The organism is Paenibacillus chondroitinus NBRC 15376 (assembly GCF_004000765.1).
Taxonomy (GTDB): Bacteria; Bacillota; Bacilli; order Paenibacillales; family NBRC-103111; genus Paenibacillus_E; species Paenibacillus_E chondroitinus.
Map to the genome: position 1 here is coordinate 1 of NZ_BILW01000041.1, position 57,671 is coordinate 57,671.

Consider the following 57,671-nt stretch of genomic DNA (forward strand, 5'->3'; position numbering starts at 1 on the left):
CCAGCCGGTAGCGGCGGGCTAGCGTGAGATGCGGCCGGTAGGCGCGAGCCTCGGCCGGAAAGCCTTGGCGGGCGCAGGCGCCCGCGACCTCGCGCTGCAGCGCAGCCAGCGCGTCCAGGTCGCCGGCGACGCCCGCCCACAGCACCGACGGCGCTGCCGGAGGTCCGAACACGCCGAGCCCGTCGGCGTGCAGGGTCAGCGGCAGCGCAGCTGCTGCAAGCTGGCGCAGGTCGTGCGCCAGCGCCTGAGCTTTCTCGGCGGATGCGTCGCCGAGAAAGCTTAACGTGACGTGGACGTCCTGCGGATGCGTCCACTTCTGGAAAGGCAGCCGCTCCTTGAGGGCGGCGGCCACGAGAGCCAGCTCCCGCTGTGTTTCTTGCGGGAGCCGGATGCCGACAAAAAGCCGGTACGTGTCGGACGGTGTTGAAAGCGCTTTTGTCGAATGAGCGGAGGGATGCATGTGAGTGTGGACTCCTTTTTGGATTTTTATGTCGTGTCTCCTGGTTCCGGTTTCCTGCTTCAACTAGCATTGCCAACTAAGGTTTTACTTGATGCATGAGGAGAATATTGCTATCATAGCCATAATACAAAAGCAAAGGTGTGGTCATTCATGGGAAATCGGGCCTATAACTTTAACGCAGGGCCTGCGGCATTACCGCTCGAAGTTTTGCAGAAAGCGCAAGAGGAACTTGTCGAATTTAAGGGTATCGGCATGTCGATCATGGAAATTTCGCATCGCAGCGCGGAGTATGAGCAAGTACATACGGAAACGCAGCAATTATTGAAGCAAATTTTTGCTATTCCTGACGGTTATCAAGTACAGTTCTTACAAGGCGGAGCAAGTACGCAGTTCGCTATGATTCCTATGAATTTCTTGAAGCCGGGCAAAGTGGGCAGCTATGTGCTGACCGGCGCCTGGGCTGAGAAAGCGGTGCAAGAAGCAAACCTTTTCGGAGAAGTAGCGATTGCTGCCAGCTCCAAAGAGAACAAATTCATGAAAATTCCGGATCTCAGTGAAATCAACATTCATCCGGATTCCGCTTACCTCCACTTGACTTCCAATGAAACGATCGAAGGCGCTCAGTTCCAAAGTTACCCGGACACAGGCAATGTGCCGCTTATCGGGGATATGTCCAGCGATATCTTGAGCCGTCCGGTTGATGTCTCGAAATTCGGCATGATTTATGCCGGCGCCCAAAAAAATCTAGGTCCATCCGGCGTGACGGTTGTCATCGTCAAAGAAGATCTTCTGCAGGACCTGCCGAAAACAATCCCGACCATGCTTCGTTATGACATTCACGGCAAAAACAATTCCCTATACAATACGCCTCCGGTGTATTCCATCTACATGGTGAACCTTGTGTTGAAATGGATTCAGGAACAAGGCGGATTAGCTGTTATCGAGAAAAACAATCTGGAGAAATCAGGTTTGATCTACAGCGCAATTGATCAAAGCGGCGGTTTCTACCGTGGTCCTGTCGATAAAGGCAGCCGTTCGGCAATGAACATCACGTTCCGCTTGCAGGATGAAGAGCTGGAGAAGAAATTCATCAAGGAAACCGAGCAGAACGGATTTGTCGGGTTGAAAGGCCATCGCAGTGTAGGCGGCTTGAGAGCATCTACTTACAATGCGGTTCCTTACGCTTCCTGCAAAGCGCTCGCAGATTTCATGATTGATTTCCAAAAACGCAACGGCTAGTAACGGACGAAATTATTATCTAAATCAATAAGCTAAATCAAGGAGCTATTCATGGCACCCTCATGTGCGCGTGGATAGCTTTTTTATGTTCTCAGGATAGAAGGGTCGGATTGTCGTTTACAATGTCTTAAGATGGCCTCTGAGACGGTTTGAGAGGCTTTTTTTGAGTGGGGTACGGAACTAGATCTAGTAGGGGAAAAGAAGAGATTCCAAGCGAAGTTCCTTTCGACAAATGTGAAAATTTCAAGTCTAAAATGAAAATATTTTTTCAAATCCTCTCGAGCCACGCCCCGTCTGGGTTTGCCTATTTTGGGCTCGGAAATGTGTCATAATACACGTTGACAAACACAATATATTGATATAAATTTGAATCTATCAACTAGATGTCGTGGGAAAAAGCGAATTCGGCAACTCCTGAATTCGCAGCGGAAATATCGCGTAATACCGGGAAAACACCCGATTTACCGCTATTTTCAGCCGTTTTCCTGCTTGCAGAAATGCGCTTATTTTGTCGAGGAGACAGAGGACAATACTAGATATGGATGGACGGTAAGATTTATATTACTAACTACATATAGGTTATCTACATAAGACAGACACAAGAACGAGAATGCTTGAACCAATGATAGAGATGTTAGGAGACGGAGCCCATGCTGATTGCTTACGATTCGAAAACGGGGAATGTTCGCCGATTTATTAACAAACTTCAAATGCCGGCGATCCAAATCGAGGAAGCGTTGAAAGTGGACGAGCCTTTCGTGCTCGTTACCTACACAACCGGATTTGGCCAAGTTCCTGAGAAGGTAAGTTCCTTCCTGGAAACGAACGCCTCCAATTTGATCGGAGTGGCAGCAAGCGGCAACCGCAACTGGGGAGACGGGTTTGCCAAAAGCGCAGACACCATTTCACAGCTGTATGATGTGCCTGTGTTAACGAAGTTTGAGTTATCCGGCACCAAAAATGATGTAGAACGATTTGTTCAGGGGGTACATGCAATTGCGGCACATTGAGCTGAATAATTTATTAATGCAACGCGGAGCGGATGGTTTTTTTCAACTAGAGAAGGATAAAGAAGCTGTTGAAGTTTTTATGCAGGATGTTCACAGTAAAAGCCTCACTTTCCCCGATACCTCTTCAAAAGTTCGTTATATGATTGATAACAACTATTATGAGAATGTCTATGAGTACTACACTTCAGAAGAAGTAAATCAAGTTTATCAAGTGGCCCACGATCATCAGTTCGAGTTCGCCTCCTACATGGCAGCTTCGAAATTCTATACAGATTACGCTTTGCGCAGTGACGATAAATCCTTATACCTGGAGCATTTCCCGGATCGCGTTGCGATTGTTGCGCTTTACTTGGGACGCGGTAACGTTGAGACGGCGAGTACGCTTGCCGTGTCGATGATGGAGCAGCGTTTGCAGCCGGCGACGCCGACATTCCTGAACGCAGGGAAAAGCCGCCGTGGCGAGATGGTTTCCTGCTTCCTTCTGGAGATGGATGACTCGCTCAACTCGATTAACTACGTACTGGCGACATGCATGCAGCTGTCCAAAATTGGCGGCGGCGTAGCCGTTAACTTGTCCAAACTTCGCGGGCGCGGCGAGTCCATCAAAGGCGTAGAACGCGCAGCCAAAGGGATTATGCCTGTTCTTAAGCTGATGGAGGATGCGTTCTCCTATGCGGATCAAATGGGACAGCGCAAAGGCTCCGGAGCGGCTTATTATAACATTTTCGGCTGGGATCTTATGGAGTTCCTGGACAGTAAGAAAATTAATGCAGATGAGAAATCGCGTCTGAAAACACTTTCCATCGGTCTTATCGTACCGAATAAGTTCTACAAGCTGGCGGAAGAGAACAAACCTCTTCATGTTTTTGCTCCTTATACGGTGTGGCAAGCTTACGGCAAGCATCTGGATGATCTGGATATTGATGAAATGTACGATGAGCTGCTAGCGAACCCGAAAGTGAAGAAAAAAGTCGTGATGAGCGCGCGTGACATGCTGGTCAAAATTGCGACAACGCAACTGGAATCCGGTTATCCTTATATGATGAATCGTACGAATGCGAACAGGGATCATGCCCTGAAAGGGATCGGAACGATCAAAATGTCCAATCTCTGCACAGAGATTTTCCAACTGCAAGAAACATCGGAAATCAATGATTACGGTCAAGATGATGTGATTCTGCGTGATATCAGCTGTAACTTGGCTTCCATGAACATTGCGAATGTGATGGGGCACAAGAAATTGCGTGAAACCGTTCATGAGGGCATGACGGCTCTGACAGCAGTCAGTGACATGACGACGATCAGCAATGCGCCAGGCGTGGCTAAAGCGAATCGTGAGCTGCACTCGGTTGGTCTGGGAGTCATGAATCTGCACGGCTATCTATCCAAAAACAAAATCAGCTATGAGAGCGAAGAAGCGAAGGATTTCGTCCGCACGTTCTTCATGGCGATGAACTACTATTCGATTGAAAAAAGTATGGAAATTGCCAAAGCGAAAGGGCAGGTCTTCGAGGGCTTTGAGCTGTCTGAATATGCGAACGGCGCTTATTTTAACCGTTACACAGAGACAGATTACCGTCCGGTTACCGATAAAGTGAAGGAACTGTTTGCTGGTATGGAGATACCATCACGGGACGATTGGAGCAAGCTGAAAGAAGAAGTCCGGAAGCACGGATTGTATCATGCTTATCGTTTGGCTGTTGCGCCAACACAAAGTATTTCGTATATCCAAAACTCCACTTCGAGCGTTATGCCGATTGTTGAACCGATCGAGACTCGTACATATGCGAACTCAACGACATACTACCCGATGCCATTCATGGCTCGTGACAATTATTTTTACTATAAATCCGCGTATCAAATGGATCAATTCAAAATTCTCGATCTGATTGCGGAAATTCAAACGCATGTGGATCAGGGCATTTCAACTATTTTGCACGTAAATAGTGATGTATCTACGAGACAACTTGCTAGATTGTATCTGTATGCGGCACACAAAGGACTTAAATCGCTCTACTACACGCGAACGAATCAGCTATCCGTTGAGGAATGTGTCAGCTGTTCGGTGTAATTGGGAAGGGGACCAAACATAGATGAGCACGGCAACTACCATTAATCAGCCAATCGTCAAAAAAGCGGTGAACTGGAACCGGCCGGATGATGATTTCACAATAACATTCTGGAATCAGAACATTATGCAGTTCTGGACGGACGAAGAAATTCCATTGTCTGACGATAAAATGTCCTGGATCACGCTGAGCGGTGCTGAGCGTGAGCTATACATGAAGGTGCTCGGCGGCCTCACGCTGCTTGATACGATGCAAGGCGGCGTTGGCATGCCGAAGATTCTTGAGCATGTCGACGGGCTGCAGCGCAAAGCGGTGCTCAGCTTCATGGGCATGATGGAGCAAATTCATGCGAAGTCGTACAGCTCTATTTTCACGACACTGTCGACGACAGAAGAGATCAATGAATTATTTGCATGGGTAGAGCAGAATCCTTATCTGCAGTTCAAAGCGAATAAAATTTCCCATTATTACGAGAATATTACGACGACCAAAGAGCTGTACTTAGCAATGGCATCGTCGGTTTTGCTGGAGAGCTACTTGTTCTACAGCGGCTTCTATTACCCGCTTTATTTGGCCGGACAGGGTAAAATGACAAGCAGCGGGGAAATCATTGATTTGATTTTACGCGACGAGAGTATTCACGGTCTGTACATTGGTGTATTGGCTCAGGAAGTTTACGCAGAGCTTAGCCCTGCTGAGCAAGATGAGGCGTATGAGACGTTGTCTGCGCTGCTGAAAGAGCTTCATGCGAATGAGGAAGGCTATACGGAAAGCCTGTATGGTCCTCTGGGGCTGGCGGATGATGTGAAAGCATTCCTGCGCTACAACGCGAACAAAGCGTTCATGAACTTAGGGGTAGAGCCGTTGTTCCCGGAAGAGGATATTAACCCGATTGTTCTGAATGGACTCAGCACGAAGACGAAGCAGCATGACTTTTTCTCGAAAAAAGGGAACGGGTATGTGCGTACGATTCACGTTGAAGCTTTGACGGATGATGATTTTGTTTTTTAAGGTTTGATAAAAGGTGCCTTTGGGTACCTTTTTTGCATATAAAAAGCGCTTGAGCGGTTCCTCTATGGTAGGAGAACTACAGGGCGTTATTTCGTCGAAATAAGCTCTTTTTCACGCGGAGGGGAACTGTGGGGCGCTATTTATCCGTTTTCTTAAAGAAAACGGGATGAGGCGGACATATAAGACCCTGTAGTTCCGCTTGAACGCTGAAACGGGCTGATTTACCAGAATAGCGGTCTATAGTTCCTCAAAGTTGTAGTGTTGACGAACATATCTCTAGTATAAGGTTATTCCCTCCGCCAAGCTGTATCTCAGTCAAGAATTGTAAGCGCAAACATGTATGAAGTTGTCCTTGCCAGCGTACATATGGGAAGAGATACTACCTGTGTTCATAGCTGGATTTGCTAGCGGTCCGTAAAACAATGCTAGTCGTCTATAAGGGGGAAAGATTTCCGTGTCCAAAATAAAATTAGGCATTGTAGGTCTTGGCGAGGTCGCCCAAATTATCCATTTCCCCGTATTGGAATCCTTGTCTGAGAGGTATGAAATCGCTGCTATCTGCGACATTTCACCTAAGCTATTAGAGGTGATCGGGGATAGGTATCACGTGCCGAACCGCTATGTGGATGCTGCCGAAATGGCGAGCCTTCCAGAGCTGGATGCCGTTCTCATCTGCAATAGTGATGAATATCATGCGGATTGTGTGATTGCCGCTCTCCAGAACAAAAAGCATGTGTTAATCGAAAAACCGATGTGCTTAACCTTGCAAGAAGCCGATGATATCATTCGTGTCCGGGATGAAATGGGCGTGAAAGTCATGGTCGGTTATATGAGAAGGTATGCCCCGGCATTCGTGCAAATGGTTGAAGAAGTGAAGAAGCTGGATACGATCAACTATGTGAGGGTCCGTGATATTATTGGTGGAAATCATTTGTTTATCGACCAATCGAGTAAAGTCCATCGTTTTGATGATATCAGTGAGCATGCTAAGTCAGACCGCGCAGATCGGGCGGCCAAATTGGTGAAGGACGCCATTGGCGAAGCCCCCGTGGATTTGCGTTCAGCCTATCGTTTGCTTTGCGGGCTAGGCAGCCATGATCTATCCGCGATGCGGGAAGTGATCGGATTCCCCAAGAGGGTGGTTTCCGCTCGGCAATGGAATAACGGCCGATTTATGAGCGCGATATTGGAATATGATGGTTTTCATGTTACCTATGAAACGGGGATTGACAATATAAGAAGGTTTGATGCGCACATTGAAGTTTACGGCGACAACAAATCGCTGAAAGTCCAGTACAATACGCCGTACATGCGCCATCTTCCTACAACGCTGCAGGTGAACGAAACCAACGGGGAAGCGTATAGCGAAACGGTTGTTCGTCCTACTTTTAAGGATGCATACACTTGTCAATTTGAGTATTTTTACGATGTAGTCGTGAATGGTTTAACGCCGAAAACAACGCCGGAGGATGCCAAAGAGGACTTGCAGTTATTCCGAATGCTGATTGAAGCTATGCAGATAGCTGACAATTGATAAATGGTAAATCGCCGCCCCTGCAACGTTGAGTGGGCGGCGATTTTGTCATTCTTTAAGCCAGTGATTCTTTCACGACAGGCTCCGTCAGTTTGTAACCAACATTGCGAATTGTCATGATATATTCCGGATTGCGGGCATTTTGTTCGATTTTATCACGCAAATGGGAAATGTGCACATCGACGATTCGGGTATCGCCCAGGAAGTGATAATCCCAGACGCCATGAAGCAGCTGTTGTCTGCTTAGCACTTTACCGCGGTGTTTGCATAGGAATAGCAGCAGTTCAAATTCTTTGGGTGTGAGTTCGATCGGTGCACCGTTCATCGTAACTTCGCGTTGGTCAGCTTTGATTGAAATCTGGCCAATTGTAATCGGCGTGTTTTCGGAAGCAGACGGCAACGTCTGAATCCGACGATGAATCGCATGAATACGGGAAATAAGTTCTTGCGGCGAAAACGGCTTCGTCATGTAATCGTCGGCCCCGTTATCGAGCCCCGCAATTTTATCCGTAAGGTCCTGCATGGCTGTGAGCATAATAATCGGAACGAGGTTATTCTGGTTTCTCAGTTTGCGGCATACTTGAAAGCCGTCCATTTTCGGCAGCATAAGGTCTAGAACAATGAGGTCAGGTCGAAAAGTTTGAATCGCATCAAATACAGCTTCACCATCGAATACGCAATATACTTCGAAGCCCACGAGCTTCAGGTTGAACTCTATAAGCATGGAGATTGAAGGTTCGTCATCGACAACGAGGATCTTTTTTTTCAGCATTTAGGTTGACTCCTTTTATCGAGAAGGATAACTCTATTATGAAGGGGCTCTATCATCGACATATTAAGATAAAGTTAACCCTGTGTAAAATTGCAATCCTTGGGCGCATATAATAGGATAGAGGATGAGGTGAATTTGACAGAGATGGCTTTTCATATTGTACTAGTAGAACCCGAAATTCCTGCAAATACAGGAAACATATCAAGGACATGCGCGGCAACAGGCACGCATCTCCATTTGGTCAGGCCGCTTGGCTTCCAGACAGATGACAAAACGCTGAAGCGCGCTGGCTTGGATTATTGGCACTCCGTAAAACTCGAGTATCACGATTCATTTGACGAAGTGCTGGAGATGTATAAAGGGCATCGCTTCTTTTTTGCAACGACGAAGGCCAAAAAGCGTTACACAGAATTTACATTTCAGGATGGCGACTTTTTGGTTTTTGGCAAAGAGACGAAAGGTCTCCCGGAGGATCTTCTGCGTCAGCATCCGGAAACACTGCTTCGACTTCCGATGTCGGATAACGTCCGGTCGCTCAATTTATCCAATTCGGTTGCCATTATGCTCTATGAGGCATTGCGGCAGACCGGTTTCGAGGGGCTTGACTAGATTGGCCGGTTAGTAGGAGGACAAAGTTATTTAGGTCTGTGTCGACAAAATTGACAATAAAAGAAATTTCGGCTTTTAATTAGAAGGAGTTTCTTGACCAACGGCGAATAGTATTCCCTATCAGTCCGTATAGATATGCTAAGCCCACACGCGAGCATAGAAAATGATAGCGGAAGAGAGGTGAAGTCCTATGATGAAACCAGCCGGAGTCGTTCGTAAAGTCGATCAATTGGGACGTATTGTTCTGCCTAAATCGTTACGTAAACGATATCAGATGAATGAAGGGGATCCTGTCGAGATTTTGGTACAGGGTGATCATATCATTTTGGAAAGATACCGCCCGAAATGCGTATTTTGCGGCAGTATGGAGAGCGTGAGTGAATTCAAAGAACGTTACATATGCAGCACTTGTGTAACAGAAATGAATGTACTTAAAGTGAGAGCGTAATAGTGAAAAAAGCATCGTCTTTCCTACATGGAAAGCGGTGCTTTTTTTCGTTTAGCCGAACGTAAAAAGACCACCGGAATGAGACATTCCGATGGTCTTTGGTCAACTTACAGGCCCTTAGTTTTGTCCTCGTTATAGGAAGCCGTCATCATTGCGACGAGAAATAGCACAAAAACGGAATTAACGAGCCAAAATGTTGCTGATAAGCCAAACATTGCTGCACCCCCTATAGGTTAAAGAACGTAGAAGCATATAGTTAACCTTTATTATACCCCAAACATTCTAAAAAAAATATTGAATAAAATGTGAATAAATGCGGTTATTTGAAAAATAAAAAGTTCGTAGCCAGCGGTCTCAGCTTTCCATCGGACGGGCGATTAATGACGCTTCCACCCATAACTAGCGTAGTAGAACCGCCTCCGTCAAGATTATAAGCGTCGACAATGCCTAACTGCTGCATCTTGTCCTGCAGCTCAGCCAGCGTTGCTCCTGAGTTGCCGCTTTCATCATAGCCGTCAGTTACGATAAACAGCAGCTGGTCGTTCTTGTAATTGGCCATCACGGTTCGGGCTGCACGCGCAGGCGAGCTTTGCCACTGATACGGGATGGTCGCTTTGGCTCCGTTCTTAAGGAGCGTAGGAACGAAGGTCGAACCCATCAGCGGATTCAGCTTGTCCAGGTCAGCTTGGGAGCTGAACTTGCCGCCAATGAGCTGGCGGTCTTTATTCAAGCCGATGAAAATCGTATCGTTTTTCGTCGGGAAAAAGCCGTTTAAGTACTTGCCGTTCATCACCGTCGTGTCGAGCGGGTAGCGCTTGCCTTTGCTGTCATCGGCAAAACCTCCTGCATTTACCCCGGCAATAGCGCCGTAGCGAGACACAGCTTCCAAAGTGGTCTCGCTGGAGCCCATTTTATCTTTGCCGAGAACAAGCTTAATGGCTTTATCGCTTTTGAGGTTTACTTTAAGGGCATAACCTTTGTAGTTATTTTCACTCAAAGCAAACAGTTTCAAATCAATATTCCCAGATGAGGCTTGCCGAATGGGGCTGCCAAGCTTCGCGGTAATCCGCGCATCATAGATAATGCCGGGCTTGGCGACTTGGGCTGTGGCACTTTGAAGGGCAGCCGTGACTTCGGCTGTGCTTTTCTCATACAGTTCAAAATATTTCTGAATAATCGTCTTGGTTTGCGCTGCATCCATCGTTGCTTTGGTCAGCAAGCTGTCAAGAGCAGAAGATTCTTGCTGAAAGGAAACTGGAACTGCAGGAGCAGTTGACCATGGATGAATAGGGATACTCGCGGTAACGAAAAGCAGCCAAATCAACATGCCCACGAACGGGGCGCAAGCCAGTAGAAAGACGCGATTGATACCTTGAATGGTCGTCATTATTTCAACACATCCAAGTTCTTTTGCAGCTCATCAAGCTTCTTCTTCACATCAGCCAACTGGGTGTAGAGCTGGTTACTGTTATCGGTCTTGCTGTTGGCGCTGTCCTTCGTGAAGGAAAGCAGTTCATTCAAAGAGTCTACTTTGGTCTGTAAAGCTTTCATCTCTGTTGAAACGTTGTCTTTCAAGTCAGTCACTTGCTTCTGATAATCTTCCTGCACGACTTGTAATTGCTGCTGGGTTTGCTGTGCGATATCGGTTGCGATTTGTTGTCTTAAATGCTCTGTATACAGCATGGCTGCTGCCACTCCGATTGCGATCAGCATGACCCAACCAAGAAACAAGTAAACGTACGTTTTTCTTCCAGCTTTTGTGGCTTTGGCCGCGCGAGGGAAGGAATTCGCCGTTGTTGTTTCGATTTGCATACTCATGATAATCACCTCTGTCTCCTAGTATAGCATATTCCCTATTTTATACAGAAATTTAGATGGAATTCGATGTTTTTCGATATTCATTCGGGGTAATGCCCTCTAATTTCTTGAAAACTTTGCTGAAATATTTCTCATCCTGATAACCGACCATTTCGGCCACTTGGGAAATCCGAAGATGCGGATTGCGCAGCAGAACCTTCGCTTTGCTCATGCGGATCTGACCTAAATAATCCGAGAGGTTCACCTCGAATTCCTGCTTGAATTTGCGGGAGATATATTCGCGGCTCAGGAAAAAACGGCTCGCAATTTCCTGCAAAGTCACATCTTCGTGATAATGATTTTGAAGGTATTCGGCAATTTCGAAAATCACATTTTTGTCCTTGTGCTGATTCTCAAGCAGCATCTTGGATATGTGCACGATACTTCGTGTAAGCTCCTGCTGCCACTGGGAAAGAGACAAAATCCCCTGCTCGTCAAGCGGCACAATGAAGCTGGTTGGCTCATCCGAGAGCATTTCCTTGACTTTGTCCTCGCTAATGCCGGAGAAGAACTGCTGCACCCAGCGACGTTTCATGACGGTGTACTCCCGCCACCACAGATCGAGCTGTTCCAACGTAATGACCTCGCTTAGCTTGACGGTGTCCATCCATAGCTGGATGGCTTCCTCAATCTGCTCTATGCTGCCGCTGCGGATAGCCAGATTGATTTTCTCCTCATATTGGGTAAAGGTTAGCGCAGCTTGAGGGGCTTTGGCAGGGTTCAACATACTGTGAATCCAGGTATCCCTAGCTTTAAGGTTGCGTTTGCGAAGCGCATCGCGCGCTTCTTGATAGGATAAGGTCACATCAGCAGGGAAAATATGCAAGCGGCCGATTCCAAAATCAACGCGGGTGTGCAGGGTAGTGCGCATGCCTTCATTAATTTTTTCCAAAAAAGCTTCAGCCCCGAGGAGATCCTTCCATAATAGAAGAACAATTTCCGTTTCGCTGTGCCAATGGCGGAAAGCGAAGCCGCGGCCATCCGTCGTGAGAAATTCATTACAAATATTGATGAGCGAGAAAAATAAGAGGTCCATGTTCTGGCTGAACTTATTTTTCACACTGCGCTCCATGGTATCGAGCGATAAAATGGCAACCCGGCATTCGTTAATGTTCCGGGTCAACTGAAGTTCTTTGTCGAGCTGCTCAGCGGCGCTCTCATACGTGGAAGGCTCTGCGATGATTCCGGAAAGAAGCTTGTCCCAATACATCGGCTTAATCGTATTCATTTCAATATTCAGCTCGCGATTGGTTTGACGAAGCTCTTCATCCTTGGACCAAGCCTGGATCGCTTTATCCAGCGCTTCATTCAGCTGATCCGGATCAATGGGTTTCAGGATGTAGTCGGTTCCTCCATATTTCAAGGTATGGCGCAATAAGGAGAAATCGTCATGACCGCTGATGACAATCGTTTTGGAGTTTGGAGCATTCGCTTGCAGCCACTCCAGCAGCTTCACGCCGTTCATGATGGGCATCATCATGTCTGTCATAATGATTTCAGGTTGGTGTTGGGCAATAAGCGCGGTGGCGGATTCGCCGTCCGGCGCTTCCAATATGGTATCAATACCGTGCTGCTCCCAGTTCACAAGCAGTCGGATGGCATCACGCACATGTTTCTCATCATCGACAAGTAAAACTTTCATGAAGTAACTCCCTTATTCATCGGGATATGGATGACGATTCTTAACCCCCGGGGCTGCGCATGTTCAATGTCAAGAGTAGCATCGTCAGTGAAATACAATTTTACTCTAGTCAGTACATTGCTAAGCCCAATGCAGGCCTCATCGCCTGTGGAGAGAGCATTCAGCCTGTTTCTAATTTCGCGTAAACGCTCCTCCGTAACGCCAATTCCATTATCCTCAACCATTATTTCTAAAAATTCATATTCTTCCTTTATGCGTTTGGATGCTTGAATACGCAAGAGCCCATCTTCAGCTGCGCTTGGATTAAAACCATGTTTGAAATAATTTTCGACAAGCGGCTGAATCATCATCTTGGGCACTGAGATAGCCTTGGTGCCTTCCTCGATGTCGTAGACGATCTGGAATTGATGTTCAAAGCGCTGCTTTTGCAGCTCCAGATAAGCTTTAATATGTTCAAGTTCTTTGCCCAAAGGGACGACGGATTCATTCGTATTCATGCTGTAATGCATCATTTTGGCCAGCGAAGCGATTAAAGCATACACTTTGGGCGCATTGTGCTGCAAAGCTAGCGTACCTATAGATTGCAGCGCATTGTTCAGAAAATGCGGATTGATCTGAGCTTGCAGCGCCATAAGCTGATTGGACTTGTTCGCAAGCTCCAGACGGTATTCGCGCATGACCATTTGATTCAAATCCTGCATGAGGCCGTGAAAACGATTGGCTAGAATGCCCATTTCATCGGTGCGCGTCAATTCGATATCTTTATGCATCTGGCCCAGTTGAACCTGACCCGCCTGAATGCGCGTGATATAACGGATCAATTGCTTGATCGGTTCTGTAAAACGAATGGAAATATAAATCGTTCCACCGATGACGATCAGCATGAAAAAAGTCAGGACCAACGAGTTGATGAGTGTTAATTGTTTGGCATTTTTGGTTAATTGATCGTAGGGAAGACGTTTGACAATCGTCCAGTCGACATAGTCCGTTTTCATTTTTTCAAAAACATTGATGCCGGCATAAGGCCCTTTGCTCCATTCATACGAGCCCTTGTCCAAAGAGCTGTGAATAGCTTCGTTTCCCCAGCTGCCTTCAAGCCGCTGTCCCCATTTGGATGGATCCGGACCAAATACAATATTGCCCTCATTATCCAGAATGTACAGTTCTTCTGTGTCATGTGTGTACAAGCTCTGGGAAATTTCCGATATCAGATCCAAATGAAGATCAATGATCAGCTCTCCAATTGATGTGTTATTCGGTGAGTACATCAGCTTGCGATGCATAGACAGGACTGGTGTTGGAGCAGAATACACGTTAATTGCAATATTGTAACTGTGATTCATATGAGTGGTTTCAAAATAAACGGTTTTGTCTTCCGGAAAAGGCCGCAAAAACTCATATTTACCGGTTGTACTTCCTGTGAAGTCGTTGCTCGACAAAAAGGAGCGGTCGCTCACAGAAGCGTACAAGTAAACTTGTTTAAACTCTTTAACGGCATGCGACATGACCTGCAGCCCGCTTTTGATCACTTTATCACTCATATAATCGATATCCCGCTCACGTTCCAGAATATCGTATAATTGTCCGAGCTCTGACAAATGCTGACCTGTATAGATTGTTGTAGATGCTTGGACAACCCCATTTAAATAGTTTAATATATTCAATTTCGCTTGGGAGATGAGGGCCGAATTGTTGGTGATGGTATCTTCGGTGACTTTTTCCTTGGTGAATATATAGGAGACTACGATGGAGGTAATGAATGGAACGAGTGTGGCGATCAGCAGAAAAAGGATCAGTTTGTTGCGTATGCTGTGACGAAACATGTCGAATCAACTCGGTTTCTTCGTGGACTTTTCACCCTATATTGTAGCAGTAGAGGTCAACAAATTCCACCTAATGCATCACGATTATCTGTGTTTCAGGAGGATAAAGGTATTTATACTATAGGTTATAGTTACCTAATCGTAAGGGGGAAATTCCCATGAAACAGAGCAAGGGGTTATCAGGACTATTACAGCAATGGGTGTTCATCGGACCTGCGTTCCTATTTTTCGCGCTCATTGTAGTAGTTCCTTTTCTCATGAGCATTTATTATTCATTTACAGAGTGGAATGGTGTCACGACAAACGTGAAATTCAACGGTTTGGACAATTTCAAGCACCTTCTATTTGATGACAAGGATTACCGCAACGCTTTCTGGTTCACAACGCGGATTACCGTAACGGATGTTATTCTAACGAATGTCGTCGGATTCCTGTTGGCGCTGCTGCTCACACAAGCGTTGAAAACAAGAAATTTGCTGCGTACCATTTTCTTCATGCCGAACGTCATCGGCGGACTTCTGCTTGGGTTCATCTGGCAGTTTATCTTCGTCAAAGGTTTCGGAACACTGGGCGAATTGACGAACTGGAGCTTTTTCCAACTGCCTTGGCTGGGCGACGCGCCTACGGCTTTCTGGGCGATTGCGATCGTTAGTATTTGGCAGGGTGCGGGCTACTTAATGATCATCTATATTGCGGCGCTGTCCAATGTGCCCAAAGATATGATCGAAGCGGCCTATATTGATGGAGCGACCCGTTTCCAAGTACTTAGAAGTATTATTGTTCCGCTCATTATGCCGGCGGTTACGGTATGTCTGTTCCTGACCATTTCGTGGAACTTCAAAATGTTCGACTTGAACTTCTCCTTGACCAAAGGCGGACCGTTCAACTCCACAGAATCCGTATCGATTAATATTTATCAAGAAGCGTTCCGCAACAATAACTATGGCTTAGGAACAGCGAAAGCATTAGTGTTCTTCATCGTAGTTGCCATTATTTCGACCATCCAAGTGATGTATACGAAACGCAAGGAGGTTGAAGTGTAATGGAAACAGTCAAAAAATATTCCGGACGGTTATTCACGCTTGAAGTGCTGGGGATCCTGATCGCTCTGCTCTTCCTGGTTCCGTTTTACTTTGTTATTGTCAACTCGCTCAAAACGTTCCCAGAGCTCGCTGCAAGTACAGCAAAGCTTCCGCAAACGTTGTATTTCGATAATTACAAAAAAGTATGGACGATCATGAAGTTCCCTAGCGCGTTCATGAACTCGTTGATCATTACGGTTTTCAGTAATATCGGGCTAGTCGTTATTAGCTCTATGGCTGCTTATCGCATGGTACGGAAGCCAAGTAAATTCAACAATCTTGTCTTCTTGGCCTTCGTTGCGGCGATGGTCATTCCGTTTCAGTCCATTATGATCCCGTTGGTTCGTGTAGCGAGCAGTGTCGGACTGATGGACAGTAAGATAGGCTTGATTATTTGTTACTTTGGTTTCGGTGTATCCCTAAACGTTTTCTTGTTCCACGGCTTTATCAAATCCATTCCGCTCGAAATTGAAGAGTCGGCAACGGTGGATGGCTGCTCGCCTTATGGCGTATTCTGGCGTATCGTGTTCCCGTTATTAAAACCGATGTCTACGACGGTCGTAATTTTGAACAGTTTATGGATTTGGAACGATTATTTGCTGCCATCACTCGTGCTAAACAGTCCCGATCTGCGAACTATACCTTTAGCGACGTTCTCTTTCTTTGGACAATATACGAAGCAATGGGATTTGGCTTTGGCGGGTCTAACGTTGGGCGTTCTACCGATCGTTATTTTCTTCCTGGCCATGCAGAAGCATATTGTTGAAGGTATCACGGCAGGTTCCGTAAAAGGGTGACACTTTTGTTAGGAAGTTCAAAATCTTCCACCTTTATGTTCAATATCCTCTGTGTTAAGGGTTCAAGAAAGTGTTTACAATAAACCATGTAAGCTGATGACGAGGGAATGAACGGCCTGTTATCAGGGTAAGCTGAGTAAACAAAAAAAGGGAGGCTTCACCTCAATGAAAAAATTAACGATGATCAGTATGGCTGCTTTGCTCACACTTTCTGTGGTTGCAGCTGGCTGTGGTAAAAAAGAAGAGACACCTGCGCCTGCTGCTTCAGCGGGGGCGACATCATCAGCAGCGCCTGCTGCATCCGGTAAACCTGTAACAATTAAAATGTTCCAGTTCAAAGTAGAAATTGCGGACCAATTGGGTAAATTGGTAGCTGAATATCAAAAGCTGAATCCTAACGTGAAAATTCAAATTGATACGGTAGGCGGCGGCGCGGATTATGGCGCAGCTTTGCTGGCGAAGTTCAACTCCGGCGACAAACCGGACATTTTCAACAATGGCGGCTTCTCCGATCTTGATAAATGGATCGACAACCTGGAAGATCTTTCCGATCAACCTTGGGTTGGTGACCTTGTAGACGTGGCGAAAGAGCCAATGACCAAAAATGGTAAACTATACGGCCAACCGTTGAACCTTGAAGGTTACGGCTTCCAATACAATAAAGATTTGTTCGCGAAAGCAGGTATTACTGAGCTGCCAAAAACAATCACACAGCTGGAAGATGCCGCTAAAAAGCTGCAAGCTCAAGGGATTACACCTTTTGAAAACGGATATGGCGAGTGGTGGGTACTGGGCAATCACTTCGTAAACCTTCCTTTCGCGTATCAGAAAGATCCGAATGCTTTCATCGATGGTTTGAACAAAGGAACAGCGAAAATTCCAGGTAACGAGCAATTTAACCAATGGGTAAATTTATTTGATCTTCAATTGAAATATGGAAACAAAAACCCGCTGCAAACGGACTACAACACGCAAGTAACTGATTTTGCAACAGGCAAAGCGGCAATGACGCAGCAAGGTAACTGGACACAAGTCCAAATTTCCAAAACGAACCCGGACATCAAAGTTGGCTTCTTGCCAATGCCGATCAACGATGATGCGGCTTCGAACGACAAATTGTTTGTCGGTGTTCCTAACAACTGGGTTATTAACAAAAACTCCGCTGTGAAAGACGAAGCGAAGAAATTCCTGAACTGGATGGTAACGTCCGATGTGGGTAAAAAGTATATCACAGACGAGTTCAAATTCATCCCGGCTTTCAAATCCATTCCTGCTGACGAGAAAGTGCTTGGACCATTGGCGGCTGACATTATTACTTACAGCAAAGCTGGCAAAACATTGAGCTGGAACTGGTTCAAGTTCCCTGGCGGCGAAGCATCCAGTAAAAAATTCGGCGACATTATGCAAGGTTATGTAGCGAAGAAGTATACGAAGGACCAAATGCTTGATGAATTCCAGAAAACATGGGATAGCTTGAAGAAGTAATACGATATTGGATAGAAATAGAGCCTCAGCGCCAAAGCTGGGGCTTTTTGCCGTTTAACAGAAGGATGGGAGGGCTGTTACAATAAGGAGGACTGAGGAGCGGGGGGCTACGATGGATTTAGGAATCAAATCTTGGTTACAAAGCAAAGGGAACACACTGCCGCAAGAGAAAAGATTAACTCGCGAAGCGGTCATTTCACTCATTATTCATTCTACTTTTCAATTTGGCGCTTCGATGTCAGGTGTGTTTCTGAACTTATATCTCTGGCGTTTGACACACAGCGTAGCCGTGAATGGAACTTACAACATTATCGTGTACATTTTGACACCGATTGGGTTCGCCCTTGGCGGTTGGATGATCAAAAAGAAAGACAGAATGGTCTCGTACCGCTTAGGCATCATGCTGATCGGTTTATTTTACTTGAGTGTGATTATTGCGCAAGAGGCGCTTGTAAAATATTATGTAGCGTTCGCCATTTTCAATGGTCTCGCCGCTGCTTTTTACTGGGTAGGATATCTGACGCTTATGTACGATGTGTCAACTGAGCAGAATCGTATTCGCTATCTTGCTTACAACATGATTTTTTTCACGATGGCTTCTCTGGCAGGACCGGCGCTTGCCGGGTTTATTATCCGATTAAAAGAAGGCCTCAGTGGCTATACCATCGTTTTTGGCATCGCATTTTGTATGTTTCTGCTTGCTGCCTTGATATCTATGAAAATAAAAGCTTCGGGCGGACACCATCGCGTGTACTATTTAAAGTGGACCGGGCTCATTATGAAAAAAAACCGAGACTGGCTGAAGGCATTGCTTGGTTTTTTCGGGATGGGCTTGCTCCAAGGCACGATGTTATTCCTTCCGAACATTCTCTTGTTTCAAGTTATGCCGCGGGAAGATATCGTTGGCTATTTAGGGGTGCTTTACTCTAGTTTAAGCATAGCCATGGGCATGTTTATTTCGAAATATGCGCAGGGCAGCAAATCTCGTCTGTATCTAGCGATCTCCACGATCGGGTATCTGGTCGGTGTGTCGCTTTTATTAGGAAGCATCACGATTTGGACTGTCGTAGGATTTATGATTTTATATTCGGTCTTTTCGCCGCTGCAAGGCAACACCATGACGGGTTACTATTACGGGCTCATCGCGAAATTGCCGCTTAAGGGCGAATTGAAAGTCGAAAGCGTTGTCGTTCGAGAGCTTTTTCTAAACGTAGGGCGTGTTATTTCCATTTTTTGCTTCATTACATTTGGCAGTGATTTGGAAGGCGGGATGATTCCGTGGATTCTGATGATCGCCTCTCTCACGCAATTTGCTTTGGTCTGGTCTATTAAGAATCGTTAACATGAGCATGAAAGCGCCCTAACCCGGTTATCCTAGGGATAGATAATAGGAGAAGAGGGACATCAGGTCATGGAACAGTATGACAGTATAATTGTTGGCGGAGGCATCGCCGGACTTCAGGCGGCCATTCAGCTTGGCAGATATGAACACCGCGTTCTTGTGATTGATGCCGGCTATGGCAGGTCAACCTTGTGCAAAAGCTATCACAATCTTCTAGGTTGGCCAGATGGCGTTTCAGGCGAAGAGCTTCGCAGGCTGGGAAGGCTGCAGGCCGAGAGGTTGGGGGTAGCTTTTGCCCAGGATGAAGTTGTGCAAGCGGTGAATAAGGGAAAGCCAGGCGATGGCTTTGAGTTATGGGGGAAGTCCGGTAAAGGTTATGAAGCGCCGACGCTGCTGCTTGCGACAGGATTGATGGACCGTATCCCTGAGATTCCAGGGTTAAAGCCCTGTCTCGGATTAACGATTTATGTCTGCCCGGATTGCGATGGTTATGAAATAAAAAATAAAGAGACGATCGTGATGGGTTCAGGTGATGTCGGAGCCGCAATGGCACTGAAGCTCAGCCTTCGCACGGATAAGCTGACTTATGTTAACCATGGCTTGTGCGCTGTAAAAGGCAGCCATTTGGAAGAGCTTAAGAAAAAAGGGATCACTTACATAGCGGATGATATTCAAGAGGTGCTTGGGCAGGAAAACGGGCTTTTTGGAGGGCTTGTGACCGTTAATGGGAAACGTCTGCAAGCGGAGCGCGGATTCATTGCTTTTGGTGGAAATGAAGTGAAATCGGATCTGGCTCGTCAGCTGGGTGCGGAACGATTGGAAAATCGGCACATCATGACCGATGCCCGTTCCAAAATGACCAGTGTGCCGTTCCTCTGGGCAGCCGGTGACGTAGGCGTACATGCGGAGCAGGTCACGATTGCGATGGGCGAGGGCGCACAAGCCGCGATCTGGATGAACAAGGTGCTGCTCATGTTAAAAGAAGAAGCGAACGCCCATAAAGTGGTCGTTCGCTCTTAAGAATTTGGTGCTTCGGCAGGGGAAAAAGCAGTTGTAACGTGAACGTAGTCCGCCAAAGCTTTTTCACCGAGCGGGGTAATGTGATAGATGCCGCGGCTTTGGCGAACGAACCAGCGATAGTAGTTTTTTTGGAGCAGGGAACTGACGGCTTTGTTATTCGTCAGGTCCCGCAGCTTCCGCGGACTGAGAGGTCCATGCTCACGCATCAAATAGGCGCAATGCAGCGATTTCTCACGATAAGCGGTCATTAGCTTTTGCTGGGAGCTGCCTCCTACGTTGTAGTCGCCGCTGCGTTCATGAAATTCATTGACGACTTTTAAAGCTGCTCTTTTGTTATGACGTAATGTATAAGGCGTAGGCTCGCAGACGAGATCGACTGCGGGTTTTTTGCGTTTGTAGAATTGTACGGTCAAGACGCCAAGCCCCAGCATACGGCAGAGACGCCGGATATCCTCCCACTGCAAGCGATGTGGAGCTTTCCCTTTGTTAGGCAATTCGAAAGCGACATATACTTGCTCCGTTAGACGAAGCCGGTCGATACCTTGCACAAGAAGCGGAATGTTAAAGCTTTTTTTGAGCTCTACGACGATAGGGGGCTCATCCCCGCGAATGGCGACTAGGTCACAATGTTTCACTTCTCCGCGAACGGCATAGCCGCGATCTTCGAAATATTGTTTCACCGGAGCGTAGAGCTCCGTTTCGGTTTGAATAGGCATGATGGATATTCTCCTCCTACTTGCGATGAAGGCAGTGTGTATCATTATAGCACAGGTTTTGTTAAAATAGGGGAAGAAGTACTTGTACGTACATCTTGAGATGGCTGATGAGATCATATGTGACGGAGCAAGCAAAAATTTGGTTTGGAGATGGAGAGGGGATATTGAGGGATGAGTGAGGTTTTGGATACATGGCTTGGTCGTACGATTGATTGCCCTTGTGGACAAAAGCATGAAGTTCCGATTCGACGTATCGTGATTGAGCGAGATGCGCTGGGGCAGGTGGCCGGTTATGTGAAAGAAGCCGGATATTGTGAAGTTACGCTTGTTGCGGACGAGAAGACGTATCAAGCGGCGGGCGTGAAGCTGCGCGGACTGCTGGAAGCCGCGCAAGTCAAGGTCAGCATCAGCGTGATCCGTGAGAACGCGATGGGTGAAGTTGCCGCCGATGAGGAAGCAATCGTTCAGCTGCTGCTGGACACGCCACTATCGTCGGAGGTTCTGGTTGCCGTGGGGGCGGGAACCCTGCACGACATCGTGCGCTTCGCGGCTCACCGCACGAAGCGGCCTTTCTTGTCTGTGCCGACAGCGCCATCCGTCGACGGCTTTGCTTCCGTCGGCGCGCCGCTGATCGTGCGCGGCTTCAAAACCACGATTCCGGCAAGTTCACCGGAAGCGATTTTTGCCGATCTCGCGCTGCTCGCGGAAGCGCCGCAAGCGATGATCGCAGCCGGCCTCGGCGACATGCTCGGCAAGCATACTTCGCTTGCGGACTGGTCGCTTGGCCGTGTGCTGCTTGACGAGCACTACTGCGAGCTGAGCGCGCAGTTGACGTTGGAAGCCGTGGAGCTCTGCACGGCTCACTTGGACGAGATCGCGCAGCGCACGGATCTCGGCATGTTAAAGCTGATGGAAGGCCTGCTGCTGTCCGGCCTTTCCATGCTTATGGTCGGCCACTCGCGGCCGGCCTCCGGAGCTGAGCACCATCTCTCCCACTATTGGGAGATGGTGCTTCTGCAGCAGCGCCGCCGGGCGCTGCTGCACGGCGCGAAGGTCGGCGTCGCGACCGTGATGATGGCGCAGCGCTATGCGTCGCTGCGGGACATCACGGCCGCTGAGGCCGCTGCGCGCCTAGCGCAAAGCCAGGCCCCGAGCCGGGAGACGGATGCGGAGCGCATCCGCGGGGCCTACGGGGCCATGGCCGAGCAAGTCATCGCCGAGAATTTTCCGGCGGATGGCGGTGTTGTTGATAGCGAGGCGCTGAAAGCGCGCATCGCTATGCGCTGGGGCGATGTGCAGGCCATCGCCCGCGCGGTCCCTGCACCCGAGCAGCTGGCTGCTTGGCTCGGGGCTGTGCAGGGACCGGTTGCGCCGGAGCAGCTCGGCGTGGAGCCGGAGCTGGTCGCGGCGTCACTGCGGGATGCGCTGTTCGTGCGCAACCGGTTTACGGTTTTGCGTTTACTGCGACTGCTGTAAACGATGTTTGGGACGCCCGGGGAGGAGTTGCGTTTGCTCCTCTGGGCGTCTTTTTGTTGTATTCCAGCGAAGTCGGATAGTCTCATTGGATGAATGCCAATGAGAGGGCGGAAATGACGGCTAAAATAGCGATCCCATTGGACTAAATCCGATCAGATGATCGAATTTAGTCCAATGGGGTGTTTTGAAGGAGGGACATTGGATTTCGTCCAATGCAAGGTAGTAAATATGGCTAGAAAAGGCACTTGCATTGGATTTCATCCAATGAAAAGCGAGGATGCTAGTTGAGAAGCAAAAGTAGAAGTAACAGAGCAAGTATCTAGAGAACGCAGGATAGGAGAAGGGGCTAGATAGGTAGCTAGAGAAACAGCAGTAGCAGAGCAACTGTCTACCCAAAAGACCGTCAGACTAACCGTCTGAACGGTCTTTTTTTGATGGTCGCACAAGGAGTAACTGGAATTTCCATTTGTAAGCTTGCTAATCCACAAAAGTGAAAAGTGTAAAAAATCACAACCCCGCTAAATTTTTGCCATCCCTTTAATTCGGATTGTTTTCTATACTTGTAGCGTATGCATGAATGGATGATGGTGAGGAGGAGCAAAGCACAATGAAATTCAATAACGGGAAAGTTAATGAGATACAAATTGCTTATATTGGTGGGGGCTCCATGTATTGGGCCAAAAATCTCATTGCGGATCTTGCGCTGGATGAACAATTGTCCGGTACGATTCGGTTGTATGACCTTGACTACGACAAAGCCAAAAATAACGAGAAATTGGGCAACTCGGTTTCGGATTATGCCGAAACGAGGTCCAGATGGACCTACAAGGCTTATCCGACGCTGAAGGAAGCGTTGAGCGGTTGTGACTTTGTGTTCATCTCGATTCTTCCCGGAACGTTCACGGAGATGGCCTCCGATGTGCATGAACCGGAAAAATACGGCATTTACCAAGCGGTTGGTGATACGACTGGACCGGGAGGGCTGGTTAGAGCGCTGCGGACGATTCCGATGTATTTGCAAATTGCCCAAGCCATTGAGCGTTTTTCGCCGGATGCTTGGGTGTTTAATTATACGAATCCGATGACGCTTTGTACGAGAACGCTCTATGAAGTGTTTCCAGGAATTAAGGCGCTCGGTTGCTGTCACGAAATTTTTGGAACGCAGGGATTATTGATTCGCATGCTGCGTGACATGGAAGGCATAGAGGGCGTGCACCGGGATGAAGTGAAAGTGAATGTGCAGGGCATTAATCATTTTACTTGGATTGATCAAGCCACGTACCAAAATATCGATCTGCTCCCGATGTATCGGAAGTTTGTAGATAAGTATTACGAGACGGGCTTCGAGCATAACAAAGATGCCTGGATGACGAACACATACACGGCCGCTAACCGAGTGAAGTTTGATTTGTTCCGTCGTTACGGGATTATTGCGGCGGCAGGCGATCGCCATCTGGCAGAATTTATGCCTCCTTGGTACATGAAGGACCCGGAAACGGTTCGCTACTGGAAGTTTGGCTTGACGACGGTCGCAAGCCGTGTGGAGAAGCACATGGCGACGGAGCTTTTTTACCGCAAGCTGCTTAGCGGAGAAGAGAAGCTGCCGCTGAAGGCATCGGGAGAGGAAGAAGTTAGACAGCTCAAAGGATTAATCGGCCTTCAGCCCTTTGTTACGAATGTCAACGTTCCGAATGTGGGTCAAATGAAGGGGATTCCGCTCGGAGCGGTTGTGGAGACGAATGCCTATTTCTCAGCGAACAGTCTGCGTCCTGTTTATTCAGGCGAGCTTCCGCCCGCTGTGCATAATCTGGTGCTGCAGCACACGGTGAATCAAGAGCTTATTTTGAAGGCCGCTCTACAAAAGGATAAGGCGTTAGCCTTCAATGCTTTCGTGAATGACCCGCTTGTGAACATCGATGTGAACGAGGCGGAGATGTTGTTCGAGCAGATGCTGCAAAATACGAAATCGTATTTGCCGGGATGGAACATCTAATGGCGGTCCGATCATGAAAGCGGCAGAAGCCTATAGCGATTCCGTCACGGTTGATCCGCAGGATCACAAGGCGGTTCGCCGCATGATTTTTAAGCTGGCCGGACCCTCTTTGACGGAGATGCTGCTCATTAACATGACACAGATGGTAATGATGATTCTGGTGGGACATCTAGGAGCGATTGCGGTTGCCGCTGTTGGATTAACAAGCCAGCCTTATATGTTAATGACCGTCCTATTTGCAGCGCTGAATACAGGCACAACGGTCATTGTCGCCCGTTCCACGGGGGCAGGAAAAATGGGGGATGCGAACCGGGCTGCCGGCCAATCGCTTATGCTGGGCTCTGTGCTCTCCGTTCTGATTGTGGCACTTGGCATCTTATTTTCGGAGGAGATGCTCCGAATGATGGGGGCTAGCCCTGAAGTCGTTCACTATGGGCTGAACTATGCCCGGCTGATGTTTTTGTCCATTGGATTTTCCTCTATCTCGTCTGCTTTGTCCGCTATTTTACGAGGGGCCGGAGACACCCGGACGCCCATGAAAATTAATGTGATGTCAGGGTGTCTGTCCATATCTCTGGGGTTTGTGTTGATATACGGCCATTTAGGCCTACCGGAAATGGGAGTCGCTGGAGCAGCTATCGCCACTTTGGCGGTTCAGGCTATGGCGATGATTGCCTTCTTAGTCGTTATGTTCAGCGGGAAATTTGCGGTGCGGATTGGTTGGGCGGAGATAAGCCGTCTAGATAAAAGCATGATTTATCGCATGTTGAGAATTGGTATTCCCTCAAGCCTAGAGCAGCTTATCATGCGTCTGGGGATTATGACGTTTGTCAAAATATGCGCAGGGCTTGGGACGGTTGCCGTTGCCGCCTCGCAAATTGTGACGAGTATTATCGGCATCTCGTTTATGCCCGGGGCTGCTTTTGCCATAGCGGCTTCTACGTTGGTAGGGCAAACGCTTGGCGTCGGCAAACCCGACCTTGCTGAGCGGTATGTCTGGCAAATCCGGAAATACGGCATGCTCTTAGGCGGTGTCATGGGGGCGGTGTTTATCCTGTTTGCCCCCTACATTTTCAGGCTGTACACAAGTGACGCCACCATTATCCGCGAAGGGGCATGGGCGCTTCGAATTGTTGGTTTTATCCAAATTTCGCAAATCTCTCAGTTCATTCTTGGAGGAGCTTTGAGGGGAGCTGGAGATACGAGATTTCCATTGTACTCGACTTTGATTGGCGTCTGGGGCGTGCGGGTCATGCTCAGTTATGTATTTGTTTATATCTTTTCGTGGGGGATGTTCGGCTTGTGGAGTGCCGTTGCCTGCGATCAATTTCTACGATCAAATCTCATTTATTTCAGGTTTAAACGGATGGTTTGGAAACAGGTAAAGATTTAAATGCACAAGAAAGGGGCTGCGGGATATGGGCATTGTGTACGATTCGAATTCGCAAACCTTCCATCTTCAAGGGAAGTCGACCAGCTACATCATACAGTTGATTAAATCCAAATATCTTGCCCACGTCCATTTTGGACGAAGGGTTCGCGGAAGCAATCTTGGCGGTCTGCTCGCCATGCGGCGCCGCTGCTCATTTTCGCCGTCAACGGATCCGGATGATTTGACACTGTCGCTCGACACGCTGCCGCAGGAATTTCCGGCATATGGAGGCAGTGATTTTCGCGTACCCGCTTATCAAGTGCAGATGGAAGACGGAACGACCGTCAGTGAGCTTATTTATGAGTCTCATCGGATCTATGCGGGTAAACCGCAGCTGGAGGGCTTGCCTGCAACTTATGTGGAACAGGACGGCGAGGCGGAGAGTCTCGATATCGTTTTGACGGATGCTGCCATCGGCTTGCAAGCCATTCTGACTTATACGGTTTTTCGAGATCATGATGCGGTTGCCAGATCGGTTCGGTACATCAATACGGGAAACCGTTCGATGAAACTGCTTAGAGCGTTGAGTTTCGGCCTCGACATCTCGCATTCCGATTTCGATATGCTCCATTTGTCTGGAACCTGGGCGCGCGAGCGCCATATCGAAAGACGCCCTCTGGCAACGGGGGGATCCGTAATTGAGAGCCGGAGGGGGAGCAGCAGCCATTCGCTCAACCCGTTTATGGCCTTGCTTTCGAAGCAAGCGGATGAAGATCAAGGAGAAGCCTATGGCTTTAGTCTTGTATATAGCGGAAGCTTTGTCGCGCAAGCGGAGGTAGATCCTTATGGAACAACCCGTGTTGTCATGGGGATCAATGCCTTTGACTTTTCCTGGCTGTTAGAGCCGGGGCAAGCTTTTCAATCGCCTGAGGCCATTCTTGTATTTTCAGCAGAAGGGCTTGGCGGGATGTCGCGCACTTACCATAAGCTGTACCGCACGCGACTATGCCGAGGGGAGTATCGGGATCGTCACAGGCCGATTCTCATCAACAACTGGGAAGCCACCTACTTCAACTTCAATGCGGATAAAATCGAAGAGCTGGCGGCGGTTGGCAAACAGCTCGGTTTAGAGCTGCTAGTTCTTGACGATGGATGGTTCGGCAAAAGGGACAATGACAAAAGCTCGCTCGGAGATTGGTTCGTCGATCCGGGCAAGCTGCCTAAAGGCATGCCGGATTTGGTTAGCCGTGTGAACCGGCAGGAACTGGCGTTCGGTCTATGGTCTGAGCCGGAAATGGTGTCACCGGACAGCGACTTGTACCGCGCACATCCCGATTGGTGTCTGCATGTGCCGGGCCGGCGCAGGACCGAGGCGAGACAGCAGCTGATTCTGGATTATTCGCGCCAAGATGTGAGGGATTACATCGTAACAGTCATTACGGATATACTTGCCAGCAGTCCGATTGCTTATGTCAAATGGGACATGAACCGCAATATGACGGAAATCGGTTCAGCTCTGCTCCCTCCGGAGCGGCAGCGGGAGACGGCTCATCGCTACATGCTTGGGCTCTACGAAGTGCTGGAGAGGATCACGTCCAGATTCCCAAATGTGCTGTTCGAAAGCTGCTCCGGCGGCGGCGGGCGGTTCGACCCAGGCATGCTTTACTATATGCCGCAGACGTGGACGAGTGATAACACGGATGCGGTGGAGCGGCTGAAAATCCAATATGGCACAAGTTTGGTGTATCCAATCAGCGCTATGGGGGCGCATGTTTCTGCGATCCCGAATCATCAAGTCCATCGCATGACACCGCTGGATATGCGGGGGCATGCCGCCATGTCGGGCAATTTCGGTTATGAGCTGGATTTGACCACGTTTACAGAGGAGGAAAAGGAAGCTGTAAAACGGCAGGTTGCGCTCTACAAGGAGCTGCGCCCATTGATTCAATTCGGGCAATTTTACCGATTGAGCAGTCCTTTCCAAGGTGTGGATGCGGCTTGGATGTTCGTGTCGGAGGACCAGAAAGAAGCGCTCGTCGCTTATTTCCAAGTGCTGGCTGAGCCCAATGCTCCGCTGAAGAAGCTGCGTCTGAAGGGCTTGGAAGCAGGCGCCAATTATCTTTTGTATGATGCGGATGCTCCTGATGAGACCGACGCCATCTGTTTCGGTGGAGATGATTTCATGCATATTGGTTTGAATTTACCGATCTGGAAAGGCGATTTCCGAAGCCGCCTTTACCGTTTGAAAATGGAGGGATAACGATGATAAAGCTGCGTTTGAGCGATCTGCGGGATACCAAGAGCGGACACATTTTGCAGGATGTTTTGCCAGGTGATTACTTATCTTCAGGCGGTCTTTCATTTGCCAAACGAGGGGAGCGAAGTCACACCAATGATGGACCTGACGGCAGGGACTATCATATCCATGGGGATTGTGAGGCGTTCATCATTTTACAGGGCAGTGGAACCATGGAGATTAACGGGGAGCATACGCCGGTTACCACAGGGGACATTGTGATTGTTGAGCCAGGCGAAGATCATCATCTCAATTCGAGTGAGGACGATCCGATTGTGACTGTATGGTGCCATGCAGGTTTGAACCGCCATAAGAATCAACAGCAGGAGGAGTCTGTATGAACCGGCAAATCACGACGGCTGCCCATACCTTTACGTTAACTGGAGAGAGTGATGGGTTCACGGTGTCCCTTGCAGCTGAGAAGCTGCAAGAGGGCCTGGATCTAATCACGCTGCGTCTGGATGCGGAAGAAGCGGCAGTTCCCCCTGTTTTAACGATCAATTGGTCACATCCCGCATGTGATATTCAGGCCAGCTGGCATCCGGCGCAAGACCGCAATAAAAGCTTTAAGGCCGACTGGATGCGCACATTGCGCTCGAACGCAGCAGCCTCTGCCCCTGTCTATGCGCTGTTTAACAGCCTTGGCCACAATAGACTTACATTCGCTTATTCGGATGCGCTGAATACCGTTCATTACTCGGGAGGCATTAGCGAGGAAAAAGCGGATTTCCATTGCCGGGTCCAATTATTTGCGGAGACGACAGCACCATTATGTTCTTATGAGGCCAAACTTCTCGTGGATACAAGAGATATTCCTTACTACGAAAGCTTACAAGGCGTGCAGGAGTGGTGGAGCTCAATGCCGGAATACCGTCCTGCCTTCGTCCCAGCCGCCGCCAAAGAACCGATGTACTCAACTTGGTACAGCATGCACCAGAATGTAACGGACGAACAGATTGAACAGCAGTGCCGGATCGCCAAAAAGCTTGGAATGGAAGCCGTCATCGTTGACGATGGCTGGCAGACGGAGGATAACCGCAGAGGGTATGCCTACTGTGGCGATTGGGAGACATACGCGGGGAAATTCCCCGACATGAAGCGGCATGTGGATGCGGTTCATGGTCTGGGCATGAAATTTATTCTATGGTACTCTGTGCCATTTATCGGTAAATACAGTCATGTGTGGGATCAATTCAAGGATAAAATATTGCGCTTTAATGAGAACCATGGCGCCGCCGTGCTTGACCCGAGATACCCGGATGTCCGAGAGTATATCATTCATAAATATGAAGAAGCGGTGAAAGAATGGGACTTGGACGGATTCAAGCTGGACTTCATCGATACGTTTTATTCGCCGGAGCTGCAGCTTCCTTCAACGGTTGAAGGGAAGGATTATGAGTCGATTCCGGCGGCTGTTGACCGTCTCTTGACGGATTCGATCGGCAGGCTGAGAGAACTGAAACCCGATATCATGATTGAGTTTCGCCAAATGTATATTGGGCCGGCGATGCGCAAGTACGGCAATATGTTTCGTGCGTCGGATTGTCCGAATGACAGCATTCAGAACCGGGTGCGGACGCTTGATATTCGACTGATTTGCGGCAATACGGCGGCTCATGCGGATATGATCATGTGGCATCCCGAGGAGCCGGTGGAAAGCGCCGCACTCCAGCTGATCAACTGTTTGTTCTCCGTCCCTCAAGTGTCTGTTCTTCTGGATACATTGCCGTCCGACCATTTGGCGATGCTGGACTATTGGCTTGCTTTTTGGAAAGAGAACCGGGGTCTGCTTCTGGACGGCAGCATGGAGCCGATGAATCCGGAATTGTTATATCCACTTGTACGTTCTGTTAAAGAAGATAAAGGGATTGTTGTCGCTTACCATGACAGCATTGTGCCTATTCCAGCTGCTAGATCCGTGTCGAAATGGATGGTGGTGAACGGCAGAAGGCAGGATGGACTGTTCCTTGAGGTATCAGAACCGGTTGAGGCAGCGAAAGTGGTCATTACATCGTGCACGGGTGAGATTGTTGAGGAAAGGTCCGCACAGTTTACAGCAGGTATTCATAAGCTGGCGATTCCAGCTTCCGGGATGGCAACCCTCTATCTTTCATAATCACTCTATCAAGCTTGTACCTATTAGGAGGTATCTTTCATGAATTATTTAGCAGACGAACAACGATATACCAAAATGGCTTATCATCAAACGGGAAAAAGCGGACTTAAGCTGCCGCCGATCTCGCTCGGCTTATGGCATAACTTTGGCGGCGTGGATACGTTTGAGAGCAGCAGGGCACTCTCACGTCACGCTTTTGATTTGGGGATTACGCATTTTGATCTTGCAAATAATTACGGTCCGCCGGCAGGTTCTGCGGAAGAAACGTTTGGGCAGATTATGAAAAAGGATCTGCATCCCTACCGCGATGAGTTGATCATCGCAACGAAGGCCGGCTATCGCATGTGGGAGGGCCCTTATGGAGAGCGGGGCTCCCGAAAAAGCATGCTATCGAGCCTTGATCAGAGCCTCAAACGACTAGGCTTGGATTATGTCGATATCTATTATTCGCACCGGTTCGATGCGGAAACGCCGCTTGAGGAAACGATGGGCGCTTTGGATCAAGCGGTACGCCAAGGGAAAGCGCTGTATGTTGGCGTTTCCAACTATAATGCAGAGCAGACGGAACAGGCAGCGAGTATTTTGAAAAGCCTGGGAACTCCGTTCGTGATCCATCAAGTACACTATTCCATGTTCGAAAGAAAGCTGGAACAAGGCTTGCAGGATGTGCTGGCCCAAGAGGGCATCGGTTCGATCGCTTACAGCCCGCTGGCTAGAGGGCTGCTCACCGATCGTTATTTGGAGAACATTCCGGCAGACTCGCGTGCCGCCGGAGGCAGTGTGTTTCTGCGGCCTGAAGACATCACCGAAGAGAAAATTGCGAAATCGCGCCGGTTGAACGTGATGGCCCAGGAGCGGGGACAAAGCTTGGCCCAAATGGCCTTGGCGTGGGTTCTTCGCAAGGGGCACGTGACTTCCGCTTTGATCGGGGCAAGCAAGGTGCAGCAGTTGGATGATAATGTGGCTGCTTTGAATCAGCTTCATTTTACAGAGGAAGAATTGGCTTTGATTGATCAAATTCTTGCATAGATCCAAATTTCATAGCAGCAGGAGGAGGAAATAGAAATGAGCATGGGGATACAACTCAGTAAAGAAGCATTCACGAAACATATTTTGCAGCAACCGGTTTTGGATACTCACACCCACCTTGTGGGGGATCGTCTCGCTGCCGGGGATTTTTGGGAAGTAGCTCATTACTTCTGGCTGTTTCGCGAGATGCAGGCAGCAGGTTATCCAGCAGGTGCGATGGAGCTGCCGGAGGATTTGCGAATTTCTGCGTTCTTGGATGCCTACCAAGCAACCAGAAATACCTTGATGAACATTGCATTTACGCATATTCTCAAAGATCTTTATGGCATAACGCTTAGCGATAAGGCTTCCGTGCTGGAAGCCGATAGGGCCATCAAGCAGTCTGCCCAAAGGGCCGATTGGGCGCAAGAGGTAGCCAACCGTATGCAAGCGCGACGTTTCGTCGTGAATATCCCGGAGCACGCCGAGTTTCAAGGCATGGCACACAATGCCATTCTCATTCCACGAATAGATGGCAAGTTGGGGGCATGGGTCAAGGACATTGAAGCGTCGAGTGACCGTGCTGCGGCATTGGCGGACACGCGCGCGAAGCTGGGCCAATTGTTGGATGCGTACAAAAAGGACGGCGTCAAGGGGATTATGACGACGCTGCCGAGCTATAAGGCCAGCGCCAATCACAAGGTTGTCATCGGACAGGACAGCACCAAAGACGAGATCCTGATGATGCTTTTGCATGAAATCGGAGCAGCAGCTGAGCAGCGGGGACTGCTCGTGCAGCTATTTCTCGGCGTAGAGCGCTCCTGGTGTGGAACAGCTGTGCCGGTTAATGATCCGGAACGTATCTTAAAGTTGTCCGCCCTATTTGAAGCGTACGCTTGTCCGTTTGAGCTTGTTGTAGCGTCAGAGCTGAATAACCTGGATATCGTGCAGGCCGCATGGAACTTCCCTAATGTGCACGTCGGCGGGCACTGGTGGTTTAACTTCCGCGCGAGCACCTACCGTGACAGCATGCAGTACAGGCTGGAAGCACTGCCTGCCATCAAAAGCTCGCTGATCGTATCCGATGCGCGCTGCATGGAGTGGAGCTACGGGAAGATTATCGTGATTAAACGGCTAGTAGGCGAGTTCCTCTGGAATCAAATCGAAGCGGGCTGGATTGATCAGTCCACAGCGTTACAAATCGCGGAAGATTGGCTGTATCGAAGTGCGGCGAAACGGTACGGCGTCGAGTTATAAAGAGACTTTTTTCGAGCTGCTATCCAGTCTCCAATCAATCATAAAAAAACACAAAGCGCTATAAGTTTCGCCATCGCTAGCTGCTGCCAACCCTTGTAAGATAAGGAAGTACATTAAATGCTGCAGGCATGAAGGGGAGGAGAACATGGCCAGTAAAATTCAGCCATCCGATCGAACAATTTACAATTTCACATCGCAGAGTCAGAAATGGGCTTTTATGCGAAAACATTGGCCGATTTATGTGATTTCATTACCGGGTATTATTTATTTCTTGCTTTTTAAATATATCCCCTTATTCGGTTCAGTCATTGCTTTTCAAAACTACAACATATTCAAAGGCATTAAGGGGAGTCCGTGGGTCGGGCTGGAAAATTTCCAGCGGATGTTCCAATACACCGAATTTCTGCAGATTTTGAAAAATACGATTTTGATCGGGATCTACGATTTGCTCTTCGCCTTTCCGGTTCCCATCCTATTGGCTTTATTGATCAATGAATTACGCATCATGACGTACAAAAGAATCGTTCAAACCGTGGTCTATATGCCACACTTTCTATCGTGGGTCATCGTAGGCGGGGTTGTTGTCGGCGTACTATCCCCGTCCACTGGAATCGTTAATCATCTTCTCGGCTTATTCGGCGTCGATCCGATCTACTTTTTAGGGGAAAATGAATATATCCGTACGATTCTTATCTCTTCAGGCATTTGGAAAGACAGCGGTTGGGGGACGATCATCTATTTGGCTGCTATTGCTGGGATTAACCCTGATCTCTACGAGGCTGCCCAAATCGATGGTGCCAGCCGGCTTCGGCAAGTGTTTTCTATTACCATTCCGACGATTTTACCGACGATTGTCATTCTATTTTTGCTTCATATCGGAAACTTTCTCGACTTTGGCTTTGAACGCGTCTTTGTCTTCCTCAACCCGCTCAACAACGAAAATGGGGAAATTATCGATACGTTCGTATACCGTGCAGGACTTGTTGACCGTCAGTACAGTTACACAACGGCTATTGGGTTGTTCAAGTCGGTTGTCGGCTTAGCTTTAATTATGTTCAGTAATACATTCAGCAAAAAAGTAACGGGTGAAGGCTTGTATTAAGGACACAGATAAGAAAGGAGGTAATTCGCTATGATTATGACAAGAGGCCATAAAATTTTTAATTTTATTAATATTATTCTATTGGGAGCTCTCGGACTAAGTATGGTGCTTCCCCTCATCCATATTATTGCTCAATCCTTAAGCAATAACGTCGCGATTAACGCAGGGCAGGTTTCACTTTGGCCGGTTGGTTTTACACTGGGAAGCTATAAGCTTATTTTGCAGGATCCGACAATCTGGTTAGGATTCAGGAACAGCGTCATTATTACCGTTTTCGGTACATTCATCAATTTGTTTATGACAACGACGCTGGCGTATCCGCTCTCCAGGCCTGAATATTTGTTCCGTAAATCGATTCTGATTATGATACTGTTTACATTGATTTTCAGCGCACCGCTAATTCCAAATTATTTGCTCGTGAAGCAGTTAGGGTTGCTTAATACGTTATGGGCTTTAATGCTCCCGATGGCGATCAGCGCTTTTAATCTATTTGTTATGCGATCTTTCTTCCTAAACCTGCCGGTTGAGCTGCTGGATTCAGGCCGAATGGACGGATGCGGGGAGTTCCGGATCTTGTGGAACATTGTACTGCCGCTTTCCAAGCCCGCTATGGCGACCATGGGGATCATGTATGCCGTTGGACACTGGAATCGTTATGCCGAAGCCGTCTTTTACATCGATCACCGAAATTGGATTCCGCTGCAGGTTCGCTTAAGGGAGATTGTATTCACGGATCAGTTCGGCCAATCGGATGTATCGTCTGAATTAATGCTTTTCCTTTCACCCGAAGGGATCAAAATGGCTGTGATTGTTGTTGCGACGATACCCATTCTTCTGGTCTACCCGTTCCTGCAAAAACACTTTATTCAAGGTATGATGGTAGGCTCCGTCAAGTCTTAACCTTATGGAAACACATCTAATTTCGATTAGAAAGAGGGGATTCCATTGAAAAAAGTAGCAGTTGTGGCGTTAGCCGCAGCACTGTCTGCTGGAACTATGGCCGGATGCTCCACAGGAACGACAGAGCCGCAGCAAACCGCTGCGGCTACGGCGGCACCCGAGGCGAAAAAGCAGCCAACGAAATTTTCCATTTCGTATCCGACAACTTCCAATACCGGCTACCACACCCGTGTCGATATTAACAATGACAAATGGGTGAAAAAGTTAGAAGAGCTGACGAACACCGACCTCACGCTGAAAATAACGGAAGTAAGCAAAATGGGCCTCATGTTCGCCAGCAATGACGTGCCCGATGTCGTGGGAAGCTTGGGAACAGCGACAGACAAAGCGATGTCCGGTTCCGTAGAAGCGGGTATGTTCATGCCTCTGGATGACTTATTAAAACAGAATGCTCCCAATTTGATGAAAATGGTGCCGAAGGAAGCTTGGGAAGCTGTATCCTATAATGGCAAAATATACGGCATTCCCAACTGGTTGAACAATCCTTCCAGGCGCGCCACCTTTATCCGTACCGATCTGTTGGAGAAGGCGGGATTGCCGGCACCGAAAACAGTTGATGAGTTTTTGAATGTCCTTCGCAAATTTAAAGAGATGGGCGTTAAGTACCCGTATGGGGGGCGTGAAACGTTAAAATATGCCGACACGATCCTCGGTGCTTACGATGTGCTTCCGTACAAAGAACAGTTCGAATTGGTCAATGGTCAAGTTGTGCCGAAATTTTTTGATGTGGACAATATGACAAAAGCTTTATCCGTCTATAAAACCATGTACGATGAAGGTTTGATGGCTAAGGAATTCGCGACGACGTCATCGACGGATTGGTTAAAAAATATTCGAGCCGGCGAGGTAGGCATATGGTCTTCCAACTTGGTCAGTTTAAATGATTTCCGGACGAATATTCCGAATGCCGTGAAGGGCGCGAAAGTCGATGTAATCTCATCACCCAAGGGTCCGGATGGCAAAAGCGGCTATCTGATGTATTTACCGGTTACAAGTGCGCACTATATTAACAAAAATGTGAAGCCTGAGACGGCAGCGGAGATCGTGAAATATTTTGATTGGATGTCGTCAGACGAAGCTTATAAGTTCTTCACGTTTGGAATTGAAGGCGACACGTATACGGTGGTCGATGGTAAAATCAAGTATAAGGAACCGACCAACAAAGAAGAACAGGAAGAGCAGGACCATAGAGGCACCTTGCACTCCGCCCATGAAAGCACGGTGAACCGTCTGAAAATGGAAACGGATCCGAACGGTCCGTATATTTTGGATGCTTTCGATAACATTCTTGCCCATGAAGGGTTATCTGGGATTGGCTTTGCTCCGGATTTGGAGGCGAATAGCAAATACCCCGACGCTGCTTCGCCGGGTTCGGATGCAGCTCCGAAAATCATTATGGATCATATGATCAAAATGATATACGGCAAAGAGCCGATTTCTGACTGGCCGAAGGTGATTGAAGAATACAAGACCAAAGGCGGCAACGAAATCATCAAAGAAGCAACCGATCGTTATCAAAATAAAAAGGGCGTTCTTTTTCTTGGAAAGAAATGAGGATGACCGCTAAGCAATCGTATAAAATGACATAGCTCCTTAAATTTATACATTCAGAAAATTTTAAGCAGTCGTTATGATAACACTGAGCAGTGGAACCGCTTGCAAAAAAGCTGGAAAGAAGGGGTTATATGAAAAAAACGATAAGTCTCACTCTCGCTGTCATCATGGCAGCATCCGCACTCACCGCTTGTTCAACAGATAGCAAAGTAGCGGAAAAAGCGTCGTCGCAGCCGTCTGCAGATGCGAAGAAAGCACCGGCGAAATTCTCTATCCTTTTCCCGACGACCGTAAGTACGGGCTATCATACCCGCGTGCCGGATTTGAACAAGGACAAATGGGTATTGAAGCTGGAGCAGCTAACCAATACGGATCTTGACGTGAAAGTGATGGAGGATGCCAAATTCGGCGTCATGTTCGCAAGTAACGATATCCCGGATGTCGTTGGCAGCATTGGCGGTCCAGGCAGTAAGTCGATGTCCGGTTCCGTGGAGAACGGCGTGTTCATGCCGCTGGATGATCTGCTGAAACAGTACGCTCCGAACTTGATGAAAGCGATTCCGAAAGCCGCTTGGGATAGCGTTTCGTATGAAGGCAAAATTTATGGTGTGCCTGAATTTTTGAGCAATCCTTCCCGTCGTTCGACTTACATTCGTACGGATCTATTAGAGAAAGCAGGGTTACAAGCGCCGAAAACCGTCGATGAATTCCTGAATGTGCTGCGTGCTTTCAAGAAGCTGGGCGTCGAGAATCCGTATCAGATGAGGGAGAACTTCAAGTATGCGGACGTTATTCTGGGCGCGTACGATGTGCTTCCTTACAAGGATCAATTTGAATTGGTGAACGGTCAGGTTGTTCCGAAATTTTTCGATGTAGAGAATGTGCAAAAAGCACTTACGACCTACAAAACGATGTACGATGAAGGCTTGATTCCAAAGGAATTCGCTACAATCTCCTCCACGGATTTCTCTAAAAATATTGAGTCGGGCAAAGCCGGCATTTGGTCGCAGAACGCCTCAGGCTTGCCGGGCTACCGGACGAAAATTCAACAAGCTGTTCCAGGGTCTAAGGTCGAAATCGTTGCCTCGCCCAAAGGGCCGGAAGGGAAAGGCGGCTACTTCTATTACGCGCCGGTCATTCGAACCTTCTTTATTAACAAAAACGTGAAGCAAGAAACAGCCGTAAACATTATTAAATTCTTCGATTGGATGGTTTCGCCAGAAGCCGAAACTTTCTTCACTTTTGGTATTGAAGGGGATACTTACACCAAGGACAGCAGCGGCAAAATTAATTACAAGTTCCCTACGACCAAGGAAGAGACGGATGAAGAAGGCTTCCGCAGCGGAACGATGTGGGCGGTGCATGACTCCACTTACAACAAACCAAGATTGCTGCTGAACGAGGATGGCAAAGCAACATTGAAAGCATTTGATGAAGTGTTAACGAAGGAAGGGCTGCCAGGCATTGGTTTCTATCCGGATTTGAGCACATTCTCTAAATTCCCGGATCTTGCGGCACCGCAACCCGATGTAGGTCCCAAAATTATCGTTGATCATATGATTAAAATGATTTACGGCAAGGAACCGATCAGCGATTGGCCTAAAGTCATCGAAGAGTACAAGTCCAAAGGCGGTAACGAGATTATTAAGGAAGCAACCGATCGCTGGAACAAAAAACAAGGCGCAATTATGATTGATATTAAATAAAGGCGGAAAAGTATCCATTGGCGGAGTTTTGCTGGTGGATATTTTTTTATTTGCAGAAAATCGTAAAAAATGACATACGATCTTAATTTTATCCTTTCAGCGTGCCGAATTAATTCCTATAATGAAGGCAACGAAACAATGAAGGGGTGACCAACGCGTGAAAGCGATATTGGTTGGTTTGGGTTCGGCAGGATTTAGCTGGTATAAGCGCCTGCGAGATCAAGGTTTATTGGCAGCCGTTGTCGAGGTGGATGCGGCGATGAAAGAGAAAATGCAGAATGACCCTTTTCCTTTTTACACTTCCTTAGAGGAAGCCTTGCAGAAGGAGCAAGCGGATTTTCTTGTCAATGTAACGTCACCGATGGTGCACACCGTGGTGAATCATGCGGCTTTTGATCGTAAATTGGCGGTTTTATGCGAAAAGCCGATCTCCTTTGATTATGAGGAATCCATTGAAGTGGTGGCTCGGGCGGAGCGAGAAAAGCTGCCTTTTATGATCGCAGAAAATTACCGGAGGATGCCGCATATACGTAAAATGAAACAGCTTTTGGACGAGGGCGTTATCGGCAGCCTGTCCTCTATGGATGTACAGTTTTATAGATATCACAACGTTCAAAGAAGATACACCGTCAGCATTCTGGATGACATTGGTGTCCATCACTTTGATTTGTTCCGTTATTTTAGCGGAAGAGAAGGAAAAACCGTACAAGCAAAGCTGTACAACCCAATCAATGCGTGGGAGCAGGACGGCGCCATTATTAATGCTTATGCGTTCTTAGAGATGGATAACGGCATTACGGCATCGTATAATGCCTCCATCTCGGCCAGAGGGACTGAAACACCATGGAGCGGGAATTGGCGCTTGGAAGGCACGGAGGGAGCAATTGAATACGTCGGTAATGAGATCCGCGTTATACGGGACGGAGAGGTTCAACGGATCGAGGACTATAGCGGCATTGATCTGACCGATACGCTGGCTGAATTCCTGGCTTCGCTGCGGGAAGGGCGGGAGTCGGAGACTAGCGGCCGGGATTATTTGAAAACGCAGGCGCTTGTGCATTATGCCAAGTTGGCCAGCGAATTCGGGAAGACGTACGCAATTCCGGTTCCAATCATATAGACGAATGGAGATGCGAGCATGCCGATTACAAAGTGGGAACAAACAGCGCCAGGCATATGGCGTTTAACAATTGGAGAGCCTCAGGGGATCACACCATTAACATGGATGGGGGTTGCACCTAAGGATGAGGCTTTGTTGCAAATGCCGCAGGTAGAGCCTCCTTTTGCCTGGGATCATGTTCAATTGGAGGAAGCGGGAGGGCGCTTCGTTGTGTCCTTCCCACTAAATAGGACCGAGAAGCTGTATGGTACAGGCCTTCAGCTGCTGCGAATGAATCAACGGGGGAGAACCCGCTTTTTGCGTGTGAACAGCGATCCTAAACAGGATACGGGTGAAACGCATGCGCCCGTCCCTTTTTATGTGAGCGATCAAGGGTATGGAGTCTGGGTGGATACGCCACGCATCGTAACGATGTTTTGCGGCTCTACGTTGAAGCAAGAGGATACGCAGCAGGAAGAGATTCGCGATCGCAATACGGATAAAGGATGGAAGGCTACGCCAGTGGCATCACGGGTAGAAATCCAGATTCCTGCTGACGGCGCAGTCGTCTATTTATTTGGCGGACCTACCCTTTCTGAAGTGGTAGCCAGATACAATTTAATGTGCGGGGGAGGCGTTTTGCCTCCGAAATGGGGACTAGGTTTCTGGCACCGTGTTCCGACATTGTACAGTGATCAGCAAGTGCTTGAAGAAGCCGAGCAATTCCGCCTTAACGATTTCCCTTGCGATGTCATTGGACTGGAGCCTGGCTGGCACAGCCACAGCTATCCGGTCACTTATGAATGGGAAAAAAACCGGTTTCCTGAGCCTGCCAGCTTTGTCAATCAACTGGCTCAAAAGGGCTTTCGTGTGAACCTCTGGGAGCACCCGTACGTTTCGCCTCAGAGCGAACTATACGCAGGCTTGCAGCCGCTTTCGGGAACCCATACCGTGTGGGGCGGGCTTGCGCCGGATTACTCGCTGCCAGAAGCAGCTGAGCTTTATAAGAAACAGCATGAGGAGCAGCACGTGCATATCGGAGTGTCCGGGTACAAGCTGGATGAATGCGATGGCAGTGAATTGACGAACAATTCCTGGATGTTCCCGGCTCATGCCAAGTTCCCCTCCGGCTTGGACGGCGAGCAGATGAGACAGATGTATGGCTTGATGTTCCAAAAAATGACGGCTGATCTGTTCCGAAGCCGGAATCGCCGGACGTACGGACTGGTCAGAGCTTCAGGTGGCGCTGCCTCAACGATGCCATATGTTCTGTACTCGGATTTATATGACCATAAGCAGTTTATTCGGGGGATTTGCAGCTCTTCCTTTAGTGGTTTGCTGTGGACACCGGAGGTCCGCCGGGCGAGAAATGCCGAAGATTGGGTTCGGCGTATGCAAACGGTCTGTTTCTCACCGATGGCCATGCTGAATGCATGGGGTGACGGGACTAAACCGTGGTCCTTCCCCGAGGTAGAGGGCACCGTGCGGCATTATATTAAACTGCGGATGAAACTCCTGCCGTATTTATATACCGCTTTTGCCGTTTATCGCGAGCAAGGGATTCCACCGTTTCGGGCGATGCCGTTCGTACTGACGCCGGAAGAGATTGCCGACGCTGAGGCCAAGTTAGCCGCCCAAGATGAGCAGCAGCTTTTGAATACGACGGATGGCGCTTACGGTAAAAAGAAGGCTAGAGAGTGGGACGACCAGTATATGGTCGGGGATGCGCTGCTTGTAGCTCCTCTGGTCGAGGGAGAAACAGAGCGTGAGGTACTGCTGCCTGCTGGTGTTTGGTATGGCTTGGAGACGGGAGAGCGATATACAGGCGGTTGTGTGATCCGTGTGCAGGCAGGCCTTGAGCATATCCCTGTTTTCGTGAAAAGCGGCTCCATTATTCCTATGATGGCTGCGCTTCCGCATGTTCCGTCACCTGGAACGCTTACGGAGATTGAATTGGTGCACTTTGGCACCGAACCTGGAACAACAAGGCTTTATGACGATGATGGCGAAACCTTCGATTACGAGCAAGGCAAATGCAGTTGGTGGAATTTGAGCGTAACGATCGATCAAGATGGCCGATATATCGGCGCATGGATAGGAGAAAACAACGGATCGTCATCTTACCGGGCGGTCACTTGGCGATTTGCACAAACACGTTTGTTGATGAACGAGCAGTAAGTAGGTTATCATAATTGGATTAGCAACGCTGAGAGCATGAGGGGGGCTGGACATGCATGTACTGATCGTGGACGATGAACCTGTTATTCGCAGAGGAATGGTAAAAATGGCGGAACTGTACGTCCCCGCTTTCTCCAAAATTCAGACGGCCGAGAACGGCGAAGCTGCTTTGGAGCAAATTCGGGCGTCAGAGCCTGATCTGGTGTTGACGGATGTTCGCATGCCCAAAATGGACGGACTGGAATTATGCAAAATTATTCATGAGGAGTTCCCTCATATCAAAACCGTTGTCATATCCGGTTACAATGACTTTGAATATGCACAAAAGAGCATGAATTACGGTGTCAGGCACTATTTATTGAAACCGGCTACCAAAAGCGATGTCCATGACATGCTGGATCAGCTGATCAAAAAACCGAAACACGGTTATTTATCCCCATCCCGCTATATCGAGTGGATCGATCAGATGGAACAGCAAATATGGGCTTTGCAAATGGAGGAAATCAAGAACCTTATCGCAGGCTGGCGGGAATATTGCCTGTCGGCGAATATCTCGCTGGCCCAGCTGAAAGAGCTGCTGGATGATTGCAATGCGCTTCTCGTAAAACGCTTTCAAGCACGCCACTACTCGCCTGCGTCCGTTCCTGCCCATCTGCAGGCGGATAGCGTCAAAGAAGCGCTGGATGCTTTTGAGAAAGGTCTTTTGAACATGATCAGCGGGCTGCACGCAGTCCGCAGCGGTCATTTCAAAGATCCGATGGAAGAAGCCAAGGCGTATATCGACAGCCGGTTGTCAGAGGATATTTCTTTGGATCAAGTCGCGGCGATGGTTGGACTGACGCCGACGTATTTCAGCTCGCTTTTCAAAAAAATCACGCAAGAGACCTTCGTACAGTACCGGATTAACAAGCGGATGGCGAAGGCGAAAGAAATGCTGTCCGCACCGCATGTTCGAATCGTTGATGTTGCAGCGGACGTCGGATATGACGATTATCCCCATTTTACGAAAACCTTTAAGAAAATTGTCGGTGTTTCCCCAACGGAATACCGCGCCAGATTAGGTATCAAATGAAGATCAGAGGTTTTACGAAGAAAATATTTGCGTATTTCCTCATTGTTATTGTCCTTTCGCTCAGCTGTGTAGGTATCTTCTCCTATATCATTACTTCCGGAGAACTGGAGGAAATGGTAGAAAATCAAATGGATCAAATTGCCGGGAACGCCGTTCACCATACCGATCTGTATTTGAAGGACTATGAGCGCTCGATTGTCTCGCTGTTAACGAATAGACAGATTATGGAGTTCATTGATCTGCCTGCCACAAGGGAAGAATATGACTACTATTTGTATCGTAAAACAATCCGGGAAGTTAGCGTGGACCCGCTATTTATACGTAATCCCAAACTTGCTTCTGTTTATCTGATCAGCGATAAGAAGAATGCGGTTTATTATTATAATAATGTGAATGAACAATCCTTTAATGCCGAGGATATCCAAAAGCAGCGCGATTATTTCCTTGCCAATACGACGGCTGACGGTCAATTAAGCATCCTGAACCACACGATTATAGAAGGGCAAGAGAATCAAATGCTAACGATCGTCCGCCGTATTCGCGGCTACACGTCACCGGAATTGTCGGGTTTACTTGCGATTGAGATGCGGTCAGCCGATCTGTCGGCCTTATGGAAAGGCATTGATTTAGGGAAGTATGGGTATTTGTTTATCATCGATGACAAAGGGCGTTACATTTACCACCCGGATGGGTTCAAAGTCGGCACGAGTGTGCCGAAAGCTTTTTTTGCTAAGCTGAATCAAGCCGGTTCGCATTCCTTTGCCGATGCTTACGAAGGCGATGAGCGCATGTATGTAAGCCGCAAATCGGAGTTTTCCGATTGGCAGCTTGTTGTGTCCATGCCGATTCGCGAGCTGCGCAAGCCGCTTTCCAACATCCGCTCGACAACGCTGGTCGTCGGATTGTTCACTTTGATCTTGGCGATGCTGCTCGCCTACAGATTCGGCAAATCTATTGCCAAACCCGTGCAAACGCTCAAATCCGGCATGCGGGAGACGGAGAAAGGGAATTGGGCAACCATTCCACTGCCGCCTCACCGCGATGAGATTGTCGAGCTGATGGTCCGCTATAATTTGATGGTCAAGCGGCTTTCGGAAGCTGTCGACCGCGTGGTGCAAGTGGAATTAAGCAATTCCGAAATTCGGATGGAACGCCAGAAGGCAGAATTCCAATCGCTTCAGCTGCAGATTAATCCGCATTTTATGTACAACACGCTGGAGACAATCGTTTGCTACGCTACTATCCAGGATTCTGAGGAGATTTCTGAAATTGTGAAGGCATTGGCCTACATGCTGCGCTACTCCGTTCAGACGAATCTTGAAGAAATTACAGTAGCGAATGAGTTGAAGCACGTTATGTATTATTTGGTCGTATTAAGGCATCGCATAGGCCGGGAGTTCGAGATTGATGTGGCGATTAAGCCTGAATATTTGCTTCATGTCATGGTGCGTCTGACGCTGCAGCCGCTGGTTGAAAATGTGTTCCAACATGCCTTCCCGGACGGCCTGGAGGATTATCACGTTGTCCGGATTGATGGCGGCGTTCATGATAACATCTTCTGGATCAGTGTGGAGGATAATGGGGCAGGAATGTCAGAAGCCAAGCTTATGCAGCTTCGGGAGAAGCTGAATACGAATCGATTGGCGGACGGCGAAGTGGATGAAGCAGGGAAAAAGGGCGGCATCGGCGTTTTAAACGTTCATCGCAGGATTCAGATGGTCTACGGCGAGCAGTATGGACTGCGAATTGAAAGCAAGCTTGAACAAGGCACCAAGATGATTATGGCCATGCCGGCTTTGCCTCCAAAGCTGGAGTAGATGGAAGCAGCCGGATTAGCAGGGCGCACTTTCTTTCTTATGAAAACCAATTCTCATAAAAATTTCGGGCAAGTTCTCTTCTGTGGGTGCATAGGATTGTAGTACACAATTCACCATCACGAGCTGACCTGTAGTTAGAAAGGCAGCAGTGAAAGGAGGTACCCATGGACATATTCAAAAGAATTTCGGAGCATCGTACGGAGAAGGATGCATTGGGCTGGACCGGTACGTTCGCGGAGTACATAGAATTGCTTCGCAAAAATCATGGACTCGCAAGAACCGCACATTCCAGAGTCTATGATATGATTGCTTCGCAAGGGATTAATGATCAATCCGGGCATAAGTCTTACAAATTTTTCAACCAAGAGATTTTTGGCCTGGATCGAGCGATTGAGAAGCTGGTAGAAGAATATTTCCACTCCGCTGCCCGTCGATTGGATGTTCGTAAACGTATTTTGCTGCTAATGGGTCCTGTAAGCGGTGGTAAATCCACAATTGTGACAATGCTGAAACGTGGGTTGGAACAGTTTGCCAAAACAGACTTAGGGGCCGTCTATGCGATCAAAGGGTGCCCGATGCACGAGGAGCCGCTTCATCTCATTCCGATGGAATTGCGTCCCGAAATCGAGCGAGAGTTAAATGTGAAAATCGAAGGCAGCTTATGTCCGTCCTGCCAAATGAGGTTGAAAACCGACTACAACGGATGCATTGAAGACGTCTTGGTGGAGCGTGTATTTGTATCCGAGGAGGGCCGTGTCGGTATCGGGACGTTCAGTCCATCGGATCCCAAATCGCAGGATATCGCCGATCTGACGGGAAGCATCGACTTCTCAACGATCACCGAGTTCGGTTCCGAGTCCGATCCGCGTGCTTACCGGTTCGACGGGGAGCTTAACAAGGCCAATCGCGGGATCATGGAGTTCCAGGAAATGTTGAAGTGCGATGAGAAGTTCCTCTGGAACTTGCTTTCACTTACGCAGGAGGGGAATTTCAAAGCGGGGCGCTTCGCGCTCATCAGTGCCGACGAGTTGATCGTTGCGCATACGAATGAAACGGAGTACAAATCCTTTATTGCCAATAAAAAGAATGAAGCGTTGCAATCCAGGATGATTGTCATGCCGATTCCGTATAACCTTCGGGTAACCGATGAAGAGAAAATTTACTACAAGCTCATCGGACAGAGCGATATGTCGCACATTCACACAGCCCCGCACTCTTTACGTGTGGCTGCCATCTTCTCCATCATGACCCGTTTGAAGGAAACGAAGAAGCAAGGGATGGATTTGGTCAAAAAGATGCGGATGTACGACGGCGAAGTCGTCGAAGGCTACAAAGAAGCCGATCTGAAAGAAATGCAAAATGAATTCCAAGAAGAAGGCATGAGCGGCATCGATCCACGTTATGTCATCAACCGGATTTCGAGCGCTCTGATTCGGCAGGATCTTCAGTGCATTAACGCGCTGGATGTCCTGCGTGCCCTGAAAGATGGCCTGGATCAGCATCCGTCGATTACGAAGGATGAGCGTGAACGGTATCTCAACTTCATTTCCGTCGCGCGTAAAGAGTACGATGATATCGCCAAAAAAGAAGTGCAAAAAGCCTTCGTCTATTCCTTCGAAGAGTCGGCCAAAACCATTTTCGACAACTATCTCGATAATATTGAGGCTTACTGCAACTGGGGCAAAATCAAGGATCCGCTCACCGGTGAGGAGATGGATCCGGATGAGCGCCTGATGCGCTCCATTGAGGAACAAATCGGCATTTCCGAAAATGCGAAAAAAGCGTTCCGGGAAGAAATTCTGATCCGTATTTCCTCCTATTCGCGGAAAGGCCGGAAATTCGATTACAGCAGCCACGAGCGCCTGCGTGAAGCGATTGAGAAGAAGCTGTTCGCCGATCTGAAGGATATCGTGAAGATCACGACATCGTCGAAAACACCGGATGAGAAGCAGCTGAAGAAAATCAACGATGTGACGAAGCAGTTAATTGATGAGCACGGGTATTGCCCGGTGTGCGCCAATGAGTTGCTGCGTTATGTGGGAAGCTTGCTGAACAGATAAATTAAGCCTGAAGCGCGGGTGGCGCTTCGGGCTTTTTTTTACAAGGTAAATAGGAACACGGAATCTAGCAATCTATCATATACTATTTTAACTTCGAGCAAGGGAGGTGTAACAGACAATGAACGGGAACTTCATGAAAAAAACGGGGATAGTTTTCCTGTTTTTTATAAGCTTAATGGCTGCACTCATGACTTGGCAAATGAATATATTATCAAACGTTGGGGGGATATGCATAATCGGATTTTGTTTCGGCGCAGCTATGCTCATGTGGTTGGATGTGCTGGACGTCAACGAGGCCATTCAACGATCTGTAAAAAAGGATGACAAACGAACAAAAGCCGAACACTGAACCTCCAAAGGACAATTCCCCCCAGAAAAAATCCAATGAACCGATCAAATCATCAGATCTTTTCGGATTTGGCAGGATGATGGACAAACTTCCCCTCCACAAGCTTTCAGCCCGTATGGCGTATTGCATGTTTTTTGATTTGCTCCTCCTCTTATTTGTCATCATTTTGCGTGTAACGGGAACCAAAGTGAATGAATTCCCCAATGCCTGGGATTTTCGATTTATTGTTATAACGACGATTATTGTTTTTTTTGTTGGGCTTTGCGATCTTATGAGTGTTCGGAAAAAATAGGTTAAATGGCAACCAACTCTCTAACCGGGCTCATCCTGACGGATGTGTCCGGTTTATTTTCGCCGCCCAATTTCAGCAAACTAATCACCAACTAGGCATTCACACATACAGTGTATTAGGCATTTCAACTACACAAGAATGTGAGTGATCCTTTAATGACGAATCAGGAAGAACTTGAATTTCGTCCGCCAGTTGGTGGCGGTTTACATGGCGGAGGCATCGGGCATGGTGGAATCGGAGGTCCAGGGCATGTCGGCGGTATAGGAGGTATCGGTGGTCCAGGACATGTCGGAGGTATCGGCGGCATTGGCCATGGACCTGGCTTCGGGCCTGGATTTGGCCATGGACCCGGTTTTGGTCCTGGCTTTCATGGCGGTTTCTTCCCCGGCGGTGGTTTCAACAATGCACTTCCGTGGCTAGTAGCTCCACTTGTATATAGTGCGGCTGATTCTTACTATCCATATCCGTATCCGTACCCATATCCGTATCCTTATCCCTACCCGCCTAATCCCTACTATCCATATCCCCCAGGCTATCCTGGGATCTAACACGAACATTACAACCGAGGAAGTTCTCTCAGGAGAGTCCTCGGTTTTTTCCTTGTTTGTTGGATGGTTCCAATAAAAGATATTAGCCGTGTCATGTAAAATAACAATATTTCAGGGTTGAATTCTGAAGGTATTCCAATATTTAGATGATTCTAGCGATTACATGTCACATTACATAACACAAAAATCAAATTTTCTTGACAGGTTATAGATCTCCTGATAATATCGTATTATTAACACCGAGGAATTAATTACTAACTTATTTTTTGATAAAACTACTAATATTACATAAATATATGTGCTTTCGTCATTTTTTTTATTTAATTAATAACATCAGTGGAGTAATTAAAGGGTGGTAAAGAAATGGATATTAGCAAGCACGATCAGGAGTTTATAAAGAAAAAAAATAAGAACATGGTGCTCGATCTCATTAAAAGCAGCCGCCCGATATCAAGAGCGAAGATTGCTAAGCTTACCTCGATGAGCGCTACTTCTGTAGGCCGAATCGTCAACGATCTTTGTCTAATCGGCCTGGTCAAGGAGACGGAGCAATACTCTTCAGGTGTAGGAAGAAAAGCGACGATGCTTGATATTGATGCCGGGTCAGTGCTCACAATCGGTGTCGAAATGGATAAAGGAGTAATCAAAATTGGGATCGTCGACTTTGACGGTCACATGATTGCTGAGCATACCATAACGAAGCTTTATCACTTGGATGATCCGGTTAAGGTGGCGCGTGAGCTTTCCGAGTTCATTCAAGAGCTTATTGAACGCAATGAGATTGTTATTTCTAAAATCATCGGAATCGGAATAGGCGTTCCGGGAATCATCGATACGGATAAGGGGACGATTGTTTTCTCTTCCCAATTAGGATGGGAGAATGTCCATTTCGCTGCTTTGGTAGAGTCACATCTTCATATTCCGACGGTTATTGATAATGACCTGAAAGTCAAAGCGCTGGGTGAAACGTACTACGGTTTCGTTAAGGGATCCAAAAGAGCGGTATTGCTTGGTTTTGGCAGCGGAGTTGGTTCTGCGCTCGTCATTGATGGTACGGTCTACCGGGGGGAATCGAATATCGCAGGTGAGATTGGTCATTCAACTGTTGACCCGAATGGTATGCTGTGCGAGTGCGGGAAACGCGGCTGTCTGCAAACGTATATTGCCGACTTCACCATCATTCAGGAAGCCAATAAAGTTAAGCCTGTAACCAGCATTAAGGAGATTTTTGACAGTGCTCATAATAATGAGACGTGGGCCGTGCAGATTATTGACCGTGCCTGCACGTATATTGCGATTACCGTTAGCAATGTTGTATGCATGTATAACCCGGACACGATCATTCTCGGTGGGCATTTGATTGAGCAGCATACAGAAATGCTTGAATCTGTGAAACAAAAAATCAATCAGTTTATATGGGGCCCCTTTAACGGAACATATAAGCTGGTTAGTTCCAAATTGCAAAGTAATGCCGTTATGATCGGAGCGGCGACCCTTGCGCTGCAGCAGCGTTTAGATCATGAAATGTAACTTAGGAGGAAGTCATATGGATCAAATATTGCTGGAAGAATATCGCGGAGACACGCTGGAATGCGTGCATCGGGGGCATATTTGCGGAGTTTCTTATTCGGGGGATGTGAAGTATGTTGTCGGTGATACGAACGCAGTCACGTTCTTAAGATCTGCTGGCAAACCATTTCAAGCAATTCCTGTGCTGCGTCATGGCGCAGATGTCCACTTCGGATTAACGGGTAAGGAAACGGCCATCATGATGGGCTCTCATCGAGCCGAGCCTTTTCATGTAGATGCGCTAGAGTCGATGTTGGGAAAAATTGGCGTGACGGAAGACGGGCTTGTCTGCCACCCGACTTACCCGCTTAGCGTCTATGCGACGGAGGATTTGCTTCGCCATCAAGCGCCTAAGCGCTCGATATATCATAATTGCTCTGGTAAGCATCTGGGAGTTCTAGCACTGTGCAAAATGATGGGATATCCCTTGGAGACCTATTATGAGCCTCAACACCCGGCGCAGCTAGAGATATTGGAAACGCTCTCGTACTTGTCGGAATGCCCGATTGATCAGATTCAGCTTGGCACTGATGGCTGCGGGTTCCCCGTGTTTGCCATTCCATTGAGAAACTTGGCAACTGCTTTTCTTAAATTGGCCTGCCCGGAACTCATAGAGGATGCAGCGATTCGTACAGCTGTCGAGAAGATGGTGGGGCTCATGAATGAGCACTATGAGATGGTTGCCGGTTCTGATCGCATTTGTTCGTCCTTGCTCATGGATCCGAATATTGTAGCGAAGGGTGGGGCCAAAGGCGTTTATTGTTTCGGGCTAAAAAAAGAAAAGCTGGCCTTCGCCTTGAAAGTGCTGGACGGTTCAGAGGACGAATGGCCGTTAATCGTCGCGTCGATTTTAGAGCAAATCCAGTATGACAATCTCAACACGATTCAGAGCATGTATGAGCTTGCACCCATAGAAATCAAGAATGATAACAAGAAAGTTATCGGTCGCAACACCGCTGTCTTCACGCTTCAAATTCACTCATAAGTGATATGAGCATTGTCGGATAAGATCAACAAGCACGCCGACAAGTTACATATATAATTTCGAGGAACAATCGGGAGGGGTTATTTTGAAAAAAAGAGTGTCAACAATGGTGATGAGCATGGTTCTTGTACTGACGGTCGGACTTGTCGGCTGCTCCAGCGAACCTGCAGCAAATTCAAGTAGTAATGCAGCTCAAAGTTCAGGCAAAAAAGAAAAAATTACGTATTTAGATCCGCTTCCAAGCCCAGAGCGAACAGCACTCATGCAGGATTTCATCAAACAATTCCAAACCAAAAACCCGAACATTGAAGTTGAATACACATCCGTTCCTTGGGATGATGCGAATAAGAAATGGATGGCTCTAGGTGCAGCCAAACAGCTTCCGGATGTCATCAGCATCGACGATACATCTCTCGTAGCCATGTCTGCTGCCGGTTATATCGAAAATCTACAGCCTTATTACGATAAATGGGATCAAGTAGGCAACCTCACCGAGGCGTTCAAGCAGGCAAGAAACAAGTATCAGGACAAAGTCTATGCAATTCCCGATGGATTTTTGCTCCAAGGTCTATTTATTCGTAGCGACTGGTTCAAAGAAAGTAACCTGCCGGAGAAAATCGATACCTGGGACGATTACTTCAAGCTTTCCCAACAGCTAACGGATGCTTCCAAAGGACACTATGGTATTTCATTCCGTGGCGGCGCGAATGGTATTCTTCGAGCAATGGAATACGTGATGGCGGCGACGCACAGCGAGAGTTGGTTCGATAAAGACGGCAAATCGATTCTTTACAAACCGGAAGGGCAAGCGGCATTCAAGAAGTTTTATGACATCTATCTAAACGGTAATTCTCCTAAAGAGTCGATCAACTGGGGCTTTAATGAAATGGTGCAGGGCTTCTTAAACGGGCAGACGGCCATCCTGAATCAAACCCCTGAAGTCATTATTACAGCTCAGAAGAACATGAAGGAAGGCACATGGAACGTCGTTCCAATGCCGAAATCCGATGACGGCAAACGTTATATTTTCTGGGGATACACAGCTGCCTACGCGATGGCTGCCAACTCCGAACACAAAGATGCAGCTTGGAAGTTTATCCAGTTCTTAAGCTCTCCAGAGATCAATTTGCAATATAGCATTAAAAATTCAAGCATTCCGATTTATAAAGATAATTTGAAAGATCCATTCTTCAGCAAAGGTCCAATTGCCGGATATGCGGGTGCTATGGCGGATTCTAACATTGTATTTGCCGGACCGCCAAGCCATCTGACCAAGCTGGGGCAATTCTCAGGTACATTCGCTGTCCAAGAAACCCAGAAATATTTGAGTAAAACACAATCCCTCGAGGATACCATTAAGCATTTGGCTGATTTCCTGACTAAGGAACAGCAAGATTATTTGAAAACCAATAAATAATAACATCTAGAAGCAGACAACCGGGGCGGAGTTCTGTACCGGTTGTCTTTTCCTTATCCGATAGGGAGGTGAAGCGGCTTTGAAATTGATATTAAAACGATGGGAACCTTACTTGCTTATTGCTCCGGCTATCCTGATCCTGTTAGCTTTTTTTGCATATCCGCTGCTCCAAGGCTTGAAATTGGCCTTTATGCACTATATCTTGTTTGAGCCGAACGACATTCGTTTTTCCGGTTTGGAGAACTTTAAAGCCATATTTATGGACAACAATATCGTTCGAATTTTGTGGAATTCCTTGTTGTGGGTCGTGCTGACTGTCGGGCTGCAATTCGTTCTCGGATTTATGCTGGCACAGGCTTTGAATACGAAGTTTAAAGGGAAAAACATCTACCAATCGGTTGTATTTCTACCTTGGGCGGTGTCTGCTTTTTTAATCGGGATGATTTTCAAATGGATGTTTAGTGAGCAAAACGGTTTGATTAACTATTTGTTAATAAAGCTGGGAATCATCGAAAAAGGTATTTCGTTTTTGGCGCTGCCTGGCATTTCGATATTTCCTATCATTATCGCGATGGTTTGGTATGGCGTACCCTTCTTTGGAATCATGCTGCTGGCCGCTTTGCAATCGGTGCCGAAGGATATTTACGAATCCGCAGATATCGATGGTGCCGGCCGATGGACGAAGTTATTTTTCGTGACCATTCCGTTCATTAAATCGACGATCATCCTTACTGTTTTGCTCCGGGTTATTTGGGTGTTCAACTCAGCGGATCTTATTTATATCATGACAAATGGGGGGCCAGCTAACACCTCGCATAATCTGTCATCGTACATATTTAATCAGATTTCCTATACGACGGATTTCGGGCAAGCGTCCGCTCTTGGCGTACTCATGTTGATTATCCTAATTCTCTATACGTTAATTTTCCTTCGTGCAACCAAATATGACGATGCAGGTGATTTTTAAATGACTTCCTTCGGACGAAAAACGGCTCCTGAATTAGTTCGATTTGTTGTACTATTGCTTTTTGGGTTAGGTACGCTGCTTCCTTTTTATTGGATTTTGGTGACTTCTTTAAAAACAAGGCAAGAAATATATAGCGGACAATTGACTTTGTGGCCCAAGGCACTGACCTGGGTGAATTATGTGGATACGCTGCAAAATACAAATTTCCCCCGCTATTTATTGAACAGCTTTACAGTCAGCATGAGTAGTTCAATTCTGGTTCTGCTTGCTTCCATCTTGGGAGGATACAGTTTGGCCAGATATCAATTTAAGGGTAAAAAATTTGTGCTCGTCTCCTTTTTGGCTACCCAAATGGTGCCGGTCATGGTCATCCTAGTGCCTTTGTTTATTACCTTTGGCCAAATTCATTTATTAAATAAGCTGCCTGCATTAATTATTACTTATACAGCAATGAATATCCCGTTTTGCTTGATTACGATGTCCAGTTTCTTTCAGCGTATTCCAGTTTCTTTGGAAGAAGCGGCCATGATTGACGGCTGCAACAAATTCCAGACCATGTCTAGAGTTGTGCTGCCGATGATGCAGCCAGGTATTGTAGCGACATTTGTATTTGCTTTTATTGGTTCTTGGAACGATTTGTTTTTCGGGGTTATGTTCACAAACAGCGAATCTGCCAAGACGGTTCCTGTCGGTCTCAGCAGTTTTGTTCAGAAATTCGATATCAATTGGGGGCAAATGAGTGCGGCAGGCATCATATCACTCATTCCTGTCGTTATTATGTTCGCCATCGTGCAAAAATATATCGTTGCGGGTTTAACGCAAGGAGCTGTGAAAGGTTAGGTGAAACATGTGCTGCTCGAAGTTATCGCTACAAGTGTGAGGGACGTCATTGCGGCTGAACAGAGTGGTGCCGATCGGATCGAACTCATCACCGGCATGTTGGAAGGCGGACTAACGCCAAGCTATGGGCTAATCGAAGCGGCGGTTCAGGCTACCAAGCTGCCCGTTCAGGTGATGATCCGACCTCACAGCTATTCTTTCTTCTATGATCGTCTGGATGTTGCCGCCATGATGACGGACATCCGCATGGTCAAAAAAATTGGGGCTGCTGGCGTGGTGCTAGGTGCGCTGACGCCAGACCGGCGTCCGGATGTGGAAGTGTTGGCGAGATTGTTGGAAGAGGCGGAGGGGCTCTCCGTTACCTTCCATCGTGCGTTCGATGAAGTTCGGGATGTTCAGGAAGCGTTAGATGAGCTAGAGAAGTTCAAGCAAATTGATCGTATCCTTACCTCGGGAGGTAAGCCCAATGTTTTGGATGCCGTTCAGGAGATGAAGCATCTGGTCGCTTGGAGTCAGAAGACGTCCATTCAGATTTTAGCGGGAAGCGGGCTTACGATTGCGTCTTTGCCTGCATTTGTAGCCGAAACAGGCGTTCAGGAAGTTCATTTCGGAAAAGGCGTACGAATAAATGGCGATCCGCTGGGCCCGATCGATCCCGTTCGGATTCAACAGATGAAAGAACATAGGTACGAGTCTACCAAGACAGATGTATGAAGGAGCAGCTATGACAATTGACGGGTACTTTTTAGGGATAGATATCGGTGGAACCAAAATGTTGGCAGCTTTGGTGGATACACAAGGTCGCGTAATAATCAAAGATCAACAGCCTACTTTAGCAGCTCAAGGAGAGCATGAAGTCATTAGCAGGCTGATCCATATGATAGAGTCGCTTTTGTCTTCTGTACCCAATCTTCATGCTCGCAGCATTTTAAGCCTAGGTATCGCAACTGCAGGGATACTTGATATGGATACGGGAACAATTGTTCTCTCGACAAATTTAGGTTGGAAAAATGTTGCCTTAGGGCCGATATTGGAACGGAAATTCGGTATTCCTGTCCGTTTGATCAATGATGCAAGTGCTGCAGCGCTAGGAGAATGGATCGTTGGTGCAGGCAAAGGAACAGAGGACTGTTTATATGTAACCGTGTCCACGGGAATTGGGGGCGGTGTCATCAGCGGTGGCCACTTGCTGCTGGGTGCTTCGAATAATGCAGCGGAGATCGGCCATATCAGCATTGATAGGAAAGGGCCTATATGCAAATGCGGTAATAAAGGCTGTGTAGAAATGTATGCCTCCGGCAATTCAATAGCCCGGATAGCCGCTGAAGACATAATTTCAGGAAAGTTGCTAACCGCACCGCTGGCTGAGATGGCTGGACATGATCCGAACAAGGTTACGGCGAAGCTTGTGGCAGAAGCTGCCTCAAGCGGTGACCCTTATGCCATCTCTTTGCTGAAAGAGGCGGGGGAAGCACTGGGGACCGCGATGGTGACGTTCATCCATTTGTTCAATCCGGAAATTATCATTTTCGGTGGCAGCGTGTCTCTATGTGGTGATGTGCTTTTTGAGCCCATGTGGAACACCATACAAAAGCTTGGAATCGAAGATATGGTAAAAGATGTAAAAATAGCCCGCTCATCTCTTGGTGTAGATGCAGGGGCAGTTGGCGCCGCATTATTATGGAAGTATGAAAATCAAGCCGTTACCATTTAAATGATTATATAGGAATTGTTTACGAGATAAATATGGAGAGGAGAATTCGGTTGAAGATTGAAGTGTTACCGCCCGAAGAAATTAAAACCAGAGTTGCCGACCTGTTATCGGAACAGATTAAGCGTAAACCGACATCGGTGCTTGGCATGACCACGGGCTCGTCACCTATAAAATACGGGATCTATCAAGAGTGGATCCGGCGGGAGCAAGCAGGTGAGCTCATCTTTCATGAAGCTAGATTCATTAACCCTGATGAACTGGTCGGCATTCCGGTTGATCATCCGGAAAGTTATCGAACCTATATGCAAGAGCATTTGTTTGGCCAGCTTCAGACGCTTCGATACGAGCCGCAAATTCCCGATGGCAGTTCAACGGACCTGATGGCTGAGTGCCTTAGATTTGATCAAGTGTTGGCAGATCTCGGTTACGTGGATTGGCAGCTTATGGGGCTAGGCTTAAACGGACATATTGCTTTTATCGAACCAAGCAATCATATACCTGCGAAAACGTATGTTTCACAACTTTTTGTAGAGAACAGACCTGTTCACTCGCCGCATTTTCGTTCTGAAGATGAGGTGCCTAAGCAATCGATAACGATCGGTTTGGAGGCCGTTATGAAAGCGCGGAACATCGTTCTGGTTGCTACAGGCGACAATAAAGCCGACATGGTGGCAAAAGCTTTTGCTGGGCCAATAACAACCAATGTTCCAGCGTCTTTTTTGCAGCTGCATGCGAATGCGACGATTATTCTCGATGCGGCGGCTGCTTCAAAAATCTCGTTATAGTAGAACTTCTTAAGTGCCGCGACTATCGTGGCTTTTTTTGCGTTGAGGGGAACGACTTAAATGAGAAATCGTTAATGTTAAAAGGGTCACTTTTTTTCCATATACCCATGCCTTTTTTTCCGTCGAACATATGATAATTCATACATTCGGTTAATGGAGATGAGTACATGCTGATGTCAGGAAGCGTCGTGTTGAGTAGTTCAACCCAAATTGATGTGTTAATCCCAGCGATCGAGAAGGATTTGGGAACACTTCCTATGGTGATTGATGCCGTACGGAAGTATGTGAAACATCCTATTGGTGAAATCATCATTGTTGCTCCGCGAAAGAAGAGAATTCTGGACCTTTGTCAGCGCAAGGGGTGCAGGTTCGTTCATGAGGACACGGTTCTCCCTATAACGAAGAAGAATATCCACTATGAATCCAAAACATGGGATCGATCCGGCTGGCTTTATCAACAACTGCTGAAGCTTAACGGTGACACGCTCTGTACATCCAAGTATTACTTGGTGATTGATGCGGATACAGTACTCATTCGTCCGCATGTTTTTAAAGTGGGATCCAAGACCGTGTTTTATTGCCGGGACTGGAGTCAGAGTGAATATTTTAAAACCTATCGAAAACTAATGGGCAGAGGACGCTTGTCTCGTCGGTCGTTTGTTACCCACTATATGCTGTTTGAGAGATCGAAAGTGGCACAGCTGAAAAGCACGATTGAAGCGAAGCACAACAGAAGCTGGTATTCGGCTATTATGGCCAGTATGAATAAATCCAAGCAGTTTGCTTTCTCAGAATTTGAAACTTACGGTAATTTCCTCTACGCGACCGCTCCGCACAACATGATCTTGAAGTCTGCATTGAACAAAAGTTTAAGCTTGGGTGCTTCACGCATTCCATCGACGGTCAGGGCTCTTGCGAAGCATTACCGATCCATTTCTCTTCATAAACGCAAGGGTTATGTAAAAGCCAGGAAGGTAAAGTCTTTATGAAGTCCTATCGTGTGACCTGGGAAGGACCTGTCCATAGAGCCAGTGGTCTCGGTTATGCGAGTAGAGCCTATGCACGGGCACTTACGCGCCAGGGGGTTGCGGTGAGCTGGGGATTGTCTGGTCCCAAAGGGAGGTCATCTCATGGCAAAAAGGTGCTTATCTATAACCATGTTCCCAATCATATAAATTTCAAGGCGGCGCGAAGCAGATACGATACTATCATTCTGAACACGGTATGGGAGACTAGCAGAACGCCAAGGAATTGGCTGCCGAATATGAACAAATTCGATGCGATCTGCGTCCCCTCCCAACATAACAAGGTAGCATTGCGAAATAGCGGTGTGAAGGTGCCGATTTATATTGTTCCTCATGGCGTAGATACGAAGGTTTACCATCCTGATAATAAAAAACTGTCACTACCGCGTGCGGCAGGCAAGTTTACGTTCGTGTCCGTATTTGGCTTCCAGCATCGCAAGAATCCAGAGGCTTTATTAAGGGCGTACTGGGAAGAGTTTTCGTCTCAAGATAATGTCATTCTCGTTATCAAAACCAATGGATACGCGGCCTATGAGACAGAGCGATGGATAAAAAATCAAATTCTGCAATACCAAAAGAGATTAGGTTTTCAAAAGCCGACAGCCCCTGTTGTCGTGATTGCACGCCGACTTCAAGAAAGTCAGATGAGAGGTCTTTACACGCTTGGTGATGTTTTTGTCCTTCCAACTCGTGGCGAAGGCGTCGGTTTGCCTTTTTTAGAATCGCTGGCTAGCGGTGTCCCTGTCATTGCGACCGGTTGGGGAGGGCAAATGGATTTCTTGACGACTCGTAATTCGTTCCTTCTCCCCTATCGACTCCAAAGTCCTGCAGCTAGTATGAAAAGGCGGCATGCGATCTCGCGATCATTCAGCTATCTGTTTGCTCAGAAAGGACAAAGATGGGCGGAAGCCGATCGGCATGCGCTAAGACGGACGATGCGGCAAGCCTACCAAAACCCTGAGCTTTGCAAGGAGAAAGGACGCCAAGGCCGAAGAGATGTACTTGATTTATCCTGGAATCGAGCAGGGGTGTTAATGAAACAGGTTATAGAAAAGGTAATTCGTTCAAAGAAATAAGGGGAAGTGTTATGTCTCCCGGAAAGGGGCATTTGACTTGCGGATTGTACTATTGTGCGGAGGCTCTGGTAAAAGGTTATGGCCGTTATCCAACGAGATCCGCTCTAAGGTGTTTCTTAAAC

48 protein-coding genes (1 of these 48 running past the window's edge) are annotated in these 57,671 nt (G+C 47.7%); 41 read left to right on the forward strand and 7 right to left on the reverse strand.

The genetic code is table 11. The features are described from left to right. Window positions 1-460, reverse strand: a 460-nt coding sequence (gene thpR / locus PCH02S_RS28960; RefSeq protein ID WP_127457570.1) for an RNA 2',3'-cyclic phosphodiesterase, incomplete at its 3' end; no start/stop codon positions are given. Window positions 461-610: 150 nt separating this feature from the next. On the opposite strand from thpR, the gene serC reads away from it, so the two are divergent. The 5 genes from serC to PCH02S_RS28985 all read left to right on the forward strand — a co-directional run bounded on the left by serC (window position 611) and on the right by PCH02S_RS28985 (window position 7,323). Next, the gene (gene serC, locus PCH02S_RS28965) at window positions 611-1,699 is read left to right on the forward strand and encodes a 3-phosphoserine/phosphohydroxythreonine transaminase (RefSeq protein WP_127457571.1); all 1,089 of its coding nucleotides are present in this window, start codon (window positions 611-613) and stop codon (window positions 1,697-1,699) included. 650 nt (window positions 1,700-2,349) lie between these two features. Then, window positions 2,350-2,709, forward strand: a complete 360-nt coding sequence (gene nrdI, locus PCH02S_RS28970; RefSeq protein WP_127457572.1) for a class Ib ribonucleoside-diphosphate reductase assembly flavoprotein NrdI — start codon at window positions 2,350-2,352, stop codon at window positions 2,707-2,709. Next, window positions 2,696-4,780, forward strand: a complete 2,085-nt coding sequence (nrdE, locus tag PCH02S_RS28975) for a class 1b ribonucleoside-diphosphate reductase subunit alpha (protein ID WP_127457573.1) — start codon at window positions 2,696-2,698, stop codon at window positions 4,778-4,780. The genes nrdI and nrdE overlap by 14 nt, the downstream gene beginning before the upstream one ends. 22 nt (window positions 4,781-4,802) lie before the next feature. Continuing rightward, window positions 4,803-5,789 carry a class 1b ribonucleoside-diphosphate reductase subunit beta gene (nrdF, locus tag PCH02S_RS28980; protein WP_127457574.1) on the forward strand — a complete coding sequence of 329 codons (987 nt, stop codon included), beginning with the start codon at window positions 4,803-4,805 and terminating at the stop codon, window positions 5,787-5,789. Window positions 5,790-6,243: 454 nt separating this feature from the next. After that, window positions 6,244-7,323 carry a Gfo/Idh/MocA family oxidoreductase gene (locus PCH02S_RS28985; protein ID WP_218033190.1) on the forward strand — a complete coding sequence of 360 codons (1,080 nt, stop codon included), beginning with the start codon at window positions 6,244-6,246 and terminating at the stop codon, window positions 7,321-7,323. A gap of 55 nt (window positions 7,324-7,378) precedes the next feature. Here PCH02S_RS28985 and PCH02S_RS28990 read toward each other — a convergent pair whose 3' ends face one another. Continuing rightward, a complete protein-coding gene (locus PCH02S_RS28990) occupies window positions 7,379-8,095 on the reverse strand; it encodes a response regulator transcription factor (RefSeq protein WP_127457576.1) in 717 nt (238 codons plus the stop codon). A gap of 144 nt (window positions 8,096-8,239) precedes the next feature. On the opposite strand from PCH02S_RS28990, the gene trmL reads away from it, so the two are divergent. Together trmL and PCH02S_RS29000 are read left to right on the forward strand one after the other, a co-directional pair. After that, window positions 8,240-8,704 (forward strand): tRNA (uridine(34)/cytosine(34)/5-carboxymethylaminomethyluridine(34)-2'-O)-methyltransferase TrmL, encoded by a 465-nt coding sequence (gene trmL / locus PCH02S_RS28995; protein WP_127457615.1) that lies wholly within the window; start codon window positions 8,240-8,242, stop codon window positions 8,702-8,704. A 193-nt stretch (window positions 8,705-8,897) separates the two neighbouring features. Next, the gene (locus tag PCH02S_RS29000) at window positions 8,898-9,152 is read left to right on the forward strand and encodes an AbrB/MazE/SpoVT family DNA-binding domain-containing protein (RefSeq protein ID WP_127457616.1); all 255 of its coding nucleotides are present in this window, start codon (window positions 8,898-8,900) and stop codon (window positions 9,150-9,152) included. A gap of 319 nt (window positions 9,153-9,471) precedes the next feature. Here the strand turns inward: PCH02S_RS29000 and PCH02S_RS29005 are convergent, their stop codons facing one another. The 4 genes from PCH02S_RS29005 to PCH02S_RS29020 are packed head-to-tail and all read right to left on the reverse strand — an operon-like array spanning window position 9,472 to window position 14,474. Further along, window positions 9,472-10,539, reverse strand: coding sequence for a phosphodiester glycosidase family protein (locus PCH02S_RS29005; protein WP_127457577.1), 1,068 nt, complete (start codon window positions 10,537-10,539; stop codon window positions 9,472-9,474). After that, window positions 10,539-10,970, reverse strand: a complete 432-nt coding sequence (locus tag PCH02S_RS29010; protein ID WP_127457578.1) for a hypothetical protein — start codon at window positions 10,968-10,970, stop codon at window positions 10,539-10,541. The genes PCH02S_RS29005 and PCH02S_RS29010 overlap by 1 nt, the downstream gene beginning before the upstream one ends. Window positions 10,971-11,022: 52 nt before the next feature. After that, complete coding sequence (locus tag PCH02S_RS29015) at window positions 11,023-12,651, reverse strand: response regulator (protein ID WP_127457579.1); 1,629 nt, start codon at window positions 12,649-12,651, stop codon at window positions 11,023-11,025. Further along, on the reverse strand, window positions 12,648-14,474 hold the full coding sequence (locus PCH02S_RS29020) for a sensor histidine kinase (protein ID WP_127457580.1): 1,827 nt from the start codon (window positions 14,472-14,474) through the stop codon (window positions 12,648-12,650). The genes PCH02S_RS29015 and PCH02S_RS29020 overlap by 4 nt, the downstream gene beginning before the upstream one ends. 158 nt (window positions 14,475-14,632) lie before the next feature. On the opposite strand from PCH02S_RS29020, the gene PCH02S_RS29025 reads away from it, so the two are divergent. The 5 genes from PCH02S_RS29025 (at window position 14,633) to PCH02S_RS29045 (ending at window position 20,200) form a co-directional block, all read left to right on the forward strand. Then, window positions 14,633-15,517, forward strand: coding sequence for a carbohydrate ABC transporter permease (locus PCH02S_RS29025; protein ID WP_127457581.1), 885 nt, complete (start codon window positions 14,633-14,635; stop codon window positions 15,515-15,517). Then, window positions 15,517-16,353: a carbohydrate ABC transporter permease gene (locus tag PCH02S_RS29030; protein ID WP_127457582.1), complete on the forward strand. Its 837-nt coding sequence runs from the start codon at window positions 15,517-15,519 to the stop codon at window positions 16,351-16,353. Before PCH02S_RS29025 ends, PCH02S_RS29030 begins: the two co-directional genes overlap by 1 nt. A 165-nt stretch (window positions 16,354-16,518) precedes the next feature. Then, window positions 16,519-17,838, forward strand: a complete 1,320-nt coding sequence (locus tag PCH02S_RS29035; RefSeq protein ID WP_127457583.1) for an ABC transporter substrate-binding protein — start codon at window positions 16,519-16,521, stop codon at window positions 17,836-17,838. 112 nt (window positions 17,839-17,950) lie between these two features. Beyond that, window positions 17,951-19,180, forward strand: coding sequence for an MFS transporter (locus tag PCH02S_RS29040; RefSeq protein WP_127457584.1), 1,230 nt, complete (start codon window positions 17,951-17,953; stop codon window positions 19,178-19,180). Between the two features lie 69 nt (window positions 19,181-19,249). Further along, the gene (locus tag PCH02S_RS29045) at window positions 19,250-20,200 is read left to right on the forward strand and encodes an NAD(P)/FAD-dependent oxidoreductase (RefSeq protein WP_127457585.1); all 951 of its coding nucleotides are present in this window, start codon (window positions 19,250-19,252) and stop codon (window positions 20,198-20,200) included. Here the strand turns inward: PCH02S_RS29045 and PCH02S_RS29050 are convergent. Further along, the gene (locus PCH02S_RS29050; protein WP_127457586.1) at window positions 20,197-20,916 is read right to left on the reverse strand and encodes a DUF2161 domain-containing phosphodiesterase; all 720 of its coding nucleotides are present in this window, start codon (window positions 20,914-20,916) and stop codon (window positions 20,197-20,199) included. The genes PCH02S_RS29045 and PCH02S_RS29050 overlap by 4 nt on opposite strands. A gap of 171 nt (window positions 20,917-21,087) precedes the next feature. On the opposite strand from PCH02S_RS29050, the gene PCH02S_RS29055 reads away from it, so the two are divergent. The 29 genes from PCH02S_RS29055 to PCH02S_RS29195 form a co-directional block, all read left to right on the forward strand. Beyond that, entirely contained in the window at window positions 21,088-22,392 is a 1,305-nt protein-coding gene (locus PCH02S_RS29055) for a sn-glycerol-1-phosphate dehydrogenase (protein ID WP_127457587.1), read from the forward strand. Between the two features lie 607 nt (window positions 22,393-22,999). Continuing rightward, window positions 23,000-24,385, forward strand: a complete 1,386-nt coding sequence (locus PCH02S_RS29060; protein WP_127457588.1) for a family 4 glycosyl hydrolase — start codon at window positions 23,000-23,002, stop codon at window positions 24,383-24,385. A 13-nt stretch (window positions 24,386-24,398) separates the two neighbouring features. Next, entirely contained in the window at window positions 24,399-25,778 is a 1,380-nt protein-coding gene (locus PCH02S_RS29065) for an MATE family efflux transporter (RefSeq protein ID WP_127457589.1), read from the forward strand. A 25-nt stretch (window positions 25,779-25,803) separates the two neighbouring features. Then, entirely contained in the window at window positions 25,804-28,017 is a 2,214-nt protein-coding gene (locus tag PCH02S_RS29070; protein WP_127457590.1) for an alpha-galactosidase, read from the forward strand. A 2-nt stretch (window positions 28,018-28,019) separates the two neighbouring features. Continuing rightward, window positions 28,020-28,394, forward strand: a complete 375-nt coding sequence (locus PCH02S_RS29075) for a cupin domain-containing protein (protein WP_127457591.1) — start codon at window positions 28,020-28,022, stop codon at window positions 28,392-28,394. After that, window positions 28,391-30,169, forward strand: coding sequence for a glycoside hydrolase family 36 protein (locus PCH02S_RS29080; RefSeq protein ID WP_127457592.1), 1,779 nt, complete (start codon window positions 28,391-28,393; stop codon window positions 30,167-30,169). The genes PCH02S_RS29075 and PCH02S_RS29080 overlap by 4 nt, the downstream gene beginning before the upstream one ends. A 39-nt stretch (window positions 30,170-30,208) precedes the next feature. Then, complete coding sequence (locus tag PCH02S_RS29085; RefSeq protein ID WP_127457593.1) at window positions 30,209-31,198, forward strand: aldo/keto reductase; 990 nt, start codon at window positions 30,209-30,211, stop codon at window positions 31,196-31,198. Window positions 31,199-31,234: 36 nt separating this feature from the next. Beyond that, the gene (locus PCH02S_RS29090) at window positions 31,235-32,434 is read left to right on the forward strand and encodes a glucuronate isomerase (RefSeq protein WP_246069292.1); all 1,200 of its coding nucleotides are present in this window, start codon (window positions 31,235-31,237) and stop codon (window positions 32,432-32,434) included. Between the two features lie 145 nt (window positions 32,435-32,579). Further along, on the forward strand, window positions 32,580-33,536 hold the full coding sequence (locus PCH02S_RS29095) for an ABC transporter permease (protein ID WP_127457594.1): 957 nt from the start codon (window positions 32,580-32,582) through the stop codon (window positions 33,534-33,536). Window positions 33,537-33,566: 30 nt separating this feature from the next. After that, window positions 33,567-34,436 carry a carbohydrate ABC transporter permease gene (locus PCH02S_RS29100; protein WP_127457595.1) on the forward strand — a complete coding sequence of 290 codons (870 nt, stop codon included), beginning with the start codon at window positions 33,567-33,569 and terminating at the stop codon, window positions 34,434-34,436. Between the two features lie 45 nt (window positions 34,437-34,481). After that, window positions 34,482-36,050: a type 2 periplasmic-binding domain-containing protein gene (locus PCH02S_RS29105; RefSeq protein ID WP_127457596.1), complete on the forward strand. Its 1,569-nt coding sequence runs from the start codon at window positions 34,482-34,484 to the stop codon at window positions 36,048-36,050. A gap of 131 nt (window positions 36,051-36,181) precedes the next feature. Further along, complete coding sequence (locus PCH02S_RS29110; protein ID WP_127457597.1) at window positions 36,182-37,756, forward strand: type 2 periplasmic-binding domain-containing protein; 1,575 nt, start codon at window positions 36,182-36,184, stop codon at window positions 37,754-37,756. A gap of 157 nt (window positions 37,757-37,913) precedes the next feature. Further along, window positions 37,914-38,876, forward strand: coding sequence for a Gfo/Idh/MocA family protein (locus PCH02S_RS29115; protein WP_127457598.1), 963 nt, complete (start codon window positions 37,914-37,916; stop codon window positions 38,874-38,876). Between the two features lie 18 nt (window positions 38,877-38,894). Next, a complete protein-coding gene (locus PCH02S_RS29120) occupies window positions 38,895-41,033 on the forward strand; it encodes a glycoside hydrolase family 31 protein (protein ID WP_127457599.1) in 2,139 nt (712 codons plus the stop codon). Window positions 41,034-41,085: 52 nt separating this feature from the next. Next, window positions 41,086-42,105, forward strand: coding sequence for a response regulator transcription factor (locus tag PCH02S_RS29125; protein ID WP_127457600.1), 1,020 nt, complete (start codon window positions 41,086-41,088; stop codon window positions 42,103-42,105). Then, complete coding sequence (locus PCH02S_RS29130) at window positions 42,102-43,922, forward strand: cache domain-containing sensor histidine kinase (RefSeq protein ID WP_127457601.1); 1,821 nt, start codon at window positions 42,102-42,104, stop codon at window positions 43,920-43,922. The genes PCH02S_RS29125 and PCH02S_RS29130 overlap by 4 nt, the downstream gene beginning before the upstream one ends. A gap of 164 nt (window positions 43,923-44,086) precedes the next feature. Next, window positions 44,087-45,982, forward strand: a complete 1,896-nt coding sequence (locus PCH02S_RS29135; protein WP_127457602.1) for a PrkA family serine protein kinase — start codon at window positions 44,087-44,089, stop codon at window positions 45,980-45,982. 796 nt (window positions 45,983-46,778) lie between these two features. Further along, entirely contained in the window at window positions 46,779-47,171 is a 393-nt protein-coding gene (locus tag PCH02S_RS29140; RefSeq protein WP_127457603.1) for a hypothetical protein, read from the forward strand. Window positions 47,172-47,534: 363 nt separating this feature from the next. Continuing rightward, entirely contained in the window at window positions 47,535-48,701 is a 1,167-nt protein-coding gene (locus tag PCH02S_RS29145) for an ROK family protein (protein WP_127457604.1), read from the forward strand. Window positions 48,702-48,717: 16 nt separating this feature from the next. After that, window positions 48,718-49,725 (forward strand): asparaginase, encoded by a 1,008-nt coding sequence (locus tag PCH02S_RS29150; RefSeq protein WP_127457605.1) that lies wholly within the window; start codon window positions 48,718-48,720, stop codon window positions 49,723-49,725. An 85-nt stretch (window positions 49,726-49,810) separates the two neighbouring features. Next, window positions 49,811-51,142 (forward strand): ABC transporter substrate-binding protein, encoded by a 1,332-nt coding sequence (locus tag PCH02S_RS29155; protein ID WP_127457606.1) that lies wholly within the window; start codon window positions 49,811-49,813, stop codon window positions 51,140-51,142. A gap of 79 nt (window positions 51,143-51,221) precedes the next feature. Further along, entirely contained in the window at window positions 51,222-52,109 is an 888-nt protein-coding gene (locus PCH02S_RS29160) for a carbohydrate ABC transporter permease (RefSeq protein ID WP_127457607.1), read from the forward strand. Further along, window positions 52,110-52,949 carry a carbohydrate ABC transporter permease gene (locus tag PCH02S_RS29165; protein ID WP_127457608.1) on the forward strand — a complete coding sequence of 280 codons (840 nt, stop codon included), beginning with the start codon at window positions 52,110-52,112 and terminating at the stop codon, window positions 52,947-52,949. Continuing rightward, the gene (locus PCH02S_RS29170) at window positions 52,950-53,663 is read left to right on the forward strand and encodes a copper homeostasis protein CutC (protein WP_307719954.1); all 714 of its coding nucleotides are present in this window, start codon (window positions 52,950-52,952) and stop codon (window positions 53,661-53,663) included. It abuts the gene before it with no gap. Between the two features lie 10 nt (window positions 53,664-53,673). Further along, complete coding sequence (locus PCH02S_RS29175; protein ID WP_164819779.1) at window positions 53,674-54,663, forward strand: ROK family protein; 990 nt, start codon at window positions 53,674-53,676, stop codon at window positions 54,661-54,663. A gap of 50 nt (window positions 54,664-54,713) precedes the next feature. Further along, window positions 54,714-55,448, forward strand: coding sequence for a glucosamine-6-phosphate deaminase (locus tag PCH02S_RS29180; protein ID WP_164819780.1), 735 nt, complete (start codon window positions 54,714-54,716; stop codon window positions 55,446-55,448). 167 nt (window positions 55,449-55,615) lie between these two features. Then, window positions 55,616-56,437 carry a DUF6492 family protein gene (locus PCH02S_RS29185; RefSeq protein WP_127457611.1) on the forward strand — a complete coding sequence of 274 codons (822 nt, stop codon included), beginning with the start codon at window positions 55,616-55,618 and terminating at the stop codon, window positions 56,435-56,437. Next, window positions 56,434-57,549: a glycosyltransferase family 4 protein gene (locus PCH02S_RS29190; RefSeq protein WP_127457612.1), complete on the forward strand. Its 1,116-nt coding sequence runs from the start codon at window positions 56,434-56,436 to the stop codon at window positions 57,547-57,549. The genes PCH02S_RS29185 and PCH02S_RS29190 overlap by 4 nt, the downstream gene beginning before the upstream one ends. A 37-nt stretch (window positions 57,550-57,586) precedes the next feature. Further along, window positions 57,587-57,671 carry the 5' end (the start) of a sugar phosphate nucleotidyltransferase gene (locus tag PCH02S_RS29195; RefSeq protein ID WP_127457613.1) on the forward strand. 1,256 nt of this gene lie beyond the right edge of the window, so the window shows 85 of its 1,341 coding nt (coding positions 1-85); the start codon lies at window positions 57,587-57,589; the stop codon falls past the right edge of the window.

Bases quoted from the DNA above. Each gene is read 5' to 3' on its own strand.
- PCH02S_RS29050 (WP_127457586.1), bottom strand. From the start codon at position 20,916: ATGCCTATTCAAACCGAAACGGAGCTCTACGCTCCGGTGAAACAATAT.
- PCH02S_RS29065 (WP_127457589.1), top strand. From the start codon at position 24,399: ATGAAAGCGGCAGAAGCCTATAGCGATTCCGTCACGGTTGATCCGCAG.
- PCH02S_RS29090 (WP_246069292.1), top strand. From the start codon at position 31,235: ATGAGCATGGGGATACAACTCAGTAAAGAAGCATTCACGAAACATATT.
- PCH02S_RS29075 (WP_127457591.1), top strand. From the start codon at position 28,020: ATGATAAAGCTGCGTTTGAGCGATCTGCGGGATACCAAGAGCGGACAC.
- PCH02S_RS29085 (WP_127457593.1), top strand. From the start codon at position 30,209: ATGAATTATTTAGCAGACGAACAACGATATACCAAAATGGCTTATCAT.
- PCH02S_RS28990 (WP_127457576.1), bottom strand. From the start codon at position 8,095: ATGCTGAAAAAAAAGATCCTCGTTGTCGATGACGAACCTTCAATCTCC.
- PCH02S_RS29060 (WP_127457588.1), top strand. From the start codon at position 23,000: ATGAAATTCAATAACGGGAAAGTTAATGAGATACAAATTGCTTATATT.
- PCH02S_RS29165 (WP_127457608.1), top strand. From the start codon at position 52,110: ATGACTTCCTTCGGACGAAAAACGGCTCCTGAATTAGTTCGATTTGTT.
- nrdF (WP_127457574.1), top strand. From the start codon at position 4,803: ATGAGCACGGCAACTACCATTAATCAGCCAATCGTCAAAAAAGCGGTG.
- PCH02S_RS29040 (WP_127457584.1), top strand. From the start codon at position 17,951: ATGGATTTAGGAATCAAATCTTGGTTACAAAGCAAAGGGAACACACTG.
- trmL (WP_127457615.1), top strand. From the start codon at position 8,240: ATGGCTTTTCATATTGTACTAGTAGAACCCGAAATTCCTGCAAATACA.
- PCH02S_RS29035 (WP_127457583.1), top strand. From the start codon at position 16,519: ATGAAAAAATTAACGATGATCAGTATGGCTGCTTTGCTCACACTTTCT.
- PCH02S_RS29070 (WP_127457590.1), top strand. From the start codon at position 25,804: ATGGGCATTGTGTACGATTCGAATTCGCAAACCTTCCATCTTCAAGGG.
- PCH02S_RS29110 (WP_127457597.1), top strand. From the start codon at position 36,182: ATGAAAAAAACGATAAGTCTCACTCTCGCTGTCATCATGGCAGCATCC.
- PCH02S_RS29080 (WP_127457592.1), top strand. From the start codon at position 28,391: ATGAACCGGCAAATCACGACGGCTGCCCATACCTTTACGTTAACTGGA.
- PCH02S_RS29175 (WP_164819779.1), top strand. From the start codon at position 53,674: ATGACAATTGACGGGTACTTTTTAGGGATAGATATCGGTGGAACCAAA.
- PCH02S_RS29185 (WP_127457611.1), top strand. From the start codon at position 55,616: ATGCTGATGTCAGGAAGCGTCGTGTTGAGTAGTTCAACCCAAATTGAT.
- PCH02S_RS29190 (WP_127457612.1), top strand. From the start codon at position 56,434: ATGAAGTCCTATCGTGTGACCTGGGAAGGACCTGTCCATAGAGCCAGT.
- serC (WP_127457571.1), top strand. From the start codon at position 611: ATGGGAAATCGGGCCTATAACTTTAACGCAGGGCCTGCGGCATTACCG.
- PCH02S_RS29150 (WP_127457605.1), top strand. From the start codon at position 48,718: ATGGATCAAATATTGCTGGAAGAATATCGCGGAGACACGCTGGAATGC.
- PCH02S_RS29030 (WP_127457582.1), top strand. From the start codon at position 15,517: ATGGAAACAGTCAAAAAATATTCCGGACGGTTATTCACGCTTGAAGTG.
- PCH02S_RS29055 (WP_127457587.1), top strand. From the start codon at position 21,088: ATGAGTGAGGTTTTGGATACATGGCTTGGTCGTACGATTGATTGCCCT.
- PCH02S_RS29020 (WP_127457580.1), bottom strand. From the start codon at position 14,474: ATGTTTCGTCACAGCATACGCAACAAACTGATCCTTTTTCTGCTGATC.
- PCH02S_RS29135 (WP_127457602.1), top strand. From the start codon at position 44,087: ATGGACATATTCAAAAGAATTTCGGAGCATCGTACGGAGAAGGATGCA.
- PCH02S_RS29145 (WP_127457604.1), top strand. From the start codon at position 47,535: ATGGATATTAGCAAGCACGATCAGGAGTTTATAAAGAAAAAAAATAAG.
- PCH02S_RS29095 (WP_127457594.1), top strand. From the start codon at position 32,580: ATGGCCAGTAAAATTCAGCCATCCGATCGAACAATTTACAATTTCACA.
- PCH02S_RS29100 (WP_127457595.1), top strand. From the start codon at position 33,567: ATGATTATGACAAGAGGCCATAAAATTTTTAATTTTATTAATATTATT.
- nrdI (WP_127457572.1), top strand. From the start codon at position 2,350: ATGCTGATTGCTTACGATTCGAAAACGGGGAATGTTCGCCGATTTATT.
- PCH02S_RS29015 (WP_127457579.1), bottom strand. From the start codon at position 12,651: ATGAAAGTTTTACTTGTCGATGATGAGAAACATGTGCGTGATGCCATC.
- PCH02S_RS29005 (WP_127457577.1), bottom strand. From the start codon at position 10,539: ATGACGACCATTCAAGGTATCAATCGCGTCTTTCTACTGGCTTGCGCC.
- PCH02S_RS29140 (WP_127457603.1), top strand. From the start codon at position 46,779: ATGACGAATCAGGAAGAACTTGAATTTCGTCCGCCAGTTGGTGGCGGT.
- PCH02S_RS29130 (WP_127457601.1), top strand. From the start codon at position 42,102: ATGAAGATCAGAGGTTTTACGAAGAAAATATTTGCGTATTTCCTCATT.
- PCH02S_RS29125 (WP_127457600.1), top strand. From the start codon at position 41,086: ATGCATGTACTGATCGTGGACGATGAACCTGTTATTCGCAGAGGAATG.
- PCH02S_RS29010 (WP_127457578.1), bottom strand. From the start codon at position 10,970: ATGAGTATGCAAATCGAAACAACAACGGCGAATTCCTTCCCTCGCGCG.
- PCH02S_RS29000 (WP_127457616.1), top strand. From the start codon at position 8,898: ATGAAACCAGCCGGAGTCGTTCGTAAAGTCGATCAATTGGGACGTATT.
- PCH02S_RS29025 (WP_127457581.1), top strand. From the start codon at position 14,633: ATGAAACAGAGCAAGGGGTTATCAGGACTATTACAGCAATGGGTGTTC.
- PCH02S_RS29045 (WP_127457585.1), top strand. From the start codon at position 19,250: ATGGAACAGTATGACAGTATAATTGTTGGCGGAGGCATCGCCGGACTT.
- PCH02S_RS29120 (WP_127457599.1), top strand. From the start codon at position 38,895: ATGCCGATTACAAAGTGGGAACAAACAGCGCCAGGCATATGGCGTTTA.